Genomic DNA, 55736 nt, shown 5'->3' on the forward strand with positions numbered 1-55736 from the left:
CCCCCCTTCTCACCCGCACCGATCGACGTTCAAGCACCCCGACAACCCGGATCGAGGTGCTTGAACGTCGATCGGTGCGGTTCCGAGAGGAGGAGGCGCGGTCCCGGAAGCGGGTGCCGGAGCGGGGGCACCGACGGCATCCCGGATCCGGGGCGCCCTGCTCCGGCACCCGCTTCCTCGCTCCGTCCCGCCTCCGCCTCCCCGCCCGCCCCGTCTCTTCCTCCTCTCCCCGGCCTTCCCTGCCCCGACCTCCCCTTCCCCCGCCCGCTTTCCTCCCCTCTCAGCCGCACCGATCAACGTTCAAGCACCCGGATAACCCGAATCGAGGTGCTCGAACGTCGATCGGTGCGGGTGCAGGGGTGGGTGGAGTCGGCAGGAGCGGGCACCTGAGGGCGCCGGGGCGCGGGGCGCGGGGAGCAAGGACGGCAGGTACCGGGGCGATCGCGGGAAGGTGGCAGGCGCCGGGGTAGGGCCGGGGACGCCTGAGGGCGCCGGGGCGCGGGGCGCGGGGAGCAAGGACGGCAGGTACCGGGGCGATCGCGGGAAGGTGGCAGGCGCCGGGGTAGGGCCGGGGGTCGGGGTACCGTGGGCGGGCGCCGNAGGGCGCCGGGGCGCGGGGCGCGGGGAGCAAGGACGGCAGGTACCGGGGCGATCGCGGGAAGGTGGCAGGCGCCGGGGTAGGGCCGGGGGTCGGGGTACCGTGGGCGGGCGCCGAGGCAGGGCGGGCGCCTGGCGGCGGACGCCGGGGAGGGGCGGATCGCGGACGTCCCGAAGGGCGGCGGATCCCGAGCCGCCCTATGCGCATCGGCAACGAAACGGGAAAAGGTTTGTGCCTTATATCCAAGGCTCGCCCCGGGTCCTGGAATAGGCTGTACCCCATGTCGCGCATTCGTAAAGTGCTCATCGCCAACCGTGGCGAAATCGCCGTTCGCATCATCCGGGCCGCCGCAGACAGCGGCATCGCCTCCGTCGCCGTCTACGCCGACCAGGATCGGGACGCGATGCACGCGCAGCTCGCCGACGAGGCGTACGCCCTGAACGGCACCACCAGCGCCGAGACCTACCTCGTGATCGACAAGATCCTCGGCGTCGCCCGCCGCTCGGGCGCCGACGCCGTGCACCCGGGTTACGGCTTCCTCGCCGAGAACGCCGACTTCGCCCGCGCCGTCGCCGAGGCGGGACTCACCTGGATCGGCCCGAGCCCCGAGGCGATCGAGCGGCTGGGCGACAAGGTCTCGGCCCGTCACGTCGCCGAGAAGGTGGGCGCCCCGCTCGCGGCGGGCACGAGCGACCCCGTCGCGAACGCCGACGAGGTGCTCGCGTTCGCCGACGAGGTGGGCCTGCCCATCGCCATCAAGGCCGCGTTCGGCGGTGGCGGCCGCGGCCTCAAGGTCGCCTACGAACGTGACGAGGTCGCCGAGCTCTTCGAGTCAGCCACCCGCGAGGCGGTCGCGGCGTTCGGCCGCGGCGAGTGCTTCGTCGAGAAGTACCTCGAGAAGCCGCGCCACGTCGAGACCCAGTGCCTCGCCGATCAGCACGGCAACGTCGTGGTCGTCTCGACCCGCGACTGCTCGCTGCAGCGCCGGCACCAGAAGCTCGTGGAGGAGGCGCCCGCGCCGTTCCTCACCGACGCGCAGAACGAGAAGCTCTACTCGGCGTCGAAGGCGATCCTCAAGGAGGTCGGCTACGTGGGTGCCGGCACCTGCGAGTTCCTGGTGGCGAAAGACGGCACGGTCTCGTTCCTCGAGGTGAACACGCGTCTGCAGGTCGAGCACCCAGTCTCCGAGGAGGTCACGGGTATCGACCTGGTGCGCGAGCAGTTCCGGATCGCCGAGGGCGGCGTCATCGACTACGACGACCCGGTGACCAGGGGCCACTCCTTCGAGTTCCGGCTCAACGGCGAGGATCCCGGCAACGGCTTCCTGCCCGCCCCCGGACCGGTCGCGCTGTTCAAGCCCGCCGCGGGCCCGGGCGTGCGCATCGACACGGGCGTGCAGTCGGGCGACGTGGTCTCGGGCTCCTTCGACTCGATGCTCGGCAAGCTCATCGTCACGGGCTCGACGCGCGAGGAGGCGCTCGATCGCGCCCGCCGCGCCCTCGACGAGTTCGAGATCCAGGGCCTGCCCACCGTGCTGCCCTTCCATCGCAAGATCGTGCGCGATCCCGCGTTCACCGCCCCCGACGGCAGGTTCGGCGTGTACACGCTGTGGATCGAGAGCGAGTTCGAGAACGACATCGAGCCCTGGGAGGGCGAGGTGCCGCCGATCGGCCAGGATCCGAAGCGCCAGACCGTGGTCGTCGAGGTCGCCGGCCGACGCGTCGAGGTGTCGATGCCCGCGACGCTGCTGCCGCTCGTCGACCAGGAGGTCACCCGCGGGCCGGCGCCGAGGCGCGCGAAGGGCGCCGGCGTCGCGACCGCGACGGGCGACGCGGTCGCCGCGCCGATGCAGGCCACGGTCGTGAAGGTGGCCGTCGAGGATGGCCAGCAGGTCGCCGAGGGCGACCTCGTGGCGGTGCTCGAGGCCATGAAGATGGAGCAGTCGCTCTACGCCCACCGCGACGGCGTCGTGGTGAACATCGACGCGCCGGTCGGGCAGACCGTGCCGAACGGGCATGTGCTGCTCAGCATCGTCGACTCCGAGTAGCGCTGCGCGTCTTCAGCCGCTTCGCGAAGGGCCGTCCCGTACCGGGGCGGCCCTTCGCGCGTCCGGGGCGCCTCGAGCCGGGATCGCCTCCGACGGGAGCGCCTCAAACCGGGCCCCGAACCGGGGCGCCCGGGCCGCGCCTCCGACCGCGGAGGGCCCGTGAGGCGTTGTGCCCCGGAGCGAGATGCGCGACACTCGCCTCGAAGGGCGTAGAATGCTCCTCGGCATCATTTCATCCGATATTTGGACAAGGACGTCAAATAATGACAACAACCGCGTCAGCTCGACCCGCGAGCACCCCGCACGAGCGCCGCAAGGTGGTGGCAGCCTCCATCATCGGCACCACCATCGAGTGGTACGACTTCTTCATCTACGCCTTCGCCGCCAACCTCGTGCTCGCGAAGCTCTTCTTCGAGCCCGCCGGCCCCGGCATGATGCAGATCCTCTCGCTCGTGACGATCGGCCTCTCGTTCCTCTTCCGCCCGCTCGGCGCGTTCCTCGCCGGCCACTTCGGCGACAAGCTCGGCCGTCAGCCGATGCTCGTCATCACCCTGCTGCTCATGGGCGTCGCGACCGTGGGCATCGGCCTGCTGCCCACCTACCAGTCGATCGGCATCATGGCGCCGATCATCCTCATCGTGCTGCGCATCCTGCAGGGCCTCTCGGCCGGAGGCGAGTGGGGCGGCGCGGTGCTCATGTCGGTCGAGCACGCCCCCGAGGGCAAGCGCGGCCTCTTCGGCGTGTTCCCGCAGCTGGGTGTGCCGTTCGGCATGCTGCTCGCCTCGGCGATGCTGGCGCTCATGCGCGTGATCGCCCCCGGCGAGGCGTTCGAGGAGTGGGGCTGGCGCGTGCCGTTCCTCTTCTCGGTCGTGCTCATCGTGGTGGGCTTCATCATCCGCCGCACCGTCGACGAGTCGCCCGTGTTCAGTGAGATCAAGGAGACCAAGAAGCAGGCCTCCGCGCCCATCGTGCAGGTCTTCAAGGCGCACACGCCGCTCGTGATCCTCGCCGCGCTGCTGTTCGCGGGCAACAACGCCGTGGGCTACATGCTCACCGGCGGCTACGTGCAGGGCCTCGCGTCGCGCCCCGAGGCCGACGGCGGCCTCGGCTACGACCCCGTGCAGGTGCAGCTCGCAGTGCTCGCCTCGGCGGTCGTGTGGGCGATCTTCACCTTCGTATCCGGCCCGCTGAGCGACCGCTTCGGCCGCAAGCCGGTCATGACCGTCGGCTGGTTCCTGCAGGCCGCCGCCGTCATCCCGCTCTTCCAGTTCGTCTTCAACGGCGGCGTGGGCGGCGTGCTCATCGGCACCAGCCTGCTGGCGGTCGGCCTCGGCCTCACCTACGGCCCCACCGCGGTCTGGTACGCCGAGACCTTCCCGGCCTCGATCCGCTACTCGGGCATCTCGATCAGCTACGCAATCGGCGGCGTCATCGGCGGCGCGTTCGCGCCCACGATCGCGCAGATCCTGCTGCAGACCTTCGGCTCCACCTGGGCCATCGTGGTGTACCTGCTCATCATGACCGGCCTCGGTCTGCTGGCGAGCACGCTGCTCAAGGACCGCTCGAACATCCCGCTCGATCCCGAGTTCGAGCACAGCGGCCTCATCCACACCTGGACGCCCGCGAAGCGCTAGGGCCCCTTCGCGCGAGCCACGCGAACGCGCGTCTCGCGAGCCACGGCGGGGCGGATCCCGAGAGCGGATCCGCCCCGCCGTTCGCGTCCCCGGAATAGCAGCGCGCCCCCGGCGGTTGCACCCCTCATGGCACGCACCCCGCTCTCGATTCTCGATCTCGCGACCGTGGAGGCCGACGGCAGCATCGCCGACGCGTTCCGGCACTCCGTCGAGGTGGCCCGCCTCGCCGAGCGCAGCGGCTACCGCCGCATCTGGTACGCCGAGCACCACAACATGCCGTCGATCGCTTCGAGCGCCACGGCCGTGCTCATCGCGCACATCGCGGCGCGCACCGACACGATCGGGCTCGGTGCCGGCGGCGTCATGCTGCCGAACCACTCGCCGCTCGTCATCGCCGAGCAGTTCGGCACCCTGGCCGAGCTGCACCCCGGCCGCATCGATCTCGGCCTCGGGCGGGCGCCGGGCACCGACGGCGCCACCTTCCGCGCGCTGCGCCGCACCCACCAGGCCGCCGAGAGCTTCCCGAGCGATGTGATCGAGCTGCAGCGCTACCTCTCGGACGACCTGCCCCGAAACGCGGTCAACGCCTACCCGGGGCGCGGCACGCGGGTGCCCCTCACGATCCTCGGATCCAGCCTCTTCGGCGCGAGCCTCGCCGCGCAGCTCGGCCTGCCCTACTCCTTCGCCTCCCACTTCGCCCCGCAGCAGCTCACCTCGGCCGTGCAGCACTACCGCTCGCACTACGTGCCGAGCGAGGCCCACCCCGAGCCCTACGTGAGCGCCGGTGTCAACGTGGTCGCGGCCGAGACCGACGAACAGGCCGAGGCGCTGTTCGCGCGCGCCGAGGTCGACCGGGTGCGGCGCTTCCTGTCGCGGGGCCGCGAGCGCGAGCTCACCGCCGACGAGGCGTCGACCCTCGTCGACACCCCCGCGGGGCTCGAGATCCGCGGCATGCTCAAGTACACGGCCATCGGCGGCCCCGACCGGGTGCGCGACGAGCTCGAGGCGTTCGCGCGCTTCGCCGACGCCGACGAGCTCATCACCGTGCACGCGGCGCCGACGCGCGCCGAGCAGCTGGCGTCGGTGCGGATCGCCGCCCCCGGCGCCTGAGCCGGTCGGCGCCCGCGCCCGATCCGGCACCGTTTCCGGCAGGGAAGCGAACGGCCGCGGCTCCCCGTCTCTCGGGGGAGCCGCGGCCGTTCCGCGTGCGCGTCCGCTCAGGCGGCGGCCAGCTCCTTGCGGCGCGCGTGCAGCTGGTCGAAGGTCGCGAACTTCTCGGCGATGGGGCTGCCGGTGAAGTGGCCGACCCAGCCGTCGTGCTCGTGGAAGAAGCGGATCGAGGTGAACTCGGGCTCGGTGCCCATGTCGAACCAGTGGGTCGTGTTGGCGGGCACCGACACGAGGTCGCCCGGCTCGCAGTAGAGCGCGTGCACCCGGCCGTTCACGTGCAGGTAGAACACCCCCGCGCCCTTCGCGAAGAAGCGGTCCTCATCGTCGTCGTGCCGGTGCTCCGAGAGGAACTTCTCGCGGGCGGGGCCCTTCGCCTCGTCGTAGCCCTGCTGGCCCGGGGTCAGACCCATGATGTCGACGAGGGTGTACCCCTCCTGCTGCTTCACGGCCTCGATCTCGTCGGTGTAGAGCGCGAAGATCTCGTCGAGCGTCGCGTCGTCGGCGAAGTCCTTGACCTCCCAGTGCGAGAAGCGCGCGCCGAGCTTCGTCAGCTCCGCGAGGATCTCGGCGTCGTCGGTGGTCTCGAGCACGGGGGTCTCGGGGTCGTTCTCGTTCCAGACCGTGAGCAGCGTCATGGTGTCTCCTCTGTGTGCGGGCACCCGATGGCCACCATCGAGCGCTGATTCCGGGCCCATCCTCTCACCCGGCGCCCTCGGCCCGCACGGAGGAGGTAACACAACGACGCCCCGGCGTAACATTCCGAAGGGCTTCGCGCCGCGCGCCGCCCGGTCGCCGCCCGGGCGGCTCGCGTCTCGCGCCCGCCGCGGCCGCGCGCCCCGGGCCGCGCTTCGCGGACGCGCTCAGCCGGTGACGGCCACGAGGTAGCGCAGCAGCCACTCGCCGACCTCGAGGTGGCGTCGCGCCGCCGAGATGCTGCCGCCCCACGCGTACATGCCGTGGCCGGCGACGATGAGCGCGGGCACCTCGGGCACCTCGTCGGTGGGCGTGCGGTAGACCTCGTCGAAGCGGGCGGCCTCGACCGCCATGTCCTGGTGGTTCTGGATCACCGGGATCCGCACGACCGCGTCGTGGGCGGGGTGGCCGATGCCCTTCAGCATCTCGAGATCCCGGATCTCCACGCCGTCGGGCCAGCGATGGCCGGCGATGACGGCGTCGATCGCGTGCACGTGGAACACCGCTTCGGCCCCGGTGCGGGCCGCGATGTGGGCGTGCAGGCCGGCCTCCGCCGACGGCGGCCGGGGATCGCCGGGATCGGCCGATCCGCCGTCCTCGCCCACGAGCACCACGTCTCGCTCGGTGAGCTCCGACTTGTCGAGTCCCGATGCGGTGACGGCGAGCAGCAGCGGGTGCCGTTCCACCACCACCGACAGGTTGCCGCCGGTGCCGCGCATCCAGCCGTAGCCGGCGAAGCGCGCCGACTCGGCGGCCAGGGCTCGGCCCGCCTCGCGCACGCGCTCGCGCGAGACCAGTTCGGGGGCGATGATGCTCACGACGCCACCTCGATCTCGTCGAAGCTCGCGACCGCCGGCGCCCCGGCGGCGGCGAAGTCGGATCCCGCCCACGGCTCGCCCTCGCGATCGAGGGCGACGACCTGCCAGCCCGCGGCCCGCGCGGCGGCGACCTCCTCGGGGTGGTCGGTGAGGAAGAGGGTGCGACCCGGATCCGTGCCGAGCGCCTCGGCGATCCGCTCGTACGAGGCGGGCTCCTTCTTGGGACCCGCGTTGACGGTGTCGAACCAGGCCTCGACGATGGCCGAGAGGTCGCCCTGCGGGGCGTGGCGGAACCACGGCTTCTGCGAAGCGACCGACCCCGACGAGTACACGGCCAGGCGGATGCCGCGCTCGTGCCAGGCGCGCAGCCGCGGGGGCGCGTCGTCGAAGAAGTGCGACGTGATCTCGCCCGCCGCGAAGCCCTCGGCCCAGATGATGCCCTGCAGCGTCTTCAGCGGCGTCGACTTCACGTCGGACGCCATCAGCGCGCGCAGCGCGTCGGCGACCTCGGCGTCGGAGGCGTCCTCGGCGATCCCGGTCTCGGCGATCGCCTGCCTCCGCGCCTCGCGCACCGTTCCGTCGTCGCGCCCCAGCACCTCCTCGAGGCGGGGCCGCGCGTAGTCGTACAGGTCGCCCAGGATGAACCCCGCCGCGCTCGTCGTCCCCTCGAGGTCGACGACCACCGCGTCGGCGGTCACTGGAATCGTCGCGGGCATCGTACCTCCGTGGAACGTAGCGGATTGCGGATCCGGGCTCGCGGCGGGAGACCCGCCCGCCCGCGAGCGTGCACTCTGATGCGCCAAGCTACCACCGCACCGCGCGCTCCCGCCCACGCGTTACGCCCCGTTGCAGCGGCCTGAGGCTCACCGCGGCACGGGCCGCCCGAGCCCGCCCGGATCCTGCTCGTGCTCGGCCCCCGGGCGCCCCGGATCCGGGGCGCCCGGGGCCGTGTCGCGCGACGACACGCGACCAGAGACGACGCCGATCCGCGGCCTAGACTGGAGGGGTGTTGCAGAGATGGCGAGATGTGGCCCGGGCGAGCGGTCTCGCCTCCCCCGACGGCTCGACGAGGCCGACGATCTTCGCCGAGATGACAGCGCTCGCGCAGAGCACCGGCGCCGCGAACCTCGGCCAGGGCTTCCCCGACGGCGACGGTCCCGAGTGGATCCGCGAGATCGCTTCGGCCGCGATCCGCGACGGGGCCAACCAGTACCCGCCGGGGCGCGGCATTCCCGAGCTGCGCATGGCGATCGCGGCGCACCAGCTGCGCCACTACGGCATCGATCTCGATCCGGAGCGCGAGGTGCTCGTCACCGCCGGCGCCACCGAGGCGATCGCCGCTGCGGTGCTCGCCTTCGCGGGCCCGGGCGACGAGGTGGTGACGCTCGAGCCCTTCTACGACTCCTACGCCGCCGCGATCGCGATGGCCGGCGCCGCGCACGTCACCGTGCCCCTCGTGCCAGGCCCCGACGGTTTCCGCCTCGACTCCGCCGCCCTCGACGCGGCGGTCTCCGAGCGCACGCGCCTGATCCTGCTCAACACCCCGCACAACCCGACCGGCACCGTGCTCTCCCGCGACGAGCTGCAGCTCGTCGCCGACGCGGCCCGGCGGGCCGACGCGCTGCTCGTGACCGACGAGGTCTACGAGCACCTCACCTTCGACGGCGACGCGCACACGCCGGTGGCGACGCTGCCCGGCATGGCCGAGCGCACCCTCACCATCTCATCGGCGGGCAAGACGTTCTCGCTGACGGGCTGGAAGATCGGCTGGATCGCCGGCCCCGCCGAGCTCATCGAGGCGGTCACCGCGATCAAGCAGTTCCTCACCTACGCCGGCGGCGCACCCTTCCAGCCCGCGATCGCGCGCGCCCTCGTCGACGGCGACGCCGACATCGCCGAGCTGCGCGACTCGCTCTCCGCCCGCCGCGACCTGCTCGTGGCCGGTCTGCGCGAGGCGGGCTTCGAGGTGGTCGTGCCGGGCGGCACCTACTTCGTCTGCGCCGACGCGGCGCCGTTCCTCGCCGAGGGCGACGACGGCGCCGCGTTCGCGCGCGCCCTGCCGGGCCGCATCGGCGTGGCAGGGGTGCCGATCAGCGCGTTCTGCCACGAGGGGTCGGCTGCGGCGCAGGCGCTCTCCTCCTGGGTGCGCTTCACCTTCGTGAAGGACGAGCGGACCCTGCGCACCGCGGTCGAGCGGCTGCGCGAGCTGGGCGGCGCCGGCCGGGAGCCTCTGCGATGAACCGCGTCTTCGCCGTCGTCGGAGTGGTGCTCGCCCTGTGGATGTGCGTCGGGCGGTGGCTGTTCGGCATCGGCGGCCCGCTGACCTGGTGGTACCTGCCCACCATCGGGCTCGTGTTCATCGCGCTGCAGCTCTGGATGGCGCGGCGGGTGCGGATCACTCGGGATCGCGGGCGCCGCACGAGCCGCAGCACCGTCGTCTCCCTCGCGCTCTCCTGGGCCTGCGCGATCGGCTTCGGCCTCACCGTGCCAGATCTCGTCGACGACCGGCTCGTGTCGGTGCTGAGCCTCGCCGCCGGATCCGCGTTCTCGGGCGAGATGTCGATCGCGCTCTGCAACCCGCTCGGCATCCTCGCGTTCGCGCTCCTCATCGCCTCGATCGTGTTCGCCTACGCCGACGCCCGCGATCCGAAGCCCGAAGAGGATGAGCACCCGGGCGAGGGCGGGATGGTGCCGCACCCCCTCGGCTGAGACCCGTGTGACACTTTCTTTCGGCGAGGCGCTCCCGTACGCCCCGGAAAGGTGCCACGATGGTGGGTATGGGCTTCCTCACATACGGCGGCGTGCAGGAGTACGAGTTCGACGATCGCACGCTCGCGCACCTCAAAGTCGCCATCACGATCAAGCTGCGCAGGCAGGAGAGCTTCCTCATGAGCTGGACCGTTCCAGCGGAGCGCGGCGGCGGGCGGGTCTCGATCTGGCTCACGCCATCGATCCCGCTGGCCTTCCGCTTCGCTGGCAGCCGCGCACCGCAGCTCGACAAGCATTGGCTCGCGGTGCTGAACGAGCTGTCGAACACTCCGAGGGGGCTCATCGTGGTCTCCGAGCAAGAGGCCCAGCAGCACATGAGCGATCAGAAATAGGGGAAGCACACATGGGCCATCTGAACTACGGCAGCGGCGCGAGGTTCACCTTCGACGACCGCCTGCTCACGCACCTGCGCACCGTCATCCTCGCAAAGCTGAACCTGCAGGAGAGCCTCGTCTTCACGTGGAGCGACGACCAGCAGCAGCACAGCATCTGGCTGCACCCCTCGGTGCCGGTGCACTTCGAGTTCGACGAGCGCTCGACCGATGAACTGAACCCCGCTTGGATCGAGCAACTGCTCGCATTCGCGAACTCCCAGGGCGGGCTGCGACTCGTCGAGGAACCGCCGCAGCCCAGCTGATCCCGGAAGAGGCCCTCGATCCGCGCCCGCGGCTCGAGGGTCTCTTCCGTTCCGCCCTGCCCGCTCCTCTCCTCCCCCCCCTTCGCGGCCGCCGCGCTCGCGTGTCTCGTGCATCTACCGCACTTCGAAGGCGCTGCGCAAGCCCCTGGAGCGTGTTCCACGACGGGAGTAGCGTCGAGTGCACACGAGCGGTCCTGCTCAGATGCGGGCCGCCTCATGGAAAGGAGCAGGACATGGGTTTCATTGCTTTTCTCGTGCTCGGCCTGATCGCCGGCGCGATCGCGAAGGCGATCCTTCCGGGTCGGCAGGGCGGCGGCTGGATCGTGACGCTGCTTCTCGGCGTCGTGGGAGCGATGCTCGGCGGCTGGCTGGGCTCGGTGATCTTCGGGGCGAGCCTCGAGGACTTCTGGTCGCTGCAGACGTGGCTGCTCGCAATCGGCGGCTCCATCGTGGTGCTGCTGATCTACGGCCTCATCGTCGGCCGCAAGGGCGCCGCGGACTGACCCGAGGCTCCTGCGCAGAGGCCCCCGACCCGGTTCGCCCGGGCTGGGGGCCTTTGCCGTGCTGGCGGAGGGTAGGGGATTTGAACCCCTGAGACGGGGTTACCGCCTGCTTGTTTTCAAGACAAGTTCCTTCGGCCGCTCGGACAACCCTCCGCCGAAGAGCTTAGCAAAGCCGCCACCGGGGCGGCGCCGGGCGACCGCGCGGGCCTGGCAGCCGCGCGAGAGGTCGAAAAGGGTTCGCGATTGCCGAGAGCACAGCACTTTTCGACCGCTCGCGGGCGAGCACGGGCTCCCCGAGCGGGCGCGGGCCGGGACGATCCCGAGCTCGCGCAAGGCGCTTCCCGGCCGACATCCACGTCTGCCCGACGTCCACGTCTGCCCGACATCCGAGCCCACCTCCCCGGCGGGCCCGGCCGCTATCCCAGCAGCTCGGGGAAGCGCACCCGCAGCGCCGACAGCAGACCGCCCTGCTCGACCGTGCCGGTCACGCGGCCCGCGGCGGCCTGCACCTCGGGGACGGCCTGCCCCATCGCGACGGAGTCGCCCGAGTGCGCGGCCCAGCGCAGCATGTCGATGTCGTTGCGGCCGTCGCCGGCGGCGAACACCCGCGAGCGGTCGATGCCGAGGCGCGCGGCGACCACCTCGAGCGCGCTCGCCTTCGTCACGCCGTCGGGGGCGATGTCGAGCCACGACGTGTTGCCGACCGCGTAGGAGACGTGCGTGAGGCCGAGCGTCTCGACCGCGTCGAGGAACTCCTCGAGCCGGTGGTCGGGCGACACCACGACGACGCGCGAGGCCTGCACGCCGAGCAGCTGCTCGAACGGCACCATGCGCTGCCGAGACGGCAGCGTGCCGGTGGGGATGGGCTCGGTGTACAGGAAGCCGCCGTCGGCGAGCTCGACTGCGAAGCGCGCCGTGACGAGCTGGGTGCGGATCTTGCGCAGCGCGTCGCTCGGGTCGAAGGCCTCGACGTACTCGCGGCGATAGGCGCGGTGCGCGAGCGGATCGCGGCGCAGGGTCACCGCGCCGTTGGCGGCGATCACCCAGTCGGGGCGGATGCGCAGCCGCTCCACGATCGGCAGCGTCGCGTCCACCGATCGGCCGGTCGCGATGACGACCTCGTGCCCCGCCTCGTGGAGGGCGCGGATCGCCTCGGCGAGATCGGGGTCGATGCGGCCCCCATCGGGGTCGTCGCCGGCGCCGTGGAAGCCGTGGTCGAGCACGGTGCCGTCGAGATCGAGGGCGATGATGTGCCGCTGCTCCGCGGCGACCTTGACGGGTGAGGCGGATCCGGGGGTCATCTCAGGCTCCGACCACCGGCGTGAGCCGCTCGAGACCGCCCAGGTAAGGTCGCAGCGCCTCGGGCACGATCACGCTGCCGTCGGCCTGCTGGTGGGTCTCGAGGATCGCGACGAGCCAGCGGGTGGTCGCGAGCGTGCCGTTGAGCGTGGCGACCGGCGCGGTCTTGCCGTTCTCGCCGCGGAAGCGCGTGGCGAGCCGTCGCGACTGGTAGGTCGTGCAGTTCGAGGTCGAGGTGAGCTCGCGGTAGGCGCCCTGCGTGGGCACCCAGGCCTCGATGTCGAACTTGCGGGCCGCGCTCGACCCGAGGTCGCCCGCGGCCACGTCGATCACGCGGTAGTGCAGGCCGAGCGACTGCAGCATGTCCTCCTGCCAGGCGACGAGGCGGTCGTGCTCGGCCTCGGCCTCGGCCGGGTCGGTGTACACGAACATCTCGAGCTTGTTGAACTGGTGCACGCGCAGGATGCCGCGGGTGTCCTTGCCGTGCGAACCGGCCTCGCGCCGGTAGCAGGTCGACCAGCCGGCGTAGCGCAGCGGGCCGTTCGACAGGTCGACGATCTCGTCGGCGTGGTAGCCCGCGAGGGCGACCTCGCTGGTGCCGGTGAGGAAGAGGTCGTCTTCGGGCAGGTGGTAGACCTCGGCGGCGTGCTCGCCGAGGAAGCCGGTGCCGCGCATCACCTCGGGCTTGACGAGCGTGGGCGTGATGAGGGGCGTGAAGCCGTGCTGCAGCGCCCGGTCGAGGGCGAGGTTCATGAGCGCCAGCTCGAGCCGCGCGCCCACGCCCCGCAGGAAGTAGAAGCGCGCCCCCGACACCTTCGCGCCCCGCTCCATGTCGATCGCGCCGAGCAGCTCGCCGAGCTCGAGGTGATCGCGGGCCTCGAAGTCGAACTCGGCGCGCTCGCCAACCTCGCGCAGTGTGACGAAGTTCTCTTCGCCGCCTTCGGGCACACCCTCGATCACGACGTTCTCGATGCGCACGGCGACGGCCTCGAACTCGGCCTCCGCCTCCTTCGCGCGGGCCTCGGCCGCCTTCACACCGGCCGCGAGCCGCTGGGCCTGCGCGATGAGCGCGGGCTTCTCGTCCTTCGAGGCGGCCTTGACGCGACCGCCGAACTCCTTCTGCTCGGCGCGCAACCCCTCGAACTCGGTGAGCGCGGCGCGACGGGCCGCATCCGCGGCGAGCGCCTGGTCTACCACCGCCTCATCGTTTCCTCGCGCGCGCTGGGAGCGCTTGACGGCCTCGGGATCGGTGCGGAGCAGGACTGGATCGATCACGCCCCCAGCTTACCCGTGCGCGGAGGTCGCGCCGTCAGCTGCGCGGCGCACTCCCCCGCTACCCTGGTTGCATGTCTCAGACCCCCGCGCGCAGCCTGCCCGTCGCCGCCGTGGTCTACCACCCGTTCAAGACCGACCTCGCGGCGCTGCGCAGCGCGATCGCGCATCACGAGCGCCAGTCGGGCTGGGCGCCGACGCGCTGGTACGAGACCGCGGCCGAGGACGCCGGAACGGCGGCGACGCGCAGGGCGCTGACCGAGGGGGCGAGCGTCGTGCTCGCGAGCGGCGGCGACGGCACCGTGCGGGCGGTGGCCGAGGCGCTGAGGGGAACGGGGATCCCGCTCGCCATCGTGCCGCAGGGCACCGGCAACCTGCTCGCCCGCAACCTGGGCATGCCACTCGGCCGACCCGACGAGGCGGTGCGCGCGGCGTTCTACGGGCGCGGGCGCCCCATCGATCTCGGAGTGCTGCGGATCGTGCGCGAGGACGAGAGCGAGGACGAGCACGTGTTCCTCGTGCTCACCGGTATGGGACTCGACGCCCGGGCGATCTCGGCCACCCGGGCGACGCTGAAGAAGCGCCTGGGCTGGCTCGCCTACGTGGACGCGGGCGTGCGCACCATGCTCAAGGACCGTCCGCTGCAGATCCACTACTCGGTCGACCGCTCGCCCGTGAAATCGCTGTCGGTCTACACCGTGATGATCGGCAACTGCGGCCTGATGCCCGGCGGGGTGCTGCTCATCCCCGACGCGAAGCTCGACGACGGCAAGCTCGACGTGGTGGCGCTGCGACCGCTCGGTCCCTTCTCGTGGCTGCGCATCTGGAACAAGATCGGCTGGGAGAACGGGGTGCTGCGCAAGACGAAGGCCGGGCGGCGCATCATCGACCTCGTCAACGACACGAAGAGCGTCAACTACCTGCGCGCCACCCGCTACGCGCTGTCGGTGCCGCGGCCCGAGCCGGTGCAGCTCGACGGCGACGACTTCGGCCTCGCACTCGCGGTGAACGGCACCGTCGATCCCGGCGCCCTGACGGTGCGCGTGCTGCCGGAGTGGAACGCCCCCGTCTGATCCGCCCGCGGCGCGGGATCGCGCTGAGGTGGGGGCCGGATCCGCTCGCCTGCGGCGGGACCGCTGCGACCGGCCCGTGCCGTCGGGCGCGGCCCCGATCCCGCGCGGCGTCGGCGTCGAGCGCGGGTCTACGCGTCCTCACCCGAGCGGATCTTGCTCAGCCAGTCGCGCGCGTCGCGGAAGGTCTCGTCGTCGTGGGCGTCGCGGATGGACGCGACGACGCGGTCGGCGCGCGGGTACGAGCCGAGGAAGACGACGCGGGGGCTGAACCGCTTCACCCCGAGCAGGGCATCGGCCACCCGCTCGTCCGCCACGTGCCCCTCGGCGTCGATCACGAAGCGGTAGCGCCCCATGCGGTCGCCGATGGGACGCGAGGCGAGCAGCGTCAGGTTCACGCCGCGCGTGGAGAACTGCTCGAGCAGCTCGAGCAGCGCACCGGCGCGATCCTCGGGCAGCTCGACGATGAGGCTGGTCTTGTCGGCCCCGGTCGGCTCGCCGACCGGCTGAGTGCGGCTGACGAGCACGAAGCGGGTGACGGCGTCGGGGTTCTCGGCGATGCCTTCGGCGAGCACCTCCACGTCGTAGTGCTCCTCGATGCCGGGGGGCGCGATGGCCGCGTCGATGCCCTTCTCGGGGTCGAAGAGGTCGCGCGCGGCCTGCACGTTCGACGTCGCGGGCAGGTGGCGATGCCTCGGCACCTGGTCGTCGAGCCAGGCGCGGCACTGACCGTAGGCGACGGGGTGCCCCGAGACGACCGCGATGTCCTCGAGACCGGTGCCCGGGCGGGCGACGAGCACGAAGCGCACGGGCACGAGGTACTCGCCGATGATGCGCAGGCCCGGGATGGTCGCGAGGGCGTCCTGCGCGACCGTCACACCGCCGTCGATCGAGTTCTCGATCGCGATCATGGCGGCGTCGCTGTAGCCGGTGACGACGTCGTTCAGCGCCTCGCCGAGGTTCGCGACGGGGTTCCACTGCTGGCCGACGGCCTCGGGCACCTGCTTGAGCGCCGCCTCGGTGAAGGTTCCCACCGGCCCCAGGTAGGAGTAGCGGCGGGCGGGGGCGGGGCTCTGCGACATGCTCACCAGATTACCGCTCGTGCGGCGCGAGCACGCGCTGCGCCGAGCGGGCGGGGAGGAGCGCCGAGGGCGCGCGGCATCCGACCGAGGCCGGGGCCGTGCCGTGCACCGCGCGGAAGGCCCGCGAGAATGCGGGGAGGTGCGCGTATCCGAGCTCCCGCGACACCTCGGTCGCCGTCTCCCCGAGGCCGAGGCGATTGCGGGCCCGAGTCATCCGCACCATCCGCGACCACGCGGCCGGTGTCTCGCCGCTGCGCTCGCGCACGATCCTGCGCAGGTCCCGCTCGCCGCGCCCCAGTCGGCGCCCGGCTTCCTCGATGGTGAGGTGAGGCTCGAGGGCGATGAGGCTCGCGAGCGCGGCGAGCCCCGTGTCGTCGTCGCCGACGTCGGCACGCGTCGACCCCCGCAGCACCGCGTCGAATCCTCGTGAGGGGTCGGCGCCGCCTCCGCCCGTGCCGGTGTATGCGGCGAGCATGGCGGACACCATGTGCCAAGAGTCGATGCCGCCCACCTGGGCGGGGGCGAGCGGCGCTCCGATCGCCCCGGTGCGCCCCGAGCGGAATCCGACGGGGAGCAGCAGCGATCCCGGCTCGATGCCGATGTCGTTGCGCACCCCCGCGGGCAGCACGACGGCCTCTCCGGCGCGGAGGCGCAGCTCTCGGCCGCCGACCGCGATCGCGGCGGAGCCGACGGCCACCCAGACCGCGACGTGCCCGCCGTTCACGCGGGCCCAGGTACGGTGCGTGCGGCGACGCCACGCCGAGGAGACGACGAGCTCGGCCGCGGGCTCCTCGGCGTCCGGGGAGCGCCGCCACCGCCCGGGGGTCGTCCCCACGACCTCGGCGAAGCCGCGCACGAACGCCGCGCTGCTGTGGTACCCGACACGGTGGGCCACCCATTCGATGTCGCGTCCCTCGGCGAGCAGCTCCGCTGCCGTCCAGGCCCGTGCGCGGCGCACCCACGCGCTCAGCGTGAGCCCCGTCTCGGCAGCGAAGCGGCGCTGCGCGGTGCGCACGCTCCAGCCGGTAACGGCGGCCTCGACCGCGCTCGCGAGATCGAGGTGGGGGTCGTCGGCGAGCATCTCGGCGAGGTCCTGGAGTTCGGGTGAGGCGGGAGCGGGCGGAGCGGAGAGGCCGTGGCCGGCGCGGCTCCGCGTCGCGGTCCGCACCCGCACGCCCGGCTCGGAGGGGGCCGCGTCCTCGTGCGCCGCATCCAGGTGGCCGAGCGCGCGTGAGAACTCATGGAGGAGGCCGGGGAGGTGAGCCGGATCCACTCTGACGATCGCGGGCCTCACGGGCCCGGTCGATGCGGCGGGCACGGGGATGACGATCGCCTCCGACGAGGCGCGCACCTCGACCGTCGCTCCGGCGGGTGCCCAGAGCGCGGTCCCGCTCTGGATCAGGTGGCGGTCGCCGTCCGCAATGATCCTCGCCGAACCGCGCACGACGGCGTAGAGCAGGGGCTCCGGAAGCCGAGTGGCTCGGGGTGGTAACACGGTGTCGTCCTCAATCAACAGACGTTAGCAAGGGTTGGCTAACTTGATAGTACCGCGCGGTGATCCGACCGCGCCCAGAACCCCACACCGCCCGGAGGTCCCCGCATGGCGAGACACCTGTCTGCCCTCATCGTCGCCGCTGCCGTCGCAGCCCTGCTCACCGGATGCAGCGCACCCGGTGCGGCCACCCCCGCATCCGACACCGCCACGGGCTCGGCCGACGCCGCGGGCTGGCCCCGCTCCGTCGAGCACGAGCTCGGCACCACCGAGATCCCCGAGAAGCCGCTGCGCATCGTCTCCACCTCGCCCTCGATCACCGGAAGCCTGCTGGCGATCGACGCCCCGCTCATCGCATCCGGGGCGGCGACCGTGACCCCGCTCACCGACGACCAGGGCTTCTTCACCCAGTGGGCGGAGACCGCCGAGGAGCGCGGCGTCGAGGTCGCCTACAAGAACCTCACCCTCGACGTCGACGCCGTCGACGCGTTCGAGCCCGACCTCATCATCGGCTCGTCGAACGGCGGCGACGCCACGGGCGACGCCTACGAGCAGCTCTCGGAGATCGCACCCACCGTGATGCTCGACTACAGCAGCATCACCTGGCAGGAGCTCACCACCGAGCTCGGCGAGATCACGGGCATGGAAGCGGAGGCCGCCGAGCGCATCGCCGAGTACGACGACTGGGTCGCCGAGCAGGCGAAGCAGATCTCGCTGCCGGAGCAGCCCGTCACCGCCCTCGTCTACATGGGGGCCGACGGCTCGTGGGCCTTCACCGCCGACAGCCCCCAGGCCGAGCTCCTCACATCGCTCGGGTTCACCTACGAGCCGGTCGCGGCCGAGTACCGCGCCGACGACCAGAGCGGTCGAGGCGTCGACGTGCTCACCAGCGAGAACTCCGCGGCGGGCCTCGCCGGGGCCGAGACCATTCTCACGGTCGCCATGGGCGGCGGCGACCCGGTCGCCGACTTCACCGGGGATCCCCTGCTCGCCAATCAGCCCGCCGTCGCGAACGACCGCGTCTTCTCCCTCGGCACCCAGTCGTTCCGCCTCGACTACTACAGCGCCAAGCTGACCGTCGAGCTGCTCGTCGACACCTTCGCGGGCTGAGCCGATGACCCTGACGGTTCGAGCCGAGAGCGGGGCGGCGCGCGAGCGCCGCCCCGCTCCGGTCCGCCGCACCGCGGCGCTAATCGCCGTCGCGGGGATCGCGCTCGCGGTCTCGGCGGTGCTCGGCCTGGGACTCGGCTCGAACCGGATCGATCCCGCGACGGTGGTCGCGGCGCTGACGGCGTACGACCCCTCCGACGACGCCCACCTCGTCGTCGTGCAGTCGAGACTGCCCCGAGTCGTGCTCGGGATCATCGTCGGCGCGGCCCTCGGCCTCGCCGGCGCGCTCATGCAGTCGGTCACCCGCAACCCGCTGGCCGACCCCGGGATCCTCGGCGTCAACGCGGGAGCGTCACTGCTCGTGACCATCGCCATCGCCTATCTCGGTGTGACGGGCATCGGCGGGTACATCTGGTTCGCGTTCCTCGGAGCGGCCGCCGCCGCGGTGGTGGTCTACCTCCTCGGATCGGCTCGGCGCAGCGCAGCGACCCCCGTGCGGATCGCACTCGCGGGCACCGCCGTGAGCATCGTGCTCGGCGCCGTCACCCAGATGATCCTGATCAGCAACGAGACCTCCTTCAACACCTACCGGTACTGGGTGGTCGGCTCGCTCCAGGGGCGCGGGGCCGAGGTCATCCTCACCGTGCTGCCCTTCATCGCGGTCGGCATCCTCGCCGCACTGGTGCTGATCGGCCCGCTCAACGCCATCAGCCTGGGCGACGAGACGGCCGCGGCGCTCGGCACGCGAGTCGCCGCCGGTCGCGCGGGAACCGCCCTCGCGGTCGTGCTGCTCGCCGGATCGGCCACGGCGGCGGCGGGGCCCATCGGCTTCATCGGCCTCGGCGCGGCGCACATCTCGCGCCACTTCACCGGCAACGAGCACCGCCGCCTCATCCCCGCGGCGACCCTCGTCGGCGCCGCGCTGCTCGTGGCCGCCGATACGGCGGGCCGCGCCATCGTCGCGCCGTCCGAGCTGCAGACGGGCATCGCGGCCGCCCTCTTCGGCGGCCCGCTCTTCATCGCACTCGTGCGTTCGCGACGGGTGGCGTCGCTGTGAGCGCGGCTGCGCTCTCCGTTCCGAGCGGTCGGGTGCTGCGCGTCGGCCCGCTGTCGCTGCGCGTGCGGCCCCGGGTGCTGCTCGTCGGCGCGCTCCTGCTCCTCGTGCTGCTCGCGATCGTCACCGCGTCGCTGCTGATCGGATCGCAACGGCTCGGCTTCTCCGATCTGGCGGCGGTCGTCACGGGTGAGGCGCGGCCGTCGCTCACCCGCTCGGTGCTGGGGCGACGGCTGCCGCGCGCGCTCACCGCCGCGCTCGTCGGCGCGCTCCTCGGAATGAGCGGGGCCGCCTTCCAGTCGCTCTCCCGCAATCCGCTCGGCTCCCCCGACATCATCGGATTCACCTCGGGGGCCGCGACAGCTGCGGTGTTCCAGATCGTGGTGCTCGGCGGCGGCATGATCGCCACGGCGATCGCGGCGGTGCTGGGCGGCATCGTCACGGCGCTGATCGTCTACCTCCTCGCCCGCCGGGACGGGATCACGGGCGGGCTGCGCCTCGTGCTCGTCGGCATCGGGGTGGGTGCGGTCGTCAGCGCGATATCGGCGCTGCTCATCGCGCGCGCCGACATCGACGACGCCCTGCTCGCGCAGCTCTGGAGCTCCGGCTCGCTCACGGGCCGCGGCTGGCCGCACGTCTGGGCGACCCTCGCGGCGCTCGCGGTGGTCGGACCGGTGCTGCTACGGCTCGGCCGCGATCTCGCGCTCATCGAGATGGGCGACGACAGCGCGCACGGCGTGGGCGTGCAGGTCGAGCGCACCCGGTTCGTCGCCGTGATCGTCGCGGTCGCCGCCGCAGCGGCCGCGACCGCTGCGACGGGCCCCATCGCCTTCATCGCCTTCGCCGCCGGGCAGATCGCCCGACGCCTCGCCCCGGTGCCGGGCGTGCTGCTCGGGCTCTCCGCCCTCATCGGCGCCGCGCTGCTCGCGGGCGCCGACCTCCTCTCGCAGAACCTCGATGTCGGGCTGCGCACACCCGTGGGGCTCGTCACGAGCGTGCTCGGCGGCCTCTACCTGCTGTGGCTGCTGGCCCGCCGCATCTGAACGGATCCTCATGGCTGAACACCCTCTCACCGCACCCCCTCCGATCGCGGAGGCGAACGTCCCATCCGACCTCGGCCGCGCGCCCGCGGCGGTCGGCGCGCCGCCCGCTCCGACCACGGCCACCGTGGCACCCGCGGCCCTCTCGGCACGGGGTCTCACGGTCGGCTACGGCGGTCACGAGGTCGCCTCCCGGCTGGATCTCGCAGTGCCGACCGGGGGCTTCACGGTGATCATCGGGCCGAACGGCTGCGGCAAGTCGACGCTGCTGAGATCGCTCTCGCGCATGATCCGCCCGAGTCGAGGATCGGTGCTGCTCGACGGGCGGGATCTCGCCGCTCTGCGCGCCAAGCAGATCGCGCGACGCGTCGGCACGCTCGCGCAGGCGCCGACCACGCCGGCCGCGATCACGGTGGCCGACCTCGTCGCGCGCGGCAGGAACCCTCATCAGACGCTGCTGCGGCAGTGGAGCCGGGATGACGAGCGCGCCGTCGCGGCCGCGCTCGACGAGGTGGGCATGACCGCTCACGCCGACCGCCTCGTCGAGGAGTTGAGCGGGGGGCAGCGGCAGCGGGCCTGGATCGCGATGGCGCTCGCGCAGGAGACCCCGATCCTGCTGCTCGACGAGCCCACCACCTACCTCGACGTGGCCCATCAGATCGACGTGCTGGATCTGTGCTCCCGCCTGCACGAGCAGGGTCGCACGCTGGTGGCGGTGCTGCACGACCTGAACCTCGCAGGCAGATACGCATCGCACGTCGTGGCGATGCGCGACGGAGCGATCGTCGCCCAGGGCGCGCCCGACGAGGTCATCACGGTCGAGCTCCTGCGCACCGTCTTCGATCTCGGCGCGCGGATCATCCCCGACCCCGAGACCGGGCGGCCGCTCATCATCCCGCGCGACCGGCGCGCGGCTCGACCGACCCCGACAGATCAGGAGAACCCATGACTTCCCAGACCCCGCTGCACCGCTCCGCCGCGATCCAGTCCGACGACCACAACCGCGGCCTCGTGCTGGGCACCGCCACGGTGCACGAGCTGCACGACATCTCCGCGCACCTCGTCCGGGTCGTGCTCCGCATCCCCGACCTCGCCGCCGAGCCGCTCTGGGAGCGACCGAACACGGCGCTGCGGTTCTACCTCGAGGACCGTTTCGAGGCGGCCTCCCGGGTGTACACCGTGCGCTCGGCGGACCCCGCGGCGGGCACCGTGGAGGTCGACGTGGTGCGGCACGGCGCCGCGAGCCCGATGATGCGCTGGCTCGAGGCGCTGCAGATCGGGGACGCCGTGCAGTTCGGCGGCCCGCGCCCCCACTTCACGATCCCCGACGTCGATGGGCGCGAAGCCCTGATCTTCGCGGACGCGACCTCGCTTCCCGCGCTGTACGCGATCCTGCAGCAGGCGGATGAGTCGCTGACGGGTCGGGGCTGGATCGCGACCGACGACGAGACGGCGTTCGCGGAACTGCCGCAGCTGCCCGGCCTGCCCCTCTCCCGGATCCGGCCCGGCGTCGGATTCGGCTCCCAGCTCGCCACCGTCGCGGATCCGTCTGCCGCGGTGGTCTGGGGTGCGGGAGAGCGCGACGAGATGCGCGAGGTGCGGCGGTTCTTCCGCACCGGGGCGGGCCTCGCGAAGGAGGACGTCGCGGTGTTCGGCTACTGGAAGCGTGGCACGACCAATACGCAGATCGACGCCGAGCGGCTCGCCGCGTACGAGAAGGTCCTCGCGTCCGGAGGCACGGTCACCGAGCTCGACGATCTCGCGCTCCCGATCTGACGACGGGGTCGGCGCCGCCTGTGGCCTCGGGTCAGCCGAGCACCCGCTGCACGAGCTGCTGCGCCGCCCGCTGCACCTCGGCGAGGTGCTCGGGGCCGCGGAACGACTCGGCGTAGATCTTCATGACGTCCTCGGTGCCCGAGGGGCGCGCCGCGAACCAGGCGTGCTCGGTCTGCACTTTGAGGCCGCCGATGGGGGCGTCGTTGCCCGAGGCGCGGGTGAGGATCGCCGTGATCGGGTCGCCCGCCAGTTCGGTGTCGGTCACGTCGTCGGGCGAGAGCCCGCCGAGGCGGCCCTTCTGCTCGGGCGTCGCGGCCGCGTCGACGCGGGCGTAGGCGGGATCGCCGAAGCGCTCGGTCAGCTCGCGGTAGCGCTCGGACGGCGACTGGCCGGTGACCGCGCGGATCTCGGCGGCGAGCAGGGCGAGCAGGATGCCGTCCTTGTCGGTGCTCCACGCGCTGCCGTCGAAGCGCTGGAACGAGGCGCCGGCGCTCTCCTCCCCGCCGAACACCACCTCGCCCGACGACAGGCCGGGCACGAACCACTTGAACCCCACGGGCACCTCGAGCAGCTCGCGCCCGTGCGAGGCCACGACGCGGTCGATGAGCGCCGACGAGACGAGGGTCTTGCCGATCCTGGCCGACGCCGCCCAGCCGGGCCGGTGCGTCAGCAGGTAGTCGATGGCGACGGCCAGGTAGTGGTTGGGGTTCATGAGCCCGCCGTCGCGGGTGACGATGCCGTGCCGGTCGGCGTCGGCGTCGTTGCCCGTGACGAGGTCGTAGAGCGGCTGGTAGTCGGCCACCGTCGACATGACGTGGCGCGAGGAGGGATCCATGCGGATCTTGCCGTCCCAGTCGAGGTGCATGAAGCCCCACTGCGGGTCGACGCCCGGGCCGAGCACGGTCAGGTCGAGGTCGAAGCGATCCCGGATCGCGGCCCAGTAGGCCACGCTCGCGCCGCCGAGCGGGTGCGCGGCCATGCGCACGCCGGCCTCGCGGATCGCGTCGACGTCGATGACCTCGCCGAGCGCCTCGACGTACTCGCCCAGGAAGTCGTAGCGCCCCACCGGCTCTCCGCCGAGGCCGTCCTCGGAGGCCCGCGGGATCGCATCGACGCCGCGCCGCCCGCCGCTCCGCTCAGCCGGGCCGTCGGCGGCAGGGGCCGGCCCGCCCGCGAGCAGTTCGTTGGCGCGGGCGGCGATCCAGTTCGTCGCGTCGGTGTCGGCGGGCCCGCCGTGCGGCGGGTTGTACTTGAAGCCCCCGTCGGCCGGCGGGTTGTGGCTCGGGGTGACGACGATGCCGTCGGCGCGGCCGGGGTCGTCGGCCGTGCGGCCGCGGTTGTGGGTGAGGATCGCGTGGCTCACCGCGGGCGTCGGCACGAAGACCTCGTCGCCCGTTCCCGCCTTCGCGAGCACCTTCACGCCCGCGGCGGACAGGACCTCCCGGGCCGTGTGCTCGGCCGGCGACGACAGGGGATGCGTGTCGGAGCCGATGAAGAGCGGGCCCTCGATGCCCTGCGCCGCGCGATACTCGGCGATGGCCGCGCTGATCGCGACGATGTGCGCCTCGTTGAAGGAGCCCCGCAGCGACGAGCCCCGGTGGCCCGAGGTGCCGAACACGACCCGCTGGGACTCGTCGGTGGGATCCGGAACCACGTCGGTGTACGCGGCCAGCAGCGCCTCGACGTCGATGAGGTCGTCCTGCTGCGCGGGCTGCCCTGCTCTCTCATGCATGTCTCCAGTGTGCCAGCCCCCGCGGCGGCCCGCACGTGGCGTCTTCACCACCTCACCCCACGCCGCATTCCCCGCCCCGCCTCGCGCCGCATCCCGCCCGCCCCACCTCGCGCCGTATCCCGCCGGCCCCGGGTCCGCCCCATCCGCTTTCCTCCTCCGAGCCCGCCCCCTTCCCTTCACCGAACCCCGCCCCGCCCTTCCCCGAACCTCCGCCCCGGCTTCTCCCAACCCGCCCCTTCCCTTCCCCTCTTCCCCGAACCCCACCCCCGACTTCTCCAAAGCCACCTCCAAAGACACCGATCGACGTTCAAACACCCCGATCGGCGGAGATCGGGTGCCTGAAGCTCGATCGGTGCGCCGAGCGGGGCGGAGGGAGCGGAGCGGCTCGGAGCGGGCCGCCCTGAGCACAGGGGGTGGGGAGGGAGCGGGGCAAAGCGAGCAGAGCGGCGGGCACGGGCGAGGCGGCGTCGAGCGGGCACGGGCGAGGCCGGCGTCGGGCGGGGCCGGATCGCAGGCACTCGGCGATACCGCTCGTTCACAGACCCCGACTACTCTGGAGGCATGGACGAGAGCGTGATCACCTCCAGGCGCGACGAGATCGAATGCTGGCTCACCGACATGGACGGCGTGCTGGTGCACGAGGAGCGCGCGATCCCGGGTGCCGCGGAGCTGATCCAGCACTGGCGCACCCAGGAGATCCCCTACCTCGTGCTCACCAACAACTCGATCTTCACGGCCCGCGACCTCAGCGCCCGGCTGGCCGCCTCCGGGATCGACGTGCCCGAGGAGCGGATCTGGACGAGCGCGCTCGCCACCGCCGCGTTCCTCAAGCAGCAGAAGCCCGGCGGCTCGGCGTTCGTGATCGGCGAGGCCGGCATCCTGACCGCCCTGCACGACGCGGGCTACGTGATGACGGAGTCGAACCCCGACTTCGTGGTGGTGGGCGAGACCCGCAACTACTCCTTCGAGGCGATCACGAAGGCGGTGCGCCTCATCATGAACGGCGCGCGATTCATCTCGACGAACCCCGACGCGACCGGCCCGAGCGCCGACGGCCCGCTGCCCGCGACGGGCGCGATCAACGCGCTCATCACGAAGGTGACCGGCAAGGTGCCCTACATCGTGGGCAAGCCGAACCCGATGATGTTCCGCTCGGCGCTCAACCAGATCGGCGCGCACTCGCACAACACCGGCATGATCGGCGACCGCATGGACACCGATGTGGTGGCCGGCATGGAGGCCGGGCTGCACACGGTGCTCGTGATGACGGGCATCTCGGACCGCCGCGAGATCGAGAGGTTCCCGTTCCGGCCGGATGAGATCCTCTCGTCGGTCGCCGAGCTGCTGCCGCAGACGGGCAAGGCGCCGGCGAAGCCGAAGGGCTGACCCGTCACCGCGCCTGCAGCTCGCAGGAGGTGTCGACACCTGCGGCGCGAGACGGTGCGCGCCCTTCGGCGGGCAGTACCCGGGAGAGAGTGCCGCCGAGCTACTTCTTGCCGGAGCGCAGCGTCTTGAACAGCATCTGGCCGAGGATGAAGGCCAGCAGCACCGAGAACGCCACGTTCGACCAGAACGGCGGAATGTGGGTGGCGATCACCGAGCCGAGCGGCGACAGCACGCTCGCCGCGATGCCGAGCACGGCCGCCGAGCGCAGGTCGACGTTGCGGCGTCGCGCGTTGCCGAGCGTGCCCGAGATGGAGCCCGGGATGAGCATGATGAGCGACGTGCCCTTCGCGACGAGGTCGCTCGCGCCGAAGAAGAACATCAGCACCGGCACGACGACCACCCCGCCGCCCACGCCCAGCAGCCCCGAGAGCACGCCCGTGATCAGGCCCGTCACCACGAGCAGTGCGCCGGTGAGCAGGGTGACGTCGATCACCGCGTCGCGCTGCGGGATCACGAACCACAGGCTGATCACCACACCCAGCAGGAACGCCATGAACATCCAGCGCAGGAAACCCGTCGGAATGCGCGACAGCAGGTAACTGCCGATCTGCGCGCCGACGACGACACCGGCGGCGAGCAGTGCCGCCGCCAACCAGTCGACGTTGCCCTGCAGCGAGTAGCCGATGCCACCCACGACCGCCGCCGGCAGGATCGCGGCCACCGAGGTGCCCGCGGCGAGCCGCTGCTGGAAGCCGAGGAACATCACCAGCATCGGCACGAGCACCACACCGCCCCCGATGCCGAAGAGGCCTGAGAGCAGGCCCGTGACCGCCCCGAGGACGGCGAGGATGAGGATGCTGGGACGGCTGGGCTGAGTCATGGAATTCGTTCTCTCGAGGGTGTGGCTGATCTGCGGGGCGGAGCGTATGGCCCGGCTCAGCCGGTGCCGTCGACCACGATCGCCGACCCGTCCGACCTCGGATCGCTCGCCGCCTCGTACCCCTGCGGCGTGACGCGGATCAGATTCGAGTGTCCCAGATCCTCGCTGTACGCGGGCACCGTCTTGAGCGGGAACCCCGCAGCGGCGATGGCGTCACGAGCCTCCACGGCCACGTCCTCCTCGATGAGCGCGCGCACCACCCCGTCGGCGCCGGGCTCCTCGACGATCCAGCGCGGGGCGTGCGTCGCCTCGTGCGGCGTGCTGCCCGCGAGCGAGCGCAGCAGCAACTGGGTATGGATCTGGGGCTGCGCCGATCCGCCCATCGTCGCCGGCACCCACGCGAGCTCGCCGTCGCGCAGGATCAGCACCGGCATGAGGGTGTGGCGCGGTCGACGGCCCGGCGCGAACGCGTTGGGCGAGTCGGGGTCGAGGGAGAAGGAGGTGCCACGGTTCTGGAACAGGATGCCCGTCTCGGGCTCGAGCACCGCCGCGCCGAAGCCGAAGTACACCGAGTTGATGAGCGAGATCGCCCAGCCGTCGGCGCTGACGGCGCTGAGGCCGACGGTGTCGCCGCTCGGCTTCGCCTCGCGCGGCGGCGGGTGCTCGGGGCGGCGCATCGCGATGAGCTCGGCGCCGGTGGGGCCGCCCGCCGCGGGATCCGCGAGGAACGCCGCCCGCACGGCGTTGCCGCCGCGGAAGGAGTCGGCGAGCGCCCCCGCGCCGGACCCGAGAGGATCCTCGATGCCGCCCGCGATGGCCTCGAGGGCGCGCAGCAGGATGAACCCCGAGGTGTTCGGCGGCCCGGTGATGACGCGGTGCCCGGCGTAGTCGCCCTCGAGCGGATCGTCCCAGAAGGCGGCGTAGGAGGCGGCGTCCTCGAGCGCGATCTTCGACCCGAGTTCCTGGAGTCCGGCGACCCAGCGCCGCGCGAGCTCGCCCTCGTAGAACTCCGAGGCCCCGTGCTCGGCGAGCCGGCGAAGCGAGGCGGCCAGCGCGGGCTGCACGAGCGGCTGCCCCTGCACGAGCGGCAGGCCCTCCGGAATGAACACGCCGCGGCAGCCCGCGTCGAGCTCGAGCACCTCGCGCTCCTCGACGATGGCAGCGGCGACCGACCGGGCGGTGGGCACCCCCTCTGCGGCGTACCGGACGGCGGCCTCGAGGTGCTGCGCCCACCTGCGCGTCGCCCCGAGCTCGTGCAGCGCCTCCCAGCCCCGCACGCCACCTGGCACCGTCACGGTGTCGATGCCGCGCAGCGGAAGCATCTCGCCGTACGACGCTCGAAGCGCGTCGAGCGACTGCGCCGCCGGTGCGGTGCCCGTGGCGTTGAGGAAGCGCACCTCGCCGTCGGGGCTGCGCACGAGCGCCACGAGGTCGCCGCCGAGCGCGACGTTGTTCGGGTACACCACGCACAGGGCGGCCGCGGCGGCGAGGGCCGCGTCGATCGCGTTGCCGCCGGCCTCGAGGGCGGCGGCGCCGGCCTCGGTGGCGAGGTGGTGAGAGGTGGAGATCGCTCCGCGTGCTCCGGTCATGACTGCTTCGCTCCCTTCTCTCGCCCGGCCAGGGCGATCTGCTGCGCGATGTCGAGCACGTGCGCCCGGGCCTCGCTCTCGGCGAGGTCTCCGTCGCCCTCCGCGATCGCCTCGAAGATGCGCCGGTGCGCGACGCTCGACGCCTCGCGGCGCTCCTTCGTCTGGTAGCGGCTCGCGCGGCTCGGAGCGATCTGCTGCGCGATCTGCTCGTTGATGAGCGCGAGCAGCGGGTTGTGGGTGTACTGCGCGATGGACTGGTGGAAGGCGCGGTCGAGTTCGGCGTACCGCTCCTTCGTGACGTCCTTCTCCATCGACTCGACGAGCTCCCGCAGCTGCGCCAGATCGCGCTGCGTCGCCCGGCTGGCGGTGAGGCGGGCGATGGGCGGCTCGACGATGGCGCGCAGCTCCATGATGTCGTGGATCTCGGGCCGCAGCGCCGCGACCGTGTCGAGCAGGTCGTCGGCGATCGTGGCCCGCTCCCCGGGGCGCAGTACGATCGTGCCCCGCCCGGGCTTGCGGTCGATGAGCCCGCGGTTCTCGAGCTCCCGCAGCGCCTCCCGGATCGAGACGCGCGAGACGCCGAGGTGCTGCGCGAGCTCGCGCTCGGCCGGAAGCTTCTCGCCCGGCGCGAGCTCGCCCTCGAGGATCAGGCGTTCAAGGTCGACCGAGAGCCGGTCGGGCACCGAGAGGGTCGCCCCCCTGTTGATCGAATCCCAGTCCATTGCGCACTTCCATTCTCACTTCGCTAGCCTCGCCGCCGGCCCGCCCGGCCGCACTCGTCCACTCCGAGCATCATCACGTGTCCGTGCTCTTGCCGAAGTAGGCCTCGTGCAGCTGCTCGTCCTCGAGCATGGCCTTCGCGTCGCCGCCGCCCGAGATCCTGCCGGTCTCCATGAGGTAGCCCCGATGCGCGATCGCGAGCGCCATCCTGGCGTTCTGCTCGATGAGCAGCACACTCGTGCCCGAGCGGTTGATCTCCTCGATCACCTCGAACATCTGCGCGACCACCTTCGGGGCGAGACCCATCGACGGTTCATCAAGCATAAGCAATCGCGGGCGCCTGATGAGCGCTCGGGAGAGCGCGAGCATCTGCTGCTCGCCGCCCGAGAGCGTCGCGGCGGTCTGGTGCCGGCGCTCCTCGAGCCGCGGGAAGAGCTCGAAGACGCTCGCGACCTCGGCGGAGAAGTCGGTCGACGCGCCCCAGTGGGCGATCTGCAGATTCTCGAACACCGTCATGCGCCCGAAGATGTGCCGGCCCTCGGGCACGAGCGACAGCCCCGCGCGCACGCGCTGCTCGGCTCGACTCGACGACACGTCCTTCTCCAGGAAGGAGGTCCTGCCGCGGCTCTTGTTGAGCCCGGCGATCGAGCGCAGCAGGCTGCTCTTGCCCGCGCCGTTCGCGCCGACCACGACGACGAGTTCGCCCTCATCGACGTGCATGTCGACGTCGGTGACCGCCCTGACGACGCCGTAGCGCACGTTCAGGCCTTCGACCTCGAGAATTCTCACTTCGCATCACTCCCCAGGTAGGCCTCGAGCACTTCCGGATTGACCCGGATCTCGGCGGGCGTGCCGTCGGCGATGATCATGCCGTGGTCGAGCACGATGATCCGGTCCGAGACCCCCATGAGCAGATCCATGTCGTGCTCGATGAGGATCACGTCGATGCCGCGCTCGCCGATCCGCTTGATGAGGCGGGCGAGATCGCGGGTCTCGCTCTCGTTGAGGCCCGCTGCGGGCTCGTCGAGCAGCAGTACGTTCGGTCGGGTCATGAGGGCGCGGGCGATCTCGACGCGGCGCTGCTGGTAGGCGTCGAGCGACGAGGCGCGCTTGTCGCGGCTGTCCCACACGTCCATGAACGCGAGCACTTCTTCGGCCTCGTCGACCGTGGCCCGCTCCGGCTTCCGCACGAACGGGAACGGCGAGAGGAACTTCGGCGCGAACCCCGCGAGTCGCGAGTGCCCGCCCACGAGCAGGTTCTCGAGCACCGTCATGTCCCAGAAGAGGCGCACGGTCTGGAAGGTTCTCGCGATGCCGCGCATCGATACCGCGCTCGACTCGAGGCTCTGCGTCTGCTCGCCGCCCAGCTCGATGGTGCCGGAGGTCGCCCGGGTGACGCCCGAGATCGCGTTGAGCAGCGTCGACTTGCCGGCGCCGTTCGGGCCCATGAGGCCGAGCACCTCGCCGTGCCTGAGCTCGAACGTCACCGCTTCGAGGGCGACGAGGCCGCCGAAGACCTGTTTGACGTTCTCGACTTTCAGCACCGGCTCCCCGGCGGCGACGGGGGTGTCGCGCTCGTTCACGATGAGCTCGCCCTCGGGCGCCTCGGTGCGGCCCCGCGCCCGGGTGAGCTCGAGGCGCTTGGAGATGATGCCGCCGGGCCGCAGGATCATGAGGATCACGACGATGAGGGCGAGGAAGCCCGTGCGGAACTCGGGGTGGGCCTGGATGAGCGGGATGTCCTTCGCGACGGCCTGGAAGAAGATCCACAGCACCGCCCCGGTCACCGGCCCCCACAGGGTGCCGGCGCCGCCGAGGATCACGAGGCTCAGCACGATGAAGTTGTCCTCGAGCGTGAAGCTGTCGGGGTTCACGAACTGGTTCATGTGGGCGAAGAACACGCCGATGACACCGGCGGTCGACGCCCCCACCACGTAGGCGAGCAGCTTGTAGCGGCGGGTGCGGATGCCCATCGACGAGGCGACGAGCTCGTCCTCGCGGATCGCGACCCAGGCGCGGCCGACGGGCGACGCGATGAGCGAGGCGAGCGCCACGACGAGGATCACCACGATGAGGAAGACGATGTAGTACGTCGTCAGGGGCCGCACGATCTCACCGGTGAGCGTGAGCGCCGGGATGTTGCGGATGCCGACCGCGCCGCCGGTGAACTCGGTCCAGTTGATGGAGACGATGCGCACGATCTCGCCGAAGGCGAGGGTCATGATGGCGAGGTAGTCGCCGCGGGCGCGCAGCGTGGGATAGCCGATGATCGATCCCGCTATCCCCGCGAACACGATCGCGGCGACCACGCTCAGTGGAAGCACCCACGCGAGCGCCGCGGGATTGTCGGCGAGGTCGACGCCGAACGTTCTCGTGCAGAATATGGCCGTCGTGTAGGCGCCCACGATGAAGAACGCGATGAAGCCGAGGTCGAGCAGGCCGGTGATGCCGACGAGGATGTTCAGGCCGGAGGCGAGGGCGACGTAGACGAGGGCGAGGGCCGCCACTCGGATCCACTTGTCGCCGGGCAGCGCGAGCGGTGCGAGCAACCCCACGAAGAGGAAGACCGCGGGCCAGATCCAGCGCTTGAGGCCGTGATCCTGCTTGAGGATGACGATGGGGGCGGTGTACGTGTTCGACATCGTTAGACCTTCTGTACCTCTCGGCGGCCGAGCAGACCCTGCGGGCGCAGCCACAGGATGATCACGAGGATCCCGAACGCGATGACGTCGCGGTAGGCGGATCCCTGCGGGACGTAGGACGCGGCGAGCTCCTCGCTCACGCCCAGCACGAGGCCGCCCACGAAGGCGCCCGGGATGCTGCCGATGCCGCCGAGCACGGCCGCGACCAGTGCCTTGAGCCCCGGCAGGAAGCCCATCGTGGCGGCCGCGAATCCGTACCGCTGCGAGTAGAGGAGGCCGGCGACCGCGGCCAGCGCCGAGCCGAGCACGAACGTCGTCGAGATGACCCGGTCGACGCCGATGCCCATGAGCCTCGCCGCGTCCTTGTCCTCGGCGGTCGCGCGGATCGCGCGGCCGATGGGGGTGAAGCGGATCACGGCCCAGAAGGCGAGGGTCACTGCGACCGCGACGCCGAGCACGATGAGGTCGATGCGCTGCACCCTCGCTCCGAGGATGTTGAGCGACTCCCCGAGGTCGGGGCGGGGCACCGGCAGTTGCGCGGCGCCGAAGAGGAAGGTCGCGACCGCGCGCAGCAGCATGGACACCGCGATCGCGGTGATGAGCATGGAGAGGATCGGCGCGTTGCGCAGCGGCCGATACGCGATCCTCTCGATGAGCCAGCCGATGAGCGAGCCGACGACGAGCCCGAAGAGGATCGCCGCCCAGCCGGGGAGGCCCGGGCCGTCGACGCTCGCGTCCGCGATGAGGATGTTGGTCTGGCCCGCGACGAGGGCTCCGATGGCGCCGAACATGAAGATCTCGCCGAAGGCGAAGTTCACCATGCCGAGGACGCCGTAGACCACGCTGAACGCGACGGCGAGAAGCCCGTAGATGCCGCCGACGGCGAGCCCGTTGATGATTTCCTGCATTGCCTAATCTCCGTAGCCTGCTGGGGAACCGGATGAGGATCCCGGTGGGCGCCGTCGCCGGCGCCCACCGGGGCGGTGCTACTCCTTGATGACCACGAAGGCGCCGTCTTCGATGCGCTGGAAGGTGAGGTTGCCCACACGGTTCCCCTCGTCGTCGAAGCTGATCTCGCCCGAGACCCCGGGGAAGCCCTCGGTGGCCGCGATCGCCTCGGCCACGGCCGCACGATCGGTCGATCCGGCGGTCTCCATCGCCTGTGCCGCGATGTACGTGGCGTCATAGGCGAGTGCGGCCCACGAGCTCGGCTCCTTGTCGTACTTGGCCGTGAAGGCCTCGACGAACGCGGCGGCCTCGGGGCTGTCGTCGCTCGCCGAGAAGGCCGAGTAGACCTCGACGCCCTCGGCGTTGGCGCCTGCGAGGTCGATGAAGAGCGGGCTCGCGGCACCGTCGGAGGCGAAGATCGGCGCGTCGGATCCGGCGTCGCGCACCTGGTTCACGATCTTGCCGGCCTCGGTGTAGAAGCCGCCGATGAAGACCGCGTCGGGGTCGTCGCGCAGTGCGGTGTCGACCGTGCTCGCGAAGTTCACCGTGCCCAGCTGGTAGGCCTGGGAGCTGGTGACGGTGCCGCCGGCCTCCTCGAAGCCCTCACTGAACGCGTCGGCGACGCCCTTGCCGTAGTCGTCCTGCTGATACAGCACGGCGACCTTCTCCACGCCCCGGTTCTCGGCGATGAACTTCGCCGCCTCGGCGCCTTGGTAGGCGTCGGTGAACACGGTGCGGAAGAAGATGTCGCTCGCGCCGCTCAGCTCGGGAGACGTGACAGCCGACGCGATGATCGGCAGGCCGCACTGCGTGTAGATGGGCAGGCCCGACAGCGCGACGCTCGAGAAGCTGAAGCCGAGAACGACCGGCACTTCGGCGTCGTCGCAGAACTCCTGCGCGACCACGGGGCCGTTGGCGGGCTTGCCCTCGTCGTCCACGCCTTCGAGGGTGAGGTCGCGATCGAGCACGCCGCCGTCGGCGTTGATCTCCTCGATCGCCAGGTCGATGCCCTCGCGCATCTCGAGCCCGTAGCTCGCGAAGTCGCCCGAGAGGGTCGCCGTGTATCCGATCGGGATCGCGCCCTCGGAGCCGCCTCCCTCGCCAGAGCCGCCAGAGCCGCCCGAGGAGCACGCGCTCAGCGTGAGGAGCGCAACGCCCGTCACGACCGCCAGTTTGGCTGTTCTCTTGCTCAACATTCTCATCACATCCGTCGGTTCGGAGGTCAGTCGACCGTCTCGATCGTCATCCAGTTTTCGAAGCAGTGGTTCGCGGCGAGCGACGTGACGCCGATCGTGGCGCGGCCGCCGAGTCCGTTCTCCTCGCCGAACACGTCGCGGAAGAGGTCGGTGGCGCCGCACGAGACCAGGTTCACGTCGACGAAGTCGGGCGCCGCGACCACGAAGTTCAGAGAGTTCACGAGGCACTTCACGCGGTCGAGCGAGCCGAGCGCGAGGCGCATCGTGCCCAGGCAGTTCAGCGCGGTCTGCCGAGCCTCGGCGTAGCCCTGCTCGACGGTGACCTCGGCGCCGAGACGGCCGGCGTGGGTGGGCTGGCCGTTGTGGCCCACGATGTCGGCGACGTGGCCCGAGAGGAAGAGCAGGTTCCCGGTCTTGTGGAACGCCTTCATCGTGCCGTAGTAGGTGCCGTGGTAGCCGCCGTCGCTGTAGTCGGGGATATCGAGACCGAGCTCGGCCACGCGGGCTTCGTATGAGACAGACACTATATTTCTCCTTCTTCTCGTCCTTGAGGTGTCGGCTGAGTCAGGACTATTGGTCTGACCGAATGACCGACTGTCCATGAGCTTATAGCGGCGGAAGCGGAAGGGGAAGCCTTCAGCGGAGATTTTTCGAGACCGCAACGAAGTCGTCACACAGCACCCCTCGGGAAGCGCCTTGCGCCCGCGGCTCCCCGCGCCCGAGTCACCCTGAGACCGAGGCACCTGCGGCCGAGAGGCGGGTTCCGCACGCCGCGCAGACCGGTCTCATGCGAAATCCGCCTCTCGGCACCGCCCGGGCACGCAGAAGAGGGGCCCCGCGATACATCGCGGAGCCCCTCCTGAGCCTGGAGAGCGACGGCTACTGCGGCTGCAGGCCGAGGTCTTCGAGCCCGATCGCGAAGCGGTACTCGTATCCCTCGCCCTCGATGCGCGCCTTCGCCGGCGCCTGGCGATCCACCACCACGGCCACCGCGACGACCTCGGCGCCCACCTTCTTCAGCGCCTCGATGGCCGCGAGCGGCGAACCGCCGGTCGTCGAGGTGTCCTCGACCACCACGACGCGCTTGCCCTCGAGGTCGGGCCCCTCGACCTGGCGGCCGCGGCCGTGATCCTTCGGCTCCTTTCGCACCACGAACGAGTCGTAGACCCTGCCGCGCGCGACGCCCTGGTGCATGATCGCCGACGCGATCGGATCGGCGCCCATCGTGAGCCCGCCCACGGCGACCACGCCATCGATGTCGTCGATGAGGTCGAGCATCACCTGGCCGATGAGCGGAGCCGCGCGATGGTCGAGGCTCAGCTTCCGCAGATCGATGTAGTACGTGGCCTTCTTGCCGCTCGTGAGCGTGAAATCGCCGTGGAACACGGCCTCGCTCTTGATGAGGTCGATGAGCTGTTCGCGCGCAGTCGTCATGCAGAAGATCCTACTCGCGCTCGGATCGCCGCCGGTGCAGCGGGCGCGCCCAGCCCCGTGCCCTAGATTCGAGTGCAGGGAGGGTTCATGTCACCACTGCAGGCCGGTGAGCCGCAGGCCACCGCGGAACTGGCCCGGCTCTTCGCAGAGGGCCCGGCCGCCGTGCTGACGGGCGCGGGGATCAGCACCGACTCGGGCATCCCCGACTACCGCGGCGCGGGCACGCCCCCGCGCACCCCCATGAGCATCGCGCAGTTCATGGACGACGAGGCCTACCGGCGCCGCTTCTGGGCCGGGGCCCGCATCGGCTTCCTGCGATCGAGCGGGGTCGCCCCCAACGCCGGCCACCTCGCCCTCGCGCGGCTCGAGGCGGCGGGCCGCATCGGCGGGGTCATCACCCAGAACGTCGACGACCTGCACCGGCGCAGCGGATCCCGCACCGTCGTCGAGCTGCACGGCAACGGCAGCGTGATCCGCTGCCTGCGGTGCGGCGCGCGCTGGAGCCGGGCCGACGTGCTCGGCTGGTTCGACGACCTCAACCCCGGCTTCGCGGAGCGCAACGCGCACGCCGAGATCGCACCCGACGGCGACGCCAGGGTCTCCGGCACCGAGCGTGTCGTCGTGCCGTCGTGCCCGGGCCGCGGCGCCCCGTGCGGCGGGCTGCTGCGCCCCGACGTGGTCTACTTCGGCGAGACCGTGCCGCCGGCGGTGTTCAGCGCCGCCGAGACGCTCGTGCGCGACGCGAGCGCGCTGCTGCTCGTCGGCACCTCGCTCGCGGTGAACACCGGCATGCGGCTGCTGCATCGCGCCGAACGGCGCGGGATCCCCATCGCGGTCATCAACCGCGGGCCGACCGCGGTCGACCGCCGCGACTCGGTCGCCGTGCGCATCGAGGGGGGCACGAGCGAGACGCTCAGCGCTCTGGCCTCCGCACTCGACGTCCGCGTCTGACGGCGGCGGCCCGCCCGCGGGTCGTTCCCGCGGCACGGGCCGCCTCCGTCACTTGACGCTCTCGAGGAAGTTGCGCGTCCGCTGCCGCTGCGGGCGGTCGAGCACCTCGTGGGGCGGTCCGGCCTCGACGACGACGCCGCCGTCCATGAACACCACCTGGTCCGCCACGCCTCGCGCGAAGCCGATCTCGTGCGTCACGACGATCATCGTCATGCCGTCCCGGGCGAGCTCGCGCATCACGTCGAGCACGTCGCCGACGAGCTCAGGATCCAGCGCCGAGGTCGGCTCGTCGAACAGCATCAGCTTCGGATCCATCGCGAGCGCCCGTGCGATAGCGATCCGCTGCTGCTGGCCGCCCGAGAGCTGCGCCGGGTAGTGGCCCGCGAAGTCGCCGAGGCCGACGCGGTCGAGCAGTTCGAGCGCCCGGCCCTTCGCCATCGCCCGGGAGCGCCCCGCGACGCCCACCGGCGCCTCCATGATGTTCTCGAGCGCGGTCAGGTGCGGGAAGAGGTTGAAACGCTGGAACACCATGCCGATGCCCTGACGCTGCCTCGCGATCTGCCGCGGGGTCATCTCGTGGGTCTTGTTCCCCGCCTGTCGATAGCCGATGAGCTCGCCGTCGACGATGATGCGGCCGCCGTCGATCGTCTCGAGGTGGTTCACGCAGCGCAGCAGCGTCGACTTCCCGGAGCCCGACGGGCCGAGGAGCACGGTCACCGAGCCCGCGGGCACGGCGAGGGAGATGTCGCGGAGCACCTCGTGGGCTCCGAAGCTCTTGCGCACGCGGCGGATCTGCACGAGGGCTTCGGCCGGCGAAGTCTCGGGCGCGGTCGTGGTCTGCGTCATGGTCATGCTCCGATCACCTCGACGGCGTGGGTGGGTGGCGCGGGCGCGGGGCCCGGCTTGCGGCTCTGCAGCGCCGCCCGGAGGCGCTGCAGCGGAGTGGGCGGGAGATTGCGGGTGCTGCCCCGGCCGAAGCGGCGCTCGAGGTAGTACTGCGGCACCGAGAGCACGCTCGTCATGAGCAGATACCAGATGCTCACCACGATGAGCAGCTCGACCTGCTTGAGGTTCGACGAGGAGATCACCGAGGCCTGGGTGTAGAGCTCCATCACCGCGATCACCGACAGCAGCGACGTGTTCTTGAGCATCGAGATGAGCTCGTTGCCCATCGGCGGGATGATCACGCGCATCGCCTGCGGCAGGAGCACCCGCCGGAAGGTGTAGAGCGGCGACATGCCGAGCGAGTAGGCGGCCTCGCGCTGCCCCTCGTCGACGGACATCATGCCGGCGCGCACGATCTCGGAGGAGTAGGCCGCCTGGTTGAGCGTCAGCGCGAGCAGGCCGGCGATGAACGGCGTGACGAGCGCGTTCGTGTCCATCGACCAGAAGACGACGTCGGTGAGTGGGATGCCGAGGCGGATCTGGTCGAACAGCAGCCCGAGGTAGCCCCAGAGTACGATCTGCACGAGCACCGGCGTGCCGCGGAACGCCCACACGTAGAACCAGGCGACGCTGAGCAGCACCGGGTTCGAGGAGAGCCGCATCGCGGCGATGACGATCGCGAGCACCGTCGACACCGCCATCGAGATCACCGTGATGAGGATCGTGAGCCAGACCCCCTCGAGGATGCGGGCGTCGAAGAGGAACGCGCCGACCGTCGTGAAGTCGAGGTTCGGGTTCGTCGCGATGATCCCGACGAACCACACGATCAGGGCGAGCACGACGACCGCGCTGATCCAGCACCAGGGGCGCCGGAGCGGAATCGCCTCGACGTCGTCGTCGGTGGAGAACCCCTGGTCTGCCGCAGCCGAGCCTCGTGAGATCATCGGCGCGGTCACGAGGCGGCCTTCCCCTGGTTCACCGCGGCGGTCTCCACCGCGTAGGCGCCGATGTTGTTGCGGTCGAGCACCTGCTGGTAGGCGCCCTCCTCGATGAGCGCCTGGAGTGCGGCGCGCACGGCCTCGACGAGCTCGGTGTCGTCCTTGAGGATCCCGATACCGCTGAACACGGGATTGAAGCCGGAGGGGTTCTCGGGGTCGCGCACGATCTCGAACGCCTTCCCGTCGTCGGTCGTCGCGACGACGTACTCGGCGACGACGGCGTCGGCGGTATAGGCCTGGCTCTTGCCCGCGCGGAGGGCGGTCTGCGCGTCGAGATCCGAGGGGAGCTCCATGACGTTGATGCCGCAGTCCATCGCGCGCAGCAGCTCGCCCTGGATGGTCGCCTTCTGCACCGACACCGTGAGCCCGCAGAGATCGCGCTGGGTGGTGATGCCCTCCGGGTTGCCGTGCTTCACGGCGATGGCGAAGCCGCCGTGGGTGTAGTCGACGAAGCTCAGGGTCTCCTGGCGCTCCGGGGTGTCGTTCATGCCCGACATGATGATGTCGTTCTTGCCCGCCTGCAGCGACGGGATCACCGAGTCGAAGGCCTGCTTGTTGAGCGAGACGTCGATGCCGAGCTTCTGCCCGATGAGCCGGCCGAGCTCGGGATCGAAGCCGACCGCACGGTTGGTCTCGTCGTACATCGCCATCGGCGGGAAGGGGATGTCGACGGCGATGTCGATCCGCCCTTTCTCGACGATCTCCTCCGGCAGCAGCTCGGTGAGCGCCGCGTCGGTCGTCGTGCTGATCTCATCGCCGACGGGCAGACCGTCATCGGCGCCCGACCCGCTCGCGGCGCCGGCTCCCGAGGTCGTCGTGTTCGAGCAGCCGGTGACGACCAGCGCGAGCGCGGCCGCAGCTGCGAGCAGGGTGAGGGATGTCTTCTTCATGGGGGTCCTTCGTCGTTGGAGGAGGATGGGGGTCGGAGGGCGCGGCGGACGCCGCGCCCGGCGTCAGTCGCGCGCGCCGAGCACCGGCTCGTGCAGGCGCAACAGGTCGTCGTAGGTCTCGCGTCGGGTGACGAGGCGGGCCTCCCCGTCTCGCACGAGCACGATGGCGGGCTTGAGGGCGCCGTTGTAGTTGTTCGCGAGGGTGTAGTTGTAGGCGCCCGTGCCGGGCATCACCACGAGGTCGCCCACCCGCGCCGCGGGCATCGGGGCGCCGTCGATGAACAGGTCGCCCGACTCGCACTGGCGACCGACGAGCTGCACCGTCTCGGTCCACGGCTCGTCGATGCGGTCGGCGAGCAGCGCCTCGTAGCGCTGCGCGGTGAGGGCGATGTCGAGGTTGTCGGCGAGGCCTCCGTCGATCGCCACGAAGACGTCGCCCGTGCGCTTCACCGACACCACGCGGTACAGGGTGACCCCCGCGCGCGCGACGACCGATCGGCCCGGCTCGATCATGAGGCGGGCGTCTGCCGGCAGGTGCTCGCGAGCCGCGGCGACGATCGCGTCGAGGTACTCGTCGACGGACGGCGGGGTCTCGTCGTAGGTGTACTGCACCCCGAGCCCGCCGCCCACGTCGTAGGTGCCGAAGGTGCCGACGGTCGAGATGTTGGCGACCGCCTCGGCGAACTGCCGGGTGTTCAGGATCTGCGAGCCGATGTGCAGGTGCACCCCTTCGAAGTGCATGAGCGGGTGCGCCTGCATCCGGGCGATGGCGCGCTTCGCCTGGTCCATCGGCAGGCCGAACTTCGACTTCGCGCCGCCGGTCGCCTGGGAGGCGTGGGTCTCGGCTTCGACGCCGGGGATCACTCGCAGGAGCAGGGCCTGCGGGCGCTCGAGCAGCCGCTCGAGCCGATCCAGCTCGTCCTCGTTGTCGACGATGATCGCCCCGACGCCCGCCTCGAGCGCCATGCGGAGTTCGGCGTCGGTCTTCGCGTTGCCGTGGAAGTGGAGCTTCTCGGGCCGCACGCCGGCCGCGAGCGCGAGCCGCAGCTCGCCACCGCCTGCGACGTCGACCGAGAGGCCCTCCTCGTGCGCGATGCGGTACATGCCCGGCACCGGCAGCGACTTGGAGGCGAAGAGCACCTCGGAGTTCGGCCAGCGCTCGGCGAGGCCGTCGATGAAGCGGCGGATCTGGCGCCGCAGCCCGGCTTCGTCCATGATGTGCAGCGGGGTGCCGTACGTCTCGGCGAGCTCGGTGACCCCGACGCCGCCGATCGCGAGCTCGCCGCCGCGCGGGCCGTCGATGCGAGCGGACTCCTCGGGGAGGATGCTCCAGAGGTCATCGAGCCTGGTGCCGTCGGGGGCGGTGCGGGCAAGCGTCTGTGTGTGGGCCACTGGGATCTCCGTTCACGTCGTCGTGACACCCACTTTAGGCACCTAGGCCCCCGCCTATATTGTGGTTTTCTTATATATTTACGGCATGGAATCCAAGATTTCGACAAGTCCTGCGGACGGTGCGCTGCGACTCGAGGCCCTGGTCTCGGAGCTGGGCCCGCACACGGCGACCGCGGTCGGCGCAGACCCGGCCGGCCGCACCGTGCGCGCCGCCGAGTTCCACGACGCGCTCGAGGAGCTGCCCGACGAGCCCGACACGCTCCTCCTGGCCCCCTCGACCACGCAGGCCGCGGCGGCCGAGTTCGAGGCGCTCGCCGTTCTCGCGGCGCGACTCGGCTACGCCGCCATCGCGCTGAAGTGCCGCGACGCCGACGTCGACGCGCTGGCGGGGATCTCGCGCCGCACCGGAATCCCCCTCATCCGCGTCGGCGAGCGGGTGAGCTGGCGCATCTTCGACGCGCTCATCGCCCAGCTGCTCGGCGAGCACCGCTACAGCGAGGACACCCACCGCGACCGGGGCGCAGAACCGCTCTTCGCGCTGGCGAACGAGCTCGCCGAGTTCTTCGGCGGATCCGTCGCCATCGAAGACCTCGGCCGTCGCATCATCGCCTACTCCTCAGTGCCCGGGCAGGTCATCGACCGCCTCCGCACCCAGGGCATCCTCACCCGGAAGGTGCCGGACTCCCCGTTCAACGACGACCAGTACCGCACCGTGCTCCGGTCGACGGAGCCGATCAAGTACCCGCGCCTCGACGACGAGGAGCCGCGCGTCGCCTTCGCGATCCACGCCGGCACCCTGCCCCTCGGCACCGTGTGGGCGATCGATGCGAGCGGCGCCCCGGAGCTCACCGCCGAGCAGGAGGAGCGCATGCGCACCGCCGCAGCCCTCGCCGCATCGCACATGCTCGACGACCTGCGCGTGCGACGCGCCACCCAGCAGCCCCGCGAGGACCGGTTTCGCACCCTGCTCGACGGCGACGACGTCGGCGGCTCGGAGTTCGCCGAACTCGGCATCTCCGAAGAGCACGGCGCAGAGCTCCTCGTGTTCTTCCCCGAGCAGCGCGAGCACTCGCCCCTCCCGGCGCACCTGCGCTCCCTCCTGCAGCGCCACCTCGTGCTCCAGCGCCCCGAGGCGGTCACTGCCGTGCGCGGCGGCCGCGTCTACGCGCTCGTCGAGCACGCCGGATCCCGGTCGCCGCGAGATCTCGTCGAGCCCGTACTGCCGGTCATCGACCGGCTGCTCGGGCCCGGCGTGCGCGTCGCGCTGCCGGGCGTCGCGTCGAGGCCCGGCGAGATCGCACCGCTGCGCGACCTCGCGACACGCCTCTTCGACGTCGCGCCCGCGGCGCCCGCCGACGCGCCCGACGCGCGCCTGCTCACCGTCGAGGCCCTGCGACCCGCGCTCGTCTTCGAGCGGGCCGCCGCCCTCTTCGCCGAAGCCCCCGAACTGGGGTCGCCGGCGATCGGGCTCCTGCGCGAGACCGACCCCCTCGTGGCCGACACCCTCATCGCCTGGTGCGGCGCCTTCGGCAACGTCGCTCGCACGGCGCGCGAACTCGGCATCCACGAGAACACGGTGCGCTACCGCCTGAAGCGGGCGCACGAGCACCACGGCGTCGACCTCTACGATCCGGATACGCTGCTCGCAGCGTGGCTGCAGCTGCGCTGCGGAGTCGGGGCCGTCTGACCCGAAGGAACCCGCGAGGGCGCGGTGCGCTACTCGGCGCGTGCGATGCGCGTCATCTCGTCGCGCGGCACCACCTTGACGCGGGTGCGGCCGGCCTGCTCGCCGAGGCCGAGCTCGTGGTCGTCGAGCCGGTGCCAGCCCTCGATCGTCGTGTACGGCACCTCGCGCGCGTGCAGCAGCTCGGGGATCGCCTCCGCCTCGGGAGCCTCGGGCCGCCACCAGTTCGCCCGATCCTCCATGAGGCACTCGAGGGTCTCCATGGCGTCGCTCTTCGTGTGACCGATGAGACCGACCGGTCCGCGCTTGATCCAGCCCGTCGCGTAGACGCCGGGGATCTGCTCGCCCTCGAGATCCTGCACGCGGCCCTGCGCGTTCGGGATCACGCCGCGGGCGTCGTCGAAGGGGATCTCGTCGAGCGGCGAACCGAAGTAGCCGACCGCGCGGTAGAGCGACTGCATCGGGATCACCTCGAACTCGCCCGTGTCGATCACGCCGCCCTGCCCGTCGGGCGCGGTGCGCTCGACGCGCAGGCCGGCCACGCGACCGTCTTCGACGACCACCTCGACCGGCTTCGACCAGAAGTGCAGGTGCAGGCGGCGCGACGCCGGCTCGACCTCGCCGGCCTCGCGCTGCTGCTGCTCGGCCCGCCACTTGTCCATGATGCGGGTCATCACCACGACCTGCTTGTTCTTCGAGAGCGTCTCGTCGGCGTAGGCGTCGTCGACGTCGAAGTCGCGCTCGTCCACCACCATGTCGACGTCGCGCACCTCGCCGAGCTCGCGCAGTTCGAGCGGCGTGAACTTCACGTACTTGGGGCCGCGGCGGCCGAAGAGGTGCAGCTCCTCGATCGGGTTCTGCTTGAGCCCCGCGTACACGTTGTCGGGGATCTCGGTGGGCAGCAGGTCGTCGGCGTGCTTGATCAGCATGCGCGAGATGTCGAGCGCCACGTTGCCGTTGCCGACGACGCCCACCTCGCGCGCCTCGAGCGGCCAGGTGCGGGGCACGTCGGGGTGCCCGTCGAACCAGCTCACGAAGTCGGCGGCGCCGTAGGAGCCCTCGGCGTCGATGCCGGGGATGTTCAGCGAGGCGTCGCGGATCGCGCCCGTCGCGAAGATCACCGCGTGGTAGTGCTTCTTGAGGTCTGCCAGCGTGATGTCCTCGCCGTAGCGCACGTTGCCGAAGTAGCGGATGTCACCGCTGTCGAGCACCTCGCGCAGCGCGGTGATGATGCCCTTGATGCGCGGGTGATCGGGCGAGACGCCGTAGCGCACGAGGCCGTACGGCGCCGGAAGCTGCTCGAACAGGTCGATCTCGACCTCGAAGTCGCGCTCCGCCTTCAGCAGCAGATCGGCGGCGTAGATCCCCGCCGGCCCTGCCCCGACGATCGCCAGTCGCATCTTGCTCATTCTCAGCCTTCCCTGTTCACGATCGAATCGGCCATGCGCTCGAGCGCGCGCCGCACCGAGGTCTTCGGCAGCACCTCGAGCACGGCCTTCGCATCCTCGGCCCAGCGGTGCGCCGTGGCCTCCGTCTCGCGGGTCACCTCGTGGGCCCGCAGCTCTTCGACCTCGGGGTCGAGCACGGCCGGATCCGCGCCCTCGCGGATGGCCGAGACGCCCGTCTCGATCCTGCCCAGCAGCTCGGCGTCCGAGGCGCCGCCCGCCGCGGCCCGCTGCTGCAGCAGCAGCAGCGGCAGCGTCGCGACACCCGCGCGCAGGTCGGTGCCGGCGCGCTTGCCCGTCTGCTCCTTCTTCGGAGACAGATCGATCACGTCGTCGATCAGCTGGAACGCCACGCCGATGCGCTCGCCGTACTCCATCACCGGGTCGGCGTACTCGGCCGGAGCGCCGCCGAACATCACGCCCATGCGGGCCGCCGTCGCGATCAGCGCGCCCGTCTTGTCGGCGAGCACCTGGATGTAGTGCTCGATCGGCTCGTCGCCCGGCTGCGGTCCCACCGTCTCGTGCAGCTGGCCCAGGCAGAGGCGCTCGAAGGTGCGCGCCTGCAGCAGGATCGCCTCCTCGCCCATGCCGGAGACGAGCGTCGAGGCTCGCGCGAAGAGCAGATCTCCGGCGAGGATCGCCACCGAGTTCGACCACACCGTCTGGGCCGCCGGCACCCCCCGGCGCAGCTTCGCGTCGTCCATCACGTCGTCGTGGTACAGCGACGCCAGGTGCGTCATCTCCACCGCCTGCGCGGCGCGGCGCACCTGCTCGTTCGGGCCGCTGCCGAGCTCGCTCGTGAGCAGGGTCAGCATGGGTCGGATCCGCTTGCCGCCGGCCTCCATGAGGTACCGCGCAGGCGCGTCGGCTACCGGCGACGCGAAGCGCAGGTGCTCGGTCAGCTCGGACTCGATCAGCTCGAGCTGCTGCTGCAGCTCCTTCGCGTGCCGGCGATCCTGCACGCCACGGAAGAGGCGCATGGGCAACGCCTGGGTCGCAGTGTCTTCGGCCATGGAACGGCTCACTGGGTGGCTCCGCCCTTCGGGGTGTCGGTCTTCGAAGCGTCGGTCGAGGCCCTGGATACGAAGCCGCGGTGCAGCGCCACGATGCCGAAGGTGAGGTTGCGGTAGGCGACGCGGTCGAGGCCGGCCCCGCGCATCCACCGGCAGAGCTCGGCCTGATCCGGCCACGCCTCGATCGACTCGTTGAGATAGCGGTACGCCTCGGCCGCCTCGCGGTTGATGAGGCCCGCGATGCGGGGCAGCACATGGCGGCCGTACCACTGGTAGGGACTCCGGATCAGCGACGACGGAGGCGTCGAGAACTCCGCGATCACCACCCGCCCGCCCGGCTTCACGACGCGGCTCATCTCGGCGAGCGCCTTGCGCGGATCGCTCACGTTGCGCAGCCCGTAGGAGATGGTGGCCGCGTCGAAGCTGTCGTCGTCGAAGGGCAGCTGCGTGGCGTCGGCCCACACGAAGTCGATCAGGTCGTTATCGGCGTGACGGCGGCGCCCCTCGGCGAGCATGCCCTCCGAGAAGTCGGCGGCCATGACGTGCGCGCCGTGCGCGGCCAGAGCGGCCGACGAGGTGCCCGTGCCCGCGGCGAGGTCGAGGATCCGCATGCCCTTGCGCGGGGCGATCGCACGAGTCGTGGCGATGCGCCACAGCCGGTCGTTGCCGACGGTGAGCACGTCATTGATCAGGTCGTAGCGAGGGGACACCTCGTCGAACATGGCTGAAACATCGGCCGCATGCTTGGTCTCGGTGTCGGGTCGGGTCACCCCTCCATGCTAGTCCTTCGCACCTCGGGACTGGCATGGAGCCCGCCGCCGTCCGACACCGCGCGCGATGCCCGCGCGAACCGCACGCGCTCGCGCGTTCGCCCGGGCCGACTCGTGGCGTCGTCTCCGCGGAGAGCGTCGGCCCGGTCCGGGCGCCTCGGCGGCACCCAGGCCGAGCCGGTAGATTGGTGCGGGTGACGAGCGATCCCGAGGTGCCCCGGCTGCGTGCGGTGACCCGCAGTCTCGCCGGCATCCCGGATCTGCTCTCCCTCGCCGACCCGCAGCGGCCCATGCTCTGGCACCGCGACGACCGCGGCAGCGTCGGCCTCGGCGAAGTGCTGCGCCTCGGCTTCCGCGGGCCGAACCGCTTCCGCGACGCCGCCGAGCACTGGCGCCGCCTCGCCGCGGCCGCCGAGATCGACGATCCGGTGGGTCTGCCCGGCACGGGCCTCGTCGCGCTCGGCGCCTTCGCCTTCGACGACCGCAGCACCGCCGAGAGCGTGCTGGTGGTGCCCCGCCTCGTCGTGGCCCGGCATCGCGACGCCGCCTGGATCACCGAGATCTCGAGAGTCGACGAGGCAGGGGGCTCCGAGATCACGGGCGTCGAAGCCCCCGGCGTCGAAGTGCCCGGTGCCGAAGCCCCGGGCTCCCCTGCGCGATCGTCGGCGCCCGAGCTCCCCGCCGCTGCCGCGCCAGGCGAGTGGCGGGGCACCGCCTTCGCGCCGCGGGCCCTCCCCCACGGCAGCGGGCGGTCGACGCGCGACTCGGTCGACGCCTACATCTCGGGCGTGCACGAGGCGGTGGAGCGCATCACCCGAGGCGAGGCCGAGAAGATCGTGCTCGCCCGCCAGATCGAGGGGCGCGTCGAAGCCGGGGCCGATCTGCGGGTGCCGCTGCGGCGGCTCGCCGAGCGCTACCTCGACTGCTGGACCTTCGCGGTCGACGGCCTCGTCGGCGCGAGCCCCGAGACGCTGATCCGCTCGACGGGCGGCGCCGTCTCCGCCCGCGTGCTCGCCGGCACCCGCGCCAGGCACGACGACGACCCGCAGCGCGACGCCCGCGCCCGCGCCCAGCTGCTGACGAGCGCGAAGGAGCAGCACGAGCACGCCTTCGCCGTGCAGAGCGTGGTGACGGCGCTGTCGCCCCACGTTCGCGATCTGCGCACGAGCGAGGAGCCCTTCCCGCTGCGCCTGCCGAACGTGTGGCACCTCGCGACCGACCTCGGCGCGACGCTCGACGAGCTCAGCTCGGCGATCGAGCTGGTCGGCGCACTGCACCCGACCGCCGCCGTCGCGGGCACGCCGACCGCGGCCGCGGTCGAGTCGATCGCCGAGCTCGAGCCCTTCGACCGCGGCCGCTACTCGGGCGCCGTCGGCTGGATCGACGCCGCCGGCGACGGCGAGTGGGTGATCGCGCTGCGGTGCGCGCAGCTGGGCGAGCCCGCCGCCGACGGGTCGCGCCCGATCGTGGCGAGCGCCGGCGGCGGCATCGTGGCGGGCTCGGATCCCGAGCACGAGCTCGGCGAGACGGTCTCGAAGCTGCGCCCCATCACCGAGGCCTTCGCCGAGTAGGCTCCGCGCCTCGCCCCTCGGCGGGGTCAGGCCGCCTCGGCGTGCGGAAGGCTCAGGCGGGCCAGCGCATGCCGGCGGTGCGCTCGATGCGGGCGCGCTCGGCCGCGACGTCGAAGTCGGCCTCGGGCCACCGCGGATCGATCCGCTGCAACTCCGAGATCACGATGCGCTGCACCGCGGCTCGCGCATACCACTTCGCGTTCGCCGGCACCACGTACCAGGGCGCCCGCTCGGTGGCGGTGCGCTCGATCGCGATGCCGAAGGCGTCCATGTATTCGGGCCAGAACTCGCGCTCGTCGACGTCGCCCGCGTTGTACTTCCAGTGCTTCTCGGGGTCGTCGAGACGGGCGAGCAGGCGCTCGGCCTGCTCCTCGGGAGAGATGTGCAGCATGATCTTCACGACGCGCACGCCGTCGTCGACGAGCCGCCGCTCGAAGTCGACGATCGCGCCGTAGCGGCGCTCGATCTCCTCGGGAGGCGCGAATCCGCGCACGCGCTGGATCAGCACGTCCTCGTAGTGCGAGCGGTCGAACACGCCGATCATGCCGGGCGCGGGCACGCGCGGCTCGATCCGCCACAGGAAGTCGTGGGCGCGCTCCTCCTCCGTGGGGGCCTTGAACGCCGAGAGCGCGAGCCCGTAGGGCTCGACCTGGCTGAACACGTGGTTCACGATGCCGCCCTTGCCCGCCGCGTCCATCGCCTGCAGCACCACGAGCAGCCGGTCGCGCGCCCCGAGCCGGCTCTGGGCGAAGAGCTTCTCCTGCAGGCCGCGCAGCTGCTGCGCCGAACGGACCAGCTCTTCGATCCCCTCCCGCTTGCGGGCCTCGGTGCCGGGTTTCGCGTCGGGATCCACGTCGCGCAGGTCGAAGCCGGGCCCCACCCGCAGCAGCCGCGTCACATCGTCGGTCCAGAATCCCCCGGTCATGCGTCCTCCTCCGTCGGCGTCCCCTCCACTGTATGCCCGCCGCGCCGTCGGACCGTCCTCGCCGCCGCGCCGTCGGGCCGTCCTCGCCGCCGCGGCGCGCGCCTCCCGCTGGGAGTATCGCCCGCAGCCGCGCTCCGACGGAGCTATGGCGCCAGCGGAATCTCGACGAGGCTCGGGCCCGTCACCGGCTCCGTGAGCAGGTTCTCGAGCTCGCCGCGCGTGGCGACGCAGCGGTACTCCCAGCCGTAGGCGCGGGCGAGCGACTCGAGATCGGCCCGCTGCGGCGTGCGCATCACACGGGTGAAGAGCTCGGGATCGGCCGCACCGGCGACCTCGAGGCCGTCGAAGATGGTTCCGCCGCCGTCGTTGCCGACGAAGAGCTGGATGCGCGGGGTCGGCTCTCCCTCGGGCAGCAGCAGGGAGCCCGCGTCGTGCAGCAGCGCGAGGTCGCCGATCAGCACGCGCGTGGTGCCAGCGGCCCGCGCGGGATCCGCGTCGCCCTGACTGGCTGCGGCGATCCCGAGCGCCGTCGCGACCGTGCCGTCGATGCCGGCGAGGCCGCGGTTGGCGTGGACGTCGACCTTGCGCGCGGCGGCGAGGCCGTCGAGCACCCGCACGAGTCGCGAGGCGGCGAGCACCAACCGGTCGTGCGGCCAGGTGGCGCGCCACACGCTCTCGACGAGCAGCTCTCGCGAGATCGGCTCGCGCATCGCGGCGACCTCGGCGCGCGCATACGCGCTGCGCTCCTTGTAGCCGGTGGCGAGGGCCGCCTCGAGGTCGGGCTCGTGCACGGTGGTGCGCTCGCGCAGCAGCTCGCGGTCGGCCAGCACCCAGGCCCCCAGCCAGCGGCGCAGCGCGCGCGGATCGTGATCATCGGCGACCCGCACGCGCGGCACGACGCGGGCGGCGCGGGCGGGATCGTAGTGATCGGCGCGGGGGTGCGGATCGACCACGACCACGTCGACGTCGTCGCGTCGAAGCAGAGCGGGCACCTGGCGGGTGAGCGTGGGGTGGCCGAACACGACGGCCTGCTCCACGAGCTCGCCGAGGGGCGGGCCGTCCTCGCGCGGAGCGGTGAGCAGGGTGGCGTAGGCCGCGATCGTCTCGCGCCCGAAGCGCGAGCCGCTCACCACCTCGGCGAGCAGCGGCAGCCCCGCGGCGTGGGCGAAGGCCTCGGCCTCGGGTCCCGCGCCCTCCCCCGCGATCACCACCGCGAGTGCGTCGCCCCGGTGCACGTAGGCGTCGGCATCCGCGGGGTCGACTGCACCGTCGCGCGGCGTGACCGACGCGGCCCGGATCGCCGACCCCTCGTCGGCGGCGGCCTCGAAGCCGCGGCCGATCATCGCGTCGAAGCCGCGCGTTCCCGAGAGCGGCTCTCGGAACGCGATGTTGAGCTGCACCGGACCGGCGGGGGCCGCTCCCGGCGCCCCGAGCGAGGCCCGCAGCGCGGCCTGGGCGAGGGCGCCGGGGTCGCGGCCCGGATCCCGCGGCAGGTCGCCGCCCGCTTCGAACTCGGGAGCGGGCACATCGAGTGACAGGCGGGCGACTGAGCCGAAGAGGCCGGCCTGGCTCGTGGTCTGATTGCTGCGGATGCCGCGCAACTCGTCGGGGCGGTCCGCGGTGATGAGCATCAGCGGCACCCGGGCCTCATGCGCCTCGAGCACCGCGGGGGACAGGTTGGCGACGGCCGTGCCGCTCGTCACGATGACCGGGGCGGGCACCCCCGTTTCACGTGCAACGCCCAGCGCGAAGAACGCCGCCGAGCGCTCGTCGAGGCGCACGTGCAGACGGATCGCGTCGGCCCGCTCGGCCGCGGCCGCCGCGAGGGCGAGCGCCTGCGAGCGCGACCCCGGGCACACCACGATGTCGCGCACGCCGCGGCGGATCAGCTCTCCGAGCAGTTCCACCGCGAACACCGAAGACGCGGCCGGCCCCGCGGGGGCTCCCGACCCGTCACCGCCAGGCGAGCCCGAGCCGTGCGGCCCGGCGCTCACTTCTGCGCCGCGTCGTCGTCGGGGCCCGGCTGCTCCTCACCGCGCGGCTCGGCATCGGGATCGGATGCCTCTTCGCCCGGGAACTTCTCGTCGTCGAGCTCGCGCAGCCGCTGTTCGAGATCGCGCATGTGCGAGTCGAGGTCGGCCGACGACATGCGGGTCCCCGCGAATCGAGGGTCGTCGTCGGGCGCCGCAGGCCGCTTGGCCGGCGTCGCCCCCTTGCCGATCATGAACCAGAGCACCCCGCCGATCACCGGCAGCAGCACCACGAGCACGACCCACACGGGCTTCGAGACGCCGCGCGCGCGCGATCCATCAGTCATCGCCGCATCGACGAGAGCGTACAGCGTGAACGCCACGGCGATGACGATCCCGATAATCACGAATCGCACCATACACCCATGGTACCGATCCCGACTGTGTCGATTCCGACCCTTGATTCGGGCGGCGGGAGCACTGCCGATTCCCGATCCCGTCTCCCCTCCGTCATCCGAGCGCATCGACGGGAGCACCCGCCGGCCCCTCGGCGACGGCTCAGCCGCCGCCGGTACACTCGTGCGGGTGAAGACCCCCCGCTCCGCCTGGATCACCTACACCGCACTGCGCCTGCTGTTCTTCGCGGCACCGTTCGCCCTCATCTACGCGCTGGGGCTCTCGCTGCAGTTCTCGATGATGCTGTCGGCGCTCATCGCTGCGGTGCTGTCCGCGCTCATCAGCGTGTCCCTGTCGGTGCTGCTGCTCTCGAAGCCGCGCGAGGCGGCGTCCGAGAGCATCTACGAGTGGCGCAACCGCGAGCGCACCGCCGACGACATCGTCGAGGACGAGGCGATCGAGGCCTCGGAGACCGCCGGCCCCGTCTCCGACGCGGGCACCCCGGCCGAGACCGAAACCCCTGTCGCGGAGACCGCAGCGGACGCCCGGGCGGCGGAGGCGACCGGCACCGCGGTCGCCGATGACGAGACGGATGCCGCGCGCCCCGAGCGCGCCTAGCGTCCGCAGCCGTCGGACGTCGCCGCCCGCGACGCGCACCGGCACTCGCGGCCGGCACCGGCCGGCCGGCACCGCTGAGAGCCGAGCCCGGCCCCGAGCCCACCCTCGACGTCGGTGGTGCGCAGTAGCGTTGAACCGTGAGCGAGACGACGGCGCAGAAGGCGCCCCGGTGGAGCATCCTCGGTCGCGACGACGACGGCGCCGCGACCGTGATCGACGTGCGCGCCGACGGGTCGCGCGGCGAGCCCGTCCCTGTCGAGCCGCACGACCTGCCCGGCTTCATCGCGCGGCGCGAGCGCAGCGCATCACCGCCGCGCTGGGTGTGGAGCGACGCCCCGAGCTGGTACCCGCAGCTGCTCGCCGCCGGGGTGCGGGTGGAACGGTGCCACGACCTGCGGCTGTCGCACGCCATCCTGCGGCGGTCGGAGCTGGTGCGCGAGCGCGGAGCCCTGCTCGCGGCAGAGGAGTGGGACGCGGCGCCGGGTCTCGAGGCCGAAGAGGCGCCCGAAGATTCGGCGCTCTTCGAGTTCGAGGGTGCAGGCGCGGTCGCGCCCACCGTGCCGCACGATCCCGAATCGGCGAGCGCCGAGTTCGAACGGCAGCTGGCGGCGATCTCGTCCAGCGCCGACCCGAACCGGCTGCGCCTGCTGCTCGCCGCCGAGTCGGCCGGAGCGCTCGTTGCCGTCGAGATGCGATCAGCCGGTGTGCCCTGGGACGCCGCCGAGCACGACCGCCTGCTGCGCGAGCAGCTGGGCCCGCGCCCCGCCGGCGGCGCGAAGCCGGCGAAGATGCTCGCGCTGGCCGACGAGGTGCGCGCGGCGCTCGGCCAGCCCGAGGCGAGCCTCGACTCCCCGCCCAAGCTGCTGCGCGCGCTCAAGCGGGCGGGCATCGACGTCGAATCGACCTCGCAGTGGGAGCTCATGGAGATCGAGCACCCGGCGATCGAACCGCTGCTGCGCTACAAGAAGCTCTCGCGCTTGCTGACCGCCAACGGCTGGGCGTGGATCGACGAGTGGGTGCGCGACGGCAGGTACCGACCCGTCTACGTGCCGGGCGGCGTGGTCACCGGACGATGGGCGTCGAGCGGCGGGGGCGCTCTGCAGGTGCCGCGCGGGCTGCGCCCCGCCCTGCGCGCCGACCTCGGCTGGATGCTCGTGTCGGCCGACGTCGCACAGCTCGAGCCGCGCGTGCTCGCCGCGATGTCCGGAGACCGGGCGATGGCCGCCGCGGGCTCCGGCAAGGACCTCTACTCCGGCATCGTGCAGAGCGGCCTCGTCTCGACGCGGCAGGAGGCGAAGATCGCGGTGCTCGGCGCGATGTACGGCTCCACCACGGGCGACAGCGGTCGGCTGGTGCCTCGACTGCGGCGCGGCTTCCCCGCCGCGATGCGGCTGGTGGACCGGGCCGCCGAGGTCGGCGAGCAGGGCGGCACGGTCTCGACCTGGCTCGGTCGCTCGTCGCCCGTCCCCGGCGCCGAGTGGGCCGAGACGCAGTCGCTCGCGAGCCTGCCCTCGGCCACGACGCGTGACGAGGCCCGCGCCCGCCGCGCCGCCCGCGACCTCGGGCGCTTCACCCGCAACTTCGTGGTGCAGGGCACGGCCGCCGAGTGGGCGCTCGCCTGGCTCGCGGAGCTGCGCCTCAGGCTCGCCGCCATGCCCGCCGCGGCGCCCGCACCCGCGACGGCGTCGGGGCCGGTCTTCGAGCACCGCCCGCACCTCGTCTTCTTCCTGCACGACGAGGTCATCGTGCACGCCCCGACCGAGCAGGCTCAAGCCGTCGCAGACGCCGTGCGGGCCTCGGCCGAGGCAGCGGGTCGGCTGCTCTTCGGCGAGACCCCCGTCGACTTCCCGCTCGACGTGCGCGTCGCCGAGCGGGCGAGCAAGGAGTGAGCGCCCCGGCCGGCGAAGCGGCGAGGACGCCTCAGAAGGCGAACGCGACGCCCACGAGCACGCCGTAGACGAGCGCCGCGAGGCTCGTGAGCTGCAGCACGAGGATCAGCTCGCGCGGAGTCTTCGCCGTGATCGCGATGAGCACGCAGGGCGCCACGATCAGCAGCACGAACCACACGAGCACCATGCCGGGGTTCACGAAGCCGTAGAGCGCCGGCACCGCGAACGGCAGCAGCACGCAGACGATGTAGAGCGCGCGCGAGGCGCGGTCGCCCATGCGCACCGCGAGGGTCCTCTTGCCCGCGAGACGGTCGGTGGGGATGTCGCGCACGTTGTTGATCACGAGCACGGCCACCGCGAAGAAGCCGACGCCCGCGCCGGTCACCCACGCCTCCTGGGTCTGCACGTCGGTCTGCAGGTAGACCGTGCCCACGGTCGCCACGATCCCGAAGAAGATGAACACCATCACCTCGCCGAGACCGGCATAGCCGTAGGGCCGCTTGCCCCCCGTGTAGAACCAGGCGGCGAGGATCGCGAGCACACCGAGCGCCAGGAACCACCAGCGCCCGCTCAGCACCACCGCCACGAGCCCGGCGACCGCCGCCAGCGCGAAGAACACCAGCGCGGTCGCGAGCACCCGCTTCGGGTTCACGAGGCCCGATCCCGTGAGCCGGGCCGGGCCGACCCGGAACTCGTCGGTGCCGCGGATGCCGTCGGAGTAGTCGTTGGCGTAGTTCACGCCGATCTGCAGGAAGACGGCGACGGCGAGCGCGAGCAGCGCGAGCGGCAGCGAGAAGCCCTGCACCATGTGCGCGACGCCCGAGCCCGCCGCCACCGGGGCGACCGCCAGCGGAAGCGTGCGCAGGCGCGCACCGCCCACCCAGTTGCGCCACGTGATGCGCGGCGCCTCGCCCGAGCTCACCTGCCGTTCGGCGGCCGCCCGCACCGCGGGGTTACCCGACCTGCGCCGATCCTTCGCGTTCACTCCTGCTCCTCCCCCGCGGCGATCCGGGTCTCCCGGAAGCTCGCCCGCAGCCGATTCAGCCACTCCTCGATCGCCCGCAGATCGGGCTTGCCGCCCACGAGACGCGGCAACTCGTCGGTCTCGGTGGCCCACGCGGGGGCGGCCGCGGGGCCGAGGCGATCCCGGATCGCGGCGCGCACCTCCTCGAAGGCAGCGCGCGAGGCACCGCTGCGCGACGGAGCCGTTGCGCCCGCGGCCTCGGCGGCCGGGGTCTCGACCACGAGGCTCACACGCTCCCCCCACTCCGGGTGCGGCGTGCCCACCGCGACCGCGCTCGCCCAGCCCTCGAACTCGCGCACCGCGCGCTCGACCTCGTCGAGCGACACGTTGACGCCGCCCGAGATGATCACCCGGTCGATGCGGCCCGTGACCGTGAGCATGCCGCCGAGCAGCTCGCCGGCGTCGCCCGTGCGATACCAGCGGGTCGCCGATCCGTCGCGATCCCGATCCTCGACGAACCGCTGCGCGGTGAGCTCGGGATCGCCCACGTAGCCCAGTGCCAGCGACGAACCGGCCAACTGCACCTCGCCCCCTCGGACGCGCACGCGCGTATCGCCGATCTCGACCCCGTCGTAGACGCAGCCGCCCGCCGTCTCGGTCATGCCGTAGCTGCGCTTCAGCGCGACACCCAGCTCGTGCGCCCGTCGGCGCATCTCGAGCGTCACGGCCTGCCCGCCCACCAGCACGGCGTCGAAGCGGCGCAGCGCATCGGCGGCATCGAGATCCCGCTCGGCCAGGTCGAGCAGGCGCGAGAACTGCACCGGCACGAGCGACACGTAGCGGCGACGGGTCTCGAGCCCGTCGGCGGCCTCGAGCAGCGCCGCCGGGTCGAAGCCGCCCGCGACGTCGAAGAAGCGCGGCGCGATGCCCGACACCTCACTGCGCACCAGCATCTGCAACCCCGAGATCAGGTGCGCCGGCAGCGCGACGAGCCACTGGCCGTCACCGCCCAGCCGCTCGTGCGTCGCCTCGGCGCCCGCGCGCAGCGCCCCGGCCGACAGCGCGACCGCCTTCGGCACACCCCGCGAACCCGAGGTGCGCACCACGACGGCGGTGCGCTCGGGCAGCTCGGCGCCCTGCAGCGCTTCGATCGCCCGCGCATCCGCCTGCTCGTCTGCGACCGGGAGGATGGGGGCGCCGCCGCTCAACGCGTCGCCGAGCGCGGCCATCAGCCAGGCTCGATCATCGGTGGGGATGGTGCGGAGTCCGTTGGGCGCAGTCACCGTTCCAGGCTACTCGCTCGGCCTGGGCAGCGACGGGCGCGGCTCCGGGCACGGCCCCCTGGGGATGAGCAGCGTGAGCACCGTCGCCACCGCCGCCGCCGCGATTGCGATCCAGAAGCAGGTCGCGAACGCGCCCGCCGTGGGCACCGCGCGGCCCTCGTGCTCCACGCTCATCGCCGCGAGCACACCGCCCATCACGGCCGACGCGCTCGACGTGCCGACCGAGCGGAACAGCGCGTTCAAACCGTTCGAGACGCCCGTCTCGTGCGCCGGCACCGCCCCCATGATGATCATCGGCATCGCCGCGAACGAGAACGCGATCCCCACGCCGATGATGGCGTTCGCGACCACGATGTGCCACACCTCGCTCGACCACAGCAGCACGAACACGTAGGCGATCACGATCGACGACGTGCCGACCGTGAAGAGCGGGCGCGGCCCGAAGACCCGCTCCAGCTTGCCCGAGAGCGGCGACAGCACCATCATGATGAGGCCGGCCGGCATGATGCAGATCGCCGCCTCGAGCATCGTGAGGCCGAAGCCCGCACCCGTCTCGCGCGGCATCTCGAGCAACTGCGGGAACGTCACGTTGGATCCGAAGAGCGAGAACCCCATGCCGATCGCGGCGAGGTTCGTCAGCAGCACCGTCGGGCGGGCCGCCACGCGAAGATCGACCAGCGGGTCGCTCGTGCGCAGCTGGTAGACGCCCCACACCAGCAGCACGACCACCCCGACGCCCATCGAGCCGAGCGCGAGCGGCGAGCCCCACCCCCAGTCGGCCCCGCGCGACACGAACAGCAGCAGTCCGGTCAGGCCGATCGCCAGCCCGATCGCACCCACCACGTCGAGGCGCCCGCCCGAGATGAGCGTGTCCTCGGGCACCGCGACCACCACGGCCGCGATGCCGAGCGCGCCGAGCCCCGCCGACATCCAGAACAGTGCGTGCCAGTCGGCGTTCTCGGCGATCAGGGCGGCGAGCGGCATGCCGACGGCGCCGCCCACGCCCATCGTGGCGCTCATGAGCGCCACCGCCGTGCCGAGCCGTGCGGGCGGGAGCACGTCGCGCATGATCGCGATCCCGAGCGGGATCACGCCGGTCGTGATGCCCTGCAGGCCGCGCCCGATGATCACGCCGATGATCGACGACGAGAGCGCCGCGACCAGCGAGCCCACGATCAGCGCCGCGAGCAGCACGAACACCACGCGCCGCTTGCCGTACATGTCGCCGAGCCGCCCCGAGATGGGCGTCGCCACCGCCGCCACGAGCAGCGTGATCGTCACCACCCAGGTGGTGTCCTCGCGCGACGCGTGCAACAGCTCGGGCAGCTCGCCCTGCAACGGCACGACCAGCGTGAACATGAACGCCGAGGTGAGGCCCACGAACGCGAGTGCGCCGACAGTCGCCCAGCCCGGTGGTCGTCTGCTGAGCCTCGTCATCACCTGCAAGGCTACACCGCCTGCTCGCGCCCCGGTTTTTCGAACTGATTTTGGTGCTCACCGC

General features: G+C 71.9%; 50 protein-coding genes and 1 tRNA gene. 20 read left to right on the plus strand and 31 right to left on the minus strand.

The window, feature by feature from the left end; translation table 11 throughout:
• Positions 1-878: 878 nt before the first annotated feature.
• From H490_RS22615 to H490_RS22625, 3 genes are all read left to right on the plus strand, one after another.
• The gene (locus H490_RS22615) at positions 879-2645 is read left to right on the plus strand and encodes an acetyl/propionyl/methylcrotonyl-CoA carboxylase subunit alpha (protein WP_031289919.1); all 1767 of its coding nucleotides are present in this window, start codon (positions 879-881) and stop codon (positions 2643-2645) included.
• Between the two features lie 263 nt (positions 2646-2908).
• The gene (locus H490_RS22620) at positions 2909-4279 is read left to right on the plus strand and encodes an MFS transporter (protein ID WP_081611624.1); all 1371 of its coding nucleotides are present in this window, start codon (positions 2909-2911) and stop codon (positions 4277-4279) included.
• A gap of 126 nt (positions 4280-4405) precedes the next feature.
• A complete protein-coding gene (locus H490_RS22625; protein ID WP_017883736.1) occupies positions 4406-5389 on the plus strand; it encodes an LLM class flavin-dependent oxidoreductase in 984 nt (327 codons plus the stop codon).
• A gap of 107 nt (positions 5390-5496) precedes the next feature.
• On the opposite strand, the gene H490_RS22630 is transcribed toward H490_RS22625, so the two are convergent.
• The 3 genes from H490_RS22630 to mtnC all read right to left on the minus strand — a co-directional run bounded on the left by H490_RS22630 (position 5497) and on the right by mtnC (position 7676).
• A complete protein-coding gene (locus H490_RS22630; RefSeq protein WP_017883737.1) occupies positions 5497-6084 on the minus strand; it encodes a 1,2-dihydroxy-3-keto-5-methylthiopentene dioxygenase in 588 nt (195 codons plus the stop codon).
• Between the two features lie 225 nt (positions 6085-6309).
• Positions 6310-6960, minus strand: a complete 651-nt coding sequence (gene mtnB, locus H490_RS22635; RefSeq protein WP_017883738.1) for a methylthioribulose 1-phosphate dehydratase — start codon at positions 6958-6960, stop codon at positions 6310-6312.
• Positions 6957-7676 carry an acireductone synthase gene (mtnC, locus tag H490_RS22640; RefSeq protein WP_017883739.1) on the minus strand — a complete coding sequence of 240 codons (720 nt, stop codon included), beginning with the start codon at positions 7674-7676 and terminating at the stop codon, positions 6957-6959. Before mtnC ends, mtnB begins: the two co-directional genes overlap by 4 nt.
• 290 nt (positions 7677-7966) lie before the next feature.
• Between mtnC and H490_RS22645 the strand changes: the two genes are divergently transcribed.
• From H490_RS22645 to H490_RS22665, 5 genes are all read left to right on the plus strand, one after another.
• Positions 7967-9199 (plus strand): pyridoxal phosphate-dependent aminotransferase, encoded by a 1233-nt coding sequence (locus H490_RS22645; RefSeq protein WP_051066161.1) that lies wholly within the window; start codon positions 7967-7969, stop codon positions 9197-9199.
• Positions 9196-9669, plus strand: coding sequence for a hypothetical protein (locus H490_RS22650; protein WP_017883741.1), 474 nt, complete (start codon positions 9196-9198; stop codon positions 9667-9669). Before H490_RS22645 ends, H490_RS22650 begins: the two co-directional genes overlap by 4 nt.
• 68 nt (positions 9670-9737) lie before the next feature.
• Positions 9738-10061 carry a hypothetical protein gene (locus tag H490_RS22655; RefSeq protein ID WP_017883742.1) on the plus strand — a complete coding sequence of 108 codons (324 nt, stop codon included), beginning with the start codon at positions 9738-9740 and terminating at the stop codon, positions 10059-10061.
• Between the two features lie 11 nt (positions 10062-10072).
• Entirely contained in the window at positions 10073-10366 is a 294-nt protein-coding gene (locus H490_RS22660) for a hypothetical protein (protein ID WP_017883743.1), read from the plus strand.
• A 233-nt stretch (positions 10367-10599) separates the two neighbouring features.
• Positions 10600-10869 carry a GlsB/YeaQ/YmgE family stress response membrane protein gene (locus tag H490_RS22665; protein ID WP_017883744.1) on the plus strand — a complete coding sequence of 90 codons (270 nt, stop codon included), beginning with the start codon at positions 10600-10602 and terminating at the stop codon, positions 10867-10869.
• Between the two features lie 62 nt (positions 10870-10931).
• Here the strand turns inward: H490_RS22665 and H490_RS22670 are convergent.
• The 3 genes from H490_RS22670 to serS all read right to left on the minus strand — a co-directional run bounded on the left by H490_RS22670 (position 10932) and on the right by serS (position 13443).
• Positions 10932-11022 (minus strand) — tRNA-Ser (locus H490_RS22670).
• A 263-nt stretch (positions 11023-11285) separates the two neighbouring features.
• Positions 11286-12170: an HAD family hydrolase gene (locus H490_RS22675; RefSeq protein WP_017883745.1), complete on the minus strand. Its 885-nt coding sequence runs from the start codon at positions 12168-12170 to the stop codon at positions 11286-11288.
• A 1-nt stretch (position 12171) separates the two neighbouring features.
• A complete protein-coding gene (gene serS, locus H490_RS22680; protein ID WP_017883746.1) occupies positions 12172-13443 on the minus strand; it encodes a serine--tRNA ligase in 1272 nt (423 codons plus the stop codon).
• Between the two features lie 71 nt (positions 13444-13514).
• Between serS and H490_RS22685 the strand changes: the two genes are divergently transcribed.
• Positions 13515-14513 carry a diacylglycerol/lipid kinase family protein gene (locus H490_RS22685; protein ID WP_017883747.1) on the plus strand — a complete coding sequence of 333 codons (999 nt, stop codon included), beginning with the start codon at positions 13515-13517 and terminating at the stop codon, positions 14511-14513.
• Positions 14514-14641: 128 nt separating this feature from the next.
• Here H490_RS22685 and pheA read toward each other — a convergent pair whose 3' ends face one another.
• The gene (gene pheA / locus H490_RS22690; protein WP_017883748.1) at positions 14642-15592 is read right to left on the minus strand and encodes a prephenate dehydratase; all 951 of its coding nucleotides are present in this window, start codon (positions 15590-15592) and stop codon (positions 14642-14644) included.
• Between the two features lie 10 nt (positions 15593-15602).
• The gene (locus H490_RS22695) at positions 15603-17087 is read right to left on the minus strand and encodes an AraC family transcriptional regulator (protein WP_152424223.1); all 1485 of its coding nucleotides are present in this window, start codon (positions 17085-17087) and stop codon (positions 15603-15605) included.
• A gap of 105 nt (positions 17088-17192) precedes the next feature.
• Here H490_RS22695 and fepB point away from each other — a divergent pair, with 105 nt between their 5' ends.
• From fepB to H490_RS22720, 5 genes are read left to right on the plus strand one after another with little or no spacing between them, the layout of a single operon-like run.
• Positions 17193-18194 carry a Fe2+-enterobactin ABC transporter substrate-binding protein gene (gene fepB, locus H490_RS22700; protein ID WP_017883750.1) on the plus strand — a complete coding sequence of 334 codons (1002 nt, stop codon included), beginning with the start codon at positions 17193-17195 and terminating at the stop codon, positions 18192-18194.
• A gap of 4 nt (positions 18195-18198) precedes the next feature.
• The gene (locus H490_RS22705) at positions 18199-19251 is read left to right on the plus strand and encodes a FecCD family ABC transporter permease (RefSeq protein WP_017883751.1); all 1053 of its coding nucleotides are present in this window, start codon (positions 18199-18201) and stop codon (positions 19249-19251) included.
• Complete coding sequence (locus H490_RS22710) at positions 19248-20291, plus strand: FecCD family ABC transporter permease (protein ID WP_031289923.1); 1044 nt, start codon at positions 19248-19250, stop codon at positions 20289-20291. Before H490_RS22705 ends, H490_RS22710 begins: the two co-directional genes overlap by 4 nt.
• A 10-nt stretch (positions 20292-20301) precedes the next feature.
• Positions 20302-21237 (plus strand): ABC transporter ATP-binding protein, encoded by a 936-nt coding sequence (locus tag H490_RS22715; protein ID WP_017883753.1) that lies wholly within the window; start codon positions 20302-20304, stop codon positions 21235-21237.
• Entirely contained in the window at positions 21234-22064 is an 831-nt protein-coding gene (locus tag H490_RS22720; protein ID WP_017883754.1) for a siderophore-interacting protein, read from the plus strand. Before H490_RS22715 ends, H490_RS22720 begins: the two co-directional genes overlap by 4 nt.
• A 31-nt stretch (positions 22065-22095) precedes the next feature.
• On the opposite strand, the gene pgm is transcribed toward H490_RS22720, so the two are convergent.
• Positions 22096-23796, minus strand: coding sequence for a phosphoglucomutase (alpha-D-glucose-1,6-bisphosphate-dependent) (gene pgm / locus H490_RS22725; RefSeq protein WP_017883755.1), 1701 nt, complete (start codon positions 23794-23796; stop codon positions 22096-22098).
• 561 nt (positions 23797-24357) lie between these two features.
• Between pgm and H490_RS22730 the strand changes: the two genes are divergently transcribed.
• Positions 24358-25182 carry an HAD-IIA family hydrolase gene (locus tag H490_RS22730; RefSeq protein ID WP_017883756.1) on the plus strand — a complete coding sequence of 275 codons (825 nt, stop codon included), beginning with the start codon at positions 24358-24360 and terminating at the stop codon, positions 25180-25182.
• Positions 25183-25282: 100 nt separating this feature from the next.
• On the opposite strand, the gene H490_RS22735 is transcribed toward H490_RS22730, so the two are convergent.
• From H490_RS22735 to pyrE, 9 genes are all read right to left on the minus strand, one after another.
• Positions 25283-26062 (minus strand): sulfite exporter TauE/SafE family protein, encoded by a 780-nt coding sequence (locus tag H490_RS22735; protein ID WP_017883757.1) that lies wholly within the window; start codon positions 26060-26062, stop codon positions 25283-25285.
• 56 nt (positions 26063-26118) lie between these two features.
• Positions 26119-27651 (minus strand): gamma-glutamyltransferase family protein, encoded by a 1533-nt coding sequence (locus H490_RS22740; protein WP_017883758.1) that lies wholly within the window; start codon positions 27649-27651, stop codon positions 26119-26121.
• The gene (locus H490_RS22745) at positions 27648-28373 is read right to left on the minus strand and encodes a FadR/GntR family transcriptional regulator (protein ID WP_017883759.1); all 726 of its coding nucleotides are present in this window, start codon (positions 28371-28373) and stop codon (positions 27648-27650) included. Before H490_RS22745 ends, H490_RS22740 begins: the two co-directional genes overlap by 4 nt.
• A 73-nt stretch (positions 28374-28446) precedes the next feature.
• Entirely contained in the window at positions 28447-29154 is a 708-nt protein-coding gene (locus H490_RS22750; RefSeq protein ID WP_323749070.1) for an ABC transporter ATP-binding protein, read from the minus strand.
• Between the two features lie 2 nt (positions 29155-29156).
• The gene (locus H490_RS22755) at positions 29157-31013 is read right to left on the minus strand and encodes an ABC transporter permease subunit (protein ID WP_017883761.1); all 1857 of its coding nucleotides are present in this window, start codon (positions 31011-31013) and stop codon (positions 29157-29159) included.
• Positions 31014-31015: 2 nt separating this feature from the next.
• Complete coding sequence (locus H490_RS22760) at positions 31016-31921, minus strand: branched-chain amino acid ABC transporter permease (RefSeq protein WP_017883762.1); 906 nt, start codon at positions 31919-31921, stop codon at positions 31016-31018.
• A 78-nt stretch (positions 31922-31999) separates the two neighbouring features.
• Entirely contained in the window at positions 32000-33124 is a 1125-nt protein-coding gene (locus H490_RS22765; RefSeq protein WP_017883763.1) for an ABC transporter substrate-binding protein, read from the minus strand.
• 59 nt (positions 33125-33183) lie between these two features.
• Entirely contained in the window at positions 33184-33681 is a 498-nt protein-coding gene (locus tag H490_RS22770; protein WP_031289928.1) for a RidA family protein, read from the minus strand.
• Between the two features lie 355 nt (positions 33682-34036).
• Positions 34037-34591 (minus strand): orotate phosphoribosyltransferase, encoded by a 555-nt coding sequence (gene pyrE / locus H490_RS22775; RefSeq protein ID WP_017883765.1) that lies wholly within the window; start codon positions 34589-34591, stop codon positions 34037-34039.
• An 87-nt stretch (positions 34592-34678) separates the two neighbouring features.
• Here pyrE and H490_RS22780 point away from each other — a divergent pair, with 87 nt between their 5' ends.
• Positions 34679-35542, plus strand: a complete 864-nt coding sequence (locus H490_RS22780; RefSeq protein WP_017883766.1) for a Sir2 family NAD-dependent protein deacetylase — start codon at positions 34679-34681, stop codon at positions 35540-35542.
• Positions 35543-35590: 48 nt separating this feature from the next.
• On the opposite strand, the gene H490_RS22785 is transcribed toward H490_RS22780, so the two are convergent.
• From H490_RS22785 to lysA, 4 genes are all read right to left on the minus strand, one after another.
• On the minus strand, positions 35591-36394 hold the full coding sequence (locus tag H490_RS22785; RefSeq protein ID WP_017883767.1) for an amino acid ABC transporter ATP-binding protein: 804 nt from the start codon (positions 36392-36394) through the stop codon (positions 35591-35593).
• On the minus strand, positions 36391-37383 hold the full coding sequence (locus H490_RS22790; RefSeq protein ID WP_017883768.1) for an amino acid ABC transporter permease: 993 nt from the start codon (positions 37381-37383) through the stop codon (positions 36391-36393). The genes H490_RS22785 and H490_RS22790 overlap by 4 nt, the downstream gene beginning before the upstream one ends.
• On the minus strand, positions 37380-38315 hold the full coding sequence (locus H490_RS22795; RefSeq protein WP_017883769.1) for an ABC transporter substrate-binding protein: 936 nt from the start codon (positions 38313-38315) through the stop codon (positions 37380-37382). Before H490_RS22795 ends, H490_RS22790 begins: the two co-directional genes overlap by 4 nt.
• Before the next feature lie 63 nt (positions 38316-38378).
• Positions 38379-39707 carry a diaminopimelate decarboxylase gene (gene lysA / locus H490_RS22800; RefSeq protein WP_017883770.1) on the minus strand — a complete coding sequence of 443 codons (1329 nt, stop codon included), beginning with the start codon at positions 39705-39707 and terminating at the stop codon, positions 38379-38381.
• Positions 39708-39792: 85 nt separating this feature from the next.
• On the opposite strand from lysA, the gene H490_RS22805 reads away from it, so the two are divergent.
• The gene (locus tag H490_RS22805) at positions 39793-41394 is read left to right on the plus strand and encodes a PucR family transcriptional regulator (RefSeq protein WP_017883771.1); all 1602 of its coding nucleotides are present in this window, start codon (positions 39793-39795) and stop codon (positions 41392-41394) included.
• A gap of 29 nt (positions 41395-41423) precedes the next feature.
• On the opposite strand, the gene H490_RS22810 is transcribed toward H490_RS22805, so the two are convergent.
• Genes H490_RS22810 through ubiE form a run of 3 tightly spaced genes read right to left on the minus strand, consistent with a single transcriptional unit; the run spans position 41424 to position 44619 of the window.
• Positions 41424-42800 (minus strand): FAD-dependent oxidoreductase, encoded by a 1377-nt coding sequence (locus H490_RS22810; RefSeq protein WP_017883772.1) that lies wholly within the window; start codon positions 42798-42800, stop codon positions 41424-41426.
• Positions 42801-42802: 2 nt separating this feature from the next.
• On the minus strand, positions 42803-43849 hold the full coding sequence (locus tag H490_RS22815) for a polyprenyl synthetase family protein (RefSeq protein ID WP_017883773.1): 1047 nt from the start codon (positions 43847-43849) through the stop codon (positions 42803-42805).
• A gap of 8 nt (positions 43850-43857) precedes the next feature.
• Positions 43858-44619: a bifunctional demethylmenaquinone methyltransferase/2-methoxy-6-polyprenyl-1,4-benzoquinol methylase UbiE gene (gene ubiE / locus H490_RS22820; protein WP_017883774.1), complete on the minus strand. Its 762-nt coding sequence runs from the start codon at positions 44617-44619 to the stop codon at positions 43858-43860.
• A 194-nt stretch (positions 44620-44813) separates the two neighbouring features.
• Here ubiE and H490_RS22825 point away from each other — a divergent pair, with 194 nt between their 5' ends.
• A complete protein-coding gene (locus H490_RS22825) occupies positions 44814-46190 on the plus strand; it encodes an isochorismate synthase (RefSeq protein ID WP_017883775.1) in 1377 nt (458 codons plus the stop codon).
• A gap of 52 nt (positions 46191-46242) precedes the next feature.
• Here H490_RS22825 and H490_RS22830 read toward each other — a convergent pair whose 3' ends face one another.
• From H490_RS22830 to H490_RS22840, 3 genes are all read right to left on the minus strand, one after another.
• Positions 46243-47115, minus strand: a complete 873-nt coding sequence (locus H490_RS22830; protein WP_017883776.1) for a PPK2 family polyphosphate kinase — start codon at positions 47113-47115, stop codon at positions 46243-46245.
• A 143-nt stretch (positions 47116-47258) separates the two neighbouring features.
• A complete protein-coding gene (gene menD, locus H490_RS22835) occupies positions 47259-49031 on the minus strand; it encodes a 2-succinyl-5-enolpyruvyl-6-hydroxy-3-cyclohexene-1-carboxylic-acid synthase (protein WP_017883777.1) in 1773 nt (590 codons plus the stop codon).
• Between the two features lie 74 nt (positions 49032-49105).
• A complete protein-coding gene (locus H490_RS22840) occupies positions 49106-49504 on the minus strand; it encodes a PLDc N-terminal domain-containing protein (RefSeq protein WP_017883778.1) in 399 nt (132 codons plus the stop codon).
• Between the two features lie 166 nt (positions 49505-49670).
• On the opposite strand from H490_RS22840, the gene H490_RS31080 reads away from it, so the two are divergent.
• Entirely contained in the window at positions 49671-50099 is a 429-nt protein-coding gene (locus H490_RS31080; RefSeq protein WP_164884564.1) for a DUF4229 domain-containing protein, read from the plus strand.
• A 137-nt stretch (positions 50100-50236) separates the two neighbouring features.
• The gene (locus tag H490_RS22850; RefSeq protein ID WP_017883780.1) at positions 50237-51988 is read left to right on the plus strand and encodes a bifunctional 3'-5' exonuclease/DNA polymerase; all 1752 of its coding nucleotides are present in this window, start codon (positions 50237-50239) and stop codon (positions 51986-51988) included.
• Between the two features lie 31 nt (positions 51989-52019).
• Here the strand turns inward: H490_RS22850 and H490_RS22855 are convergent, their stop codons facing one another.
• The 3 genes from H490_RS22855 to H490_RS22865 are packed head-to-tail and all read right to left on the minus strand — an operon-like array spanning position 52020 to position 55672.
• Positions 52020-52973 carry a 1,4-dihydroxy-2-naphthoate polyprenyltransferase gene (locus tag H490_RS22855; RefSeq protein ID WP_041205233.1) on the minus strand — a complete coding sequence of 318 codons (954 nt, stop codon included), beginning with the start codon at positions 52971-52973 and terminating at the stop codon, positions 52020-52022.
• Positions 52970-54235 carry an AMP-binding protein gene (locus H490_RS22860; protein WP_238560321.1) on the minus strand — a complete coding sequence of 422 codons (1266 nt, stop codon included), beginning with the start codon at positions 54233-54235 and terminating at the stop codon, positions 52970-52972. Before H490_RS22860 ends, H490_RS22855 begins: the two co-directional genes overlap by 4 nt.
• A gap of 9 nt (positions 54236-54244) precedes the next feature.
• Complete coding sequence (locus tag H490_RS22865; RefSeq protein WP_031289933.1) at positions 54245-55672, minus strand: MFS transporter; 1428 nt, start codon at positions 55670-55672, stop codon at positions 54245-54247.
• Positions 55673-55736 lie beyond the last annotated feature (64 nt).

The organism is Leucobacter sp. UCD-THU (assembly GCF_000349545.1).
Taxonomy (GTDB): Bacteria; Actinomycetota; Actinomycetes; order Actinomycetales; family Microbacteriaceae; genus Leucobacter; species Leucobacter muris.

Excerpts from the sequence above, each read along its gene's own strand:
- H490_RS22615 (WP_031289919.1), top strand. The coding sequence starts at position 879 with ATGTCGCGCATTCGTAAAGTGCTCATCGCCAACCGTGGCGAAATCGCC.
- H490_RS22620 (WP_081611624.1), top strand. The coding sequence starts at position 2,909 with ATGACAACAACCGCGTCAGCTCGACCCGCGAGCACCCCGCACGAGCGC.
- H490_RS22625 (WP_017883736.1), top strand. The coding sequence starts at position 4,406 with ATGGCACGCACCCCGCTCTCGATTCTCGATCTCGCGACCGTGGAGGCC.
- H490_RS22630 (WP_017883737.1), bottom strand. The coding sequence starts at position 6,084 with ATGACGCTGCTCACGGTCTGGAACGAGAACGACCCCGAGACCCCCGTG.
- mtnC (WP_017883739.1), bottom strand. The coding sequence starts at position 7,676 with ATGCCCGCGACGATTCCAGTGACCGCCGACGCGGTGGTCGTCGACCTC.
- H490_RS22650 (WP_017883741.1), top strand. The coding sequence starts at position 9,196 with ATGAACCGCGTCTTCGCCGTCGTCGGAGTGGTGCTCGCCCTGTGGATG.
- H490_RS22655 (WP_017883742.1), top strand. The coding sequence starts at position 9,738 with ATGGGCTTCCTCACATACGGCGGCGTGCAGGAGTACGAGTTCGACGAT.
- H490_RS22660 (WP_017883743.1), top strand. The coding sequence starts at position 10,073 with ATGGGCCATCTGAACTACGGCAGCGGCGCGAGGTTCACCTTCGACGAC.
- H490_RS22665 (WP_017883744.1), top strand. The coding sequence starts at position 10,600 with ATGGGTTTCATTGCTTTTCTCGTGCTCGGCCTGATCGCCGGCGCGATC.
- H490_RS22675 (WP_017883745.1), bottom strand. The coding sequence starts at position 12,170 with ATGACCCCCGGATCCGCCTCACCCGTCAAGGTCGCCGCGGAGCAGCGG.
- H490_RS22685 (WP_017883747.1), top strand. The coding sequence starts at position 13,515 with ATGTCTCAGACCCCCGCGCGCAGCCTGCCCGTCGCCGCCGTGGTCTAC.
- pheA (WP_017883748.1), bottom strand. The coding sequence starts at position 15,592 with ATGTCGCAGAGCCCCGCCCCCGCCCGCCGCTACTCCTACCTGGGGCCG.
- fepB (WP_017883750.1), top strand. The coding sequence starts at position 17,193 with ATGGCGAGACACCTGTCTGCCCTCATCGTCGCCGCTGCCGTCGCAGCC.
- H490_RS22705 (WP_017883751.1), top strand. The coding sequence starts at position 18,199 with ATGACCCTGACGGTTCGAGCCGAGAGCGGGGCGGCGCGCGAGCGCCGC.
- H490_RS22715 (WP_017883753.1), top strand. The coding sequence starts at position 20,302 with ATGGCTGAACACCCTCTCACCGCACCCCCTCCGATCGCGGAGGCGAAC.
- H490_RS22720 (WP_017883754.1), top strand. The coding sequence starts at position 21,234 with ATGACTTCCCAGACCCCGCTGCACCGCTCCGCCGCGATCCAGTCCGAC.
- pgm (WP_017883755.1), bottom strand. The coding sequence starts at position 23,796 with ATGCATGAGAGAGCAGGGCAGCCCGCGCAGCAGGACGACCTCATCGAC.
- H490_RS22730 (WP_017883756.1), top strand. The coding sequence starts at position 24,358 with ATGGACGAGAGCGTGATCACCTCCAGGCGCGACGAGATCGAATGCTGG.
- H490_RS22735 (WP_017883757.1), bottom strand. The coding sequence starts at position 26,062 with ATGACTCAGCCCAGCCGTCCCAGCATCCTCATCCTCGCCGTCCTCGGG.
- H490_RS22740 (WP_017883758.1), bottom strand. The coding sequence starts at position 27,651 with ATGACCGGAGCACGCGGAGCGATCTCCACCTCTCACCACCTCGCCACC.
- H490_RS22745 (WP_017883759.1), bottom strand. The coding sequence starts at position 28,373 with ATGGACTGGGATTCGATCAACAGGGGGGCGACCCTCTCGGTGCCCGAC.
- H490_RS22755 (WP_017883761.1), bottom strand. The coding sequence starts at position 31,013 with ATGTCGAACACGTACACCGCCCCCATCGTCATCCTCAAGCAGGATCAC.
- H490_RS22760 (WP_017883762.1), bottom strand. The coding sequence starts at position 31,921 with ATGCAGGAAATCATCAACGGGCTCGCCGTCGGCGGCATCTACGGGCTT.
- pyrE (WP_017883765.1), bottom strand. The coding sequence starts at position 34,591 with ATGACGACTGCGCGCGAACAGCTCATCGACCTCATCAAGAGCGAGGCC.
- H490_RS22780 (WP_017883766.1), top strand. The coding sequence starts at position 34,679 with ATGTCACCACTGCAGGCCGGTGAGCCGCAGGCCACCGCGGAACTGGCC.
- H490_RS22785 (WP_017883767.1), bottom strand. The coding sequence starts at position 36,394 with ATGACCATGACGCAGACCACGACCGCGCCCGAGACTTCGCCGGCCGAA.
- H490_RS22795 (WP_017883769.1), bottom strand. The coding sequence starts at position 38,315 with ATGAAGAAGACATCCCTCACCCTGCTCGCAGCTGCGGCCGCGCTCGCG.
- H490_RS22805 (WP_017883771.1), top strand. The coding sequence starts at position 39,793 with ATGGAATCCAAGATTTCGACAAGTCCTGCGGACGGTGCGCTGCGACTC.
- H490_RS22810 (WP_017883772.1), bottom strand. The coding sequence starts at position 42,800 with ATGAGCAAGATGCGACTGGCGATCGTCGGGGCAGGGCCGGCGGGGATC.
- H490_RS22815 (WP_017883773.1), bottom strand. The coding sequence starts at position 43,849 with ATGGCCGAAGACACTGCGACCCAGGCGTTGCCCATGCGCCTCTTCCGT.
- H490_RS22830 (WP_017883776.1), bottom strand. The coding sequence starts at position 47,115 with ATGACCGGGGGATTCTGGACCGACGATGTGACGCGGCTGCTGCGGGTG.
- H490_RS22840 (WP_017883778.1), bottom strand. The coding sequence starts at position 49,504 with ATGGTGCGATTCGTGATTATCGGGATCGTCATCGCCGTGGCGTTCACG.
- H490_RS22865 (WP_031289933.1), bottom strand. The coding sequence starts at position 55,672 with ATGACGAGGCTCAGCAGACGACCACCGGGCTGGGCGACTGTCGGCGCA.